Origin of the sequence: Mycolicibacterium stellerae (genome assembly GCF_003719305.1) — a bacterium.
GTDB lineage: Bacteria > Actinomycetota > Actinomycetes > Mycobacteriales > Mycobacteriaceae > Mycobacterium > Mycobacterium stellerae.
On sequence record NZ_RARC01000002.1, the window covers coordinates 283887 to 340912 of the forward strand.

General features: G+C 65.7%; 54 protein-coding genes (2 of these 54 cut by a window edge). 15 read left to right on the forward strand and 39 right to left on the reverse strand.

The genetic code is table 11. From position 1 onward, the window contains the following. Together D6M19_RS04205 and D6M19_RS04210 are read left to right on the forward strand one after the other, a co-directional pair. Window positions 1–16: the 3' end of a sugar-binding transcriptional regulator gene (locus D6M19_RS04205; RefSeq protein ID WP_123023902.1), read on the forward strand. It extends 1034 nt beyond the left edge of the window; 16 of the gene's 1050 nt are visible here — the last part of the coding sequence; its start codon lies beyond the left edge, outside the window; it ends in the stop codon at window positions 14–16. 1 nt (window position 17) lies between these two features. Then, window positions 18–782, forward strand: coding sequence for an SDR family NAD(P)-dependent oxidoreductase (locus tag D6M19_RS04210; RefSeq protein WP_123023903.1), 765 nt, complete (start codon window positions 18–20; stop codon window positions 780–782). Here the strand turns inward: D6M19_RS04210 and D6M19_RS04215 are convergent. From D6M19_RS04215 to D6M19_RS04225, 3 genes are all read right to left on the reverse strand, one after another. Then, window positions 767–2248 (reverse strand): FGGY-family carbohydrate kinase, encoded by a 1482-nt coding sequence (locus D6M19_RS04215; protein ID WP_123023904.1) that lies wholly within the window; start codon window positions 2246–2248, stop codon window positions 767–769. The two genes, D6M19_RS04210 and D6M19_RS04215, sit on opposite strands and share 16 nt — an antisense overlap. A 65-nt stretch (window positions 2249–2313) precedes the next feature. Further along, window positions 2314–3270: an electron transfer flavoprotein subunit alpha/FixB family protein gene (locus D6M19_RS04220; protein WP_123023905.1), complete on the reverse strand. Its 957-nt coding sequence runs from the start codon at window positions 3268–3270 to the stop codon at window positions 2314–2316. Window positions 3271–3317: 47 nt separating this feature from the next. Continuing rightward, window positions 3318–4109, reverse strand: a complete 792-nt coding sequence (locus tag D6M19_RS04225) for an electron transfer flavoprotein subunit beta/FixA family protein (RefSeq protein WP_123023906.1) — start codon at window positions 4107–4109, stop codon at window positions 3318–3320. 219 nt (window positions 4110–4328) lie between these two features. On the opposite strand from D6M19_RS04225, the gene D6M19_RS04230 reads away from it, so the two are divergent. The 3 genes from D6M19_RS04230 (at window position 4329) to D6M19_RS04240 (ending at window position 8039) form a co-directional block, all read left to right on the forward strand. After that, window positions 4329–5114, forward strand: coding sequence for a class I SAM-dependent methyltransferase (locus tag D6M19_RS04230; RefSeq protein WP_123023907.1), 786 nt, complete (start codon window positions 4329–4331; stop codon window positions 5112–5114). Window positions 5115–5122: 8 nt separating this feature from the next. Continuing rightward, a complete protein-coding gene (locus D6M19_RS04235) occupies window positions 5123–6700 on the forward strand; it encodes a 1,4-alpha-glucan branching protein domain-containing protein (protein WP_123024132.1) in 1578 nt (525 codons plus the stop codon). 91 nt (window positions 6701–6791) lie between these two features. Then, window positions 6792–8039 (forward strand): glycosyltransferase family 4 protein, encoded by a 1248-nt coding sequence (locus D6M19_RS04240; protein ID WP_123023908.1) that lies wholly within the window; start codon window positions 6792–6794, stop codon window positions 8037–8039. Between the two features lie 63 nt (window positions 8040–8102). Here D6M19_RS04240 and D6M19_RS04245 read toward each other — a convergent pair whose 3' ends face one another. Further along, window positions 8103–8840 (reverse strand): acyltransferase, encoded by a 738-nt coding sequence (locus D6M19_RS04245; RefSeq protein WP_123023909.1) that lies wholly within the window; start codon window positions 8838–8840, stop codon window positions 8103–8105. A gap of 71 nt (window positions 8841–8911) precedes the next feature. Here D6M19_RS04245 and D6M19_RS04250 point away from each other — a divergent pair, with 71 nt between their 5' ends. Beyond that, window positions 8912–10198 carry a BamB-related PQQ repeat family beta-propellar protein gene (locus tag D6M19_RS04250; RefSeq protein WP_123023910.1) on the forward strand — a complete coding sequence of 429 codons (1287 nt, stop codon included), beginning with the start codon at window positions 8912–8914 and terminating at the stop codon, window positions 10196–10198. Window positions 10199–10209: 11 nt separating this feature from the next. Here D6M19_RS04250 and D6M19_RS04255 read toward each other — a convergent pair whose 3' ends face one another. The 8 genes from D6M19_RS04255 to D6M19_RS04290 all read right to left on the reverse strand — a co-directional run bounded on the left by D6M19_RS04255 (window position 10210) and on the right by D6M19_RS04290 (window position 16456). After that, window positions 10210–10935, reverse strand: coding sequence for an esterase (locus D6M19_RS04255; RefSeq protein WP_123023911.1), 726 nt, complete (start codon window positions 10933–10935; stop codon window positions 10210–10212). Window positions 10936–11009: 74 nt separating this feature from the next. Next, window positions 11010–12143: a THUMP-like domain-containing protein gene (locus D6M19_RS04260; protein WP_123023912.1), complete on the reverse strand. Its 1134-nt coding sequence runs from the start codon at window positions 12141–12143 to the stop codon at window positions 11010–11012. Between the two features lie 26 nt (window positions 12144–12169). Continuing rightward, complete coding sequence (locus D6M19_RS04265; protein ID WP_123023913.1) at window positions 12170–13135, reverse strand: class I SAM-dependent methyltransferase; 966 nt, start codon at window positions 13133–13135, stop codon at window positions 12170–12172. Between the two features lie 10 nt (window positions 13136–13145). Next, window positions 13146–13796 (reverse strand): enoyl-CoA hydratase, encoded by a 651-nt coding sequence (locus D6M19_RS34705; protein ID WP_123023914.1) that lies wholly within the window; start codon window positions 13794–13796, stop codon window positions 13146–13148. After that, on the reverse strand, window positions 13793–14629 hold the full coding sequence (locus tag D6M19_RS34710; protein WP_123023915.1) for an NUDIX hydrolase: 837 nt from the start codon (window positions 14627–14629) through the stop codon (window positions 13793–13795). The genes D6M19_RS34705 and D6M19_RS34710 overlap by 4 nt, the downstream gene beginning before the upstream one ends. Further along, complete coding sequence (locus D6M19_RS04280) at window positions 14629–15468, reverse strand: ABC transporter ATP-binding protein (RefSeq protein WP_123023916.1); 840 nt, start codon at window positions 15466–15468, stop codon at window positions 14629–14631. The genes D6M19_RS34710 and D6M19_RS04280 overlap by 1 nt, the downstream gene beginning before the upstream one ends. Before the next feature lie 99 nt (window positions 15469–15567). Then, a complete protein-coding gene (yczE, locus tag D6M19_RS04285) occupies window positions 15568–16311 on the reverse strand; it encodes a membrane protein YczE (protein WP_123023917.1) in 744 nt (247 codons plus the stop codon). Next, a complete protein-coding gene (locus tag D6M19_RS04290; protein ID WP_234834691.1) occupies window positions 16304–16456 on the reverse strand; it encodes a hypothetical protein in 153 nt (50 codons plus the stop codon). The genes yczE and D6M19_RS04290 overlap by 8 nt, the downstream gene beginning before the upstream one ends. Window positions 16457–16518: 62 nt before the next feature. Here D6M19_RS04290 and yczR point away from each other — a divergent pair, with 62 nt between their 5' ends. Next, complete coding sequence (gene yczR / locus D6M19_RS04295) at window positions 16519–17967, forward strand: MocR-like transcription factor YczR (protein WP_123023918.1); 1449 nt, start codon at window positions 16519–16521, stop codon at window positions 17965–17967. On the opposite strand, the gene serB is transcribed toward yczR, so the two are convergent. Both serB and ctaD read right to left on the reverse strand, forming a co-directional pair. Continuing rightward, window positions 17964–19229 carry a phosphoserine phosphatase SerB gene (gene serB, locus D6M19_RS04300; RefSeq protein ID WP_123023919.1) on the reverse strand — a complete coding sequence of 422 codons (1266 nt, stop codon included), beginning with the start codon at window positions 19227–19229 and terminating at the stop codon, window positions 17964–17966. The genes yczR and serB overlap by 4 nt on opposite strands. A 40-nt stretch (window positions 19230–19269) precedes the next feature. Beyond that, window positions 19270–21015 carry an aa3-type cytochrome oxidase subunit I gene (gene ctaD / locus D6M19_RS04305; protein WP_123024133.1) on the reverse strand — a complete coding sequence of 582 codons (1746 nt, stop codon included), beginning with the start codon at window positions 21013–21015 and terminating at the stop codon, window positions 19270–19272. Window positions 21016–21147: 132 nt separating this feature from the next. Here ctaD and D6M19_RS04310 point away from each other — a divergent pair, with 132 nt between their 5' ends. Next, window positions 21148–22308: an ABC transporter substrate-binding protein gene (locus tag D6M19_RS04310; RefSeq protein ID WP_123023920.1), complete on the forward strand. Its 1161-nt coding sequence runs from the start codon at window positions 21148–21150 to the stop codon at window positions 22306–22308. Between the two features lie 3 nt (window positions 22309–22311). Here D6M19_RS04310 and D6M19_RS04315 read toward each other — a convergent pair whose 3' ends face one another. Genes D6M19_RS04315 through D6M19_RS04365 form a run of 11 tightly spaced genes read right to left on the reverse strand, consistent with a single transcriptional unit; the run spans window position 22312 to window position 33892 of the window. Next, window positions 22312–23349: an isopenicillin N synthase family dioxygenase gene (locus tag D6M19_RS04315; RefSeq protein WP_123023921.1), complete on the reverse strand. Its 1038-nt coding sequence runs from the start codon at window positions 23347–23349 to the stop codon at window positions 22312–22314. After that, on the reverse strand, window positions 23346–23879 hold the full coding sequence (locus D6M19_RS04320; protein ID WP_123024134.1) for a hypothetical protein: 534 nt from the start codon (window positions 23877–23879) through the stop codon (window positions 23346–23348). The genes D6M19_RS04315 and D6M19_RS04320 overlap by 4 nt, the downstream gene beginning before the upstream one ends. Next, complete coding sequence (alc, locus tag D6M19_RS04325) at window positions 23876–24889, reverse strand: allantoicase (protein WP_123023922.1); 1014 nt, start codon at window positions 24887–24889, stop codon at window positions 23876–23878. The genes D6M19_RS04320 and alc overlap by 4 nt, the downstream gene beginning before the upstream one ends. Further along, the gene (locus D6M19_RS04330) at window positions 24886–25653 is read right to left on the reverse strand and encodes an aspartate/glutamate racemase family protein (protein ID WP_123023923.1); all 768 of its coding nucleotides are present in this window, start codon (window positions 25651–25653) and stop codon (window positions 24886–24888) included. Before D6M19_RS04330 ends, alc begins: the two co-directional genes overlap by 4 nt. After that, window positions 25650–26948, reverse strand: a complete 1299-nt coding sequence (gene allB, locus D6M19_RS04335) for an allantoinase AllB (protein WP_123023924.1) — start codon at window positions 26946–26948, stop codon at window positions 25650–25652. The genes D6M19_RS04330 and allB overlap by 4 nt, the downstream gene beginning before the upstream one ends. Window positions 26949–26958: 10 nt before the next feature. Next, the gene (locus D6M19_RS04340; RefSeq protein WP_206428452.1) at window positions 26959–27798 is read right to left on the reverse strand and encodes an N-acyl homoserine lactonase family protein; all 840 of its coding nucleotides are present in this window, start codon (window positions 27796–27798) and stop codon (window positions 26959–26961) included. 7 nt (window positions 27799–27805) lie between these two features. Continuing rightward, complete coding sequence (locus D6M19_RS04345; protein ID WP_123023926.1) at window positions 27806–29386, reverse strand: ABC transporter substrate-binding protein; 1581 nt, start codon at window positions 29384–29386, stop codon at window positions 27806–27808. Further along, window positions 29383–30012, reverse strand: a complete 630-nt coding sequence (locus tag D6M19_RS04350; RefSeq protein ID WP_123023927.1) for a cysteine hydrolase family protein — start codon at window positions 30010–30012, stop codon at window positions 29383–29385. The genes D6M19_RS04345 and D6M19_RS04350 overlap by 4 nt, the downstream gene beginning before the upstream one ends. Next, complete coding sequence (locus D6M19_RS04355) at window positions 30013–31017, reverse strand: ABC transporter permease (protein ID WP_123023928.1); 1005 nt, start codon at window positions 31015–31017, stop codon at window positions 30013–30015. Between the two features lie 5 nt (window positions 31018–31022). Continuing rightward, on the reverse strand, window positions 31023–31889 hold the full coding sequence (locus D6M19_RS04360) for an ABC transporter permease (protein WP_123023929.1): 867 nt from the start codon (window positions 31887–31889) through the stop codon (window positions 31023–31025). Next, window positions 31889–33892, reverse strand: coding sequence for a dipeptide ABC transporter ATP-binding protein (locus D6M19_RS04365; protein ID WP_123023930.1), 2004 nt, complete (start codon window positions 33890–33892; stop codon window positions 31889–31891). The genes D6M19_RS04360 and D6M19_RS04365 overlap by 1 nt, the downstream gene beginning before the upstream one ends. A gap of 208 nt (window positions 33893–34100) precedes the next feature. Between D6M19_RS04365 and D6M19_RS04370 the strand changes: the two genes are divergently transcribed. The 3 genes from D6M19_RS04370 (at window position 34101) to D6M19_RS04380 (ending at window position 36245) form a co-directional block, all read left to right on the forward strand. Then, entirely contained in the window at window positions 34101–34778 is a 678-nt protein-coding gene (locus D6M19_RS04370; RefSeq protein WP_123023931.1) for a TetR/AcrR family transcriptional regulator, read from the forward strand. Window positions 34779–34788: 10 nt separating this feature from the next. After that, window positions 34789–35064 (forward strand): YciI family protein, encoded by a 276-nt coding sequence (locus tag D6M19_RS04375; protein WP_123023932.1) that lies wholly within the window; start codon window positions 34789–34791, stop codon window positions 35062–35064. A gap of 131 nt (window positions 35065–35195) precedes the next feature. Further along, window positions 35196–36245, forward strand: coding sequence for an NAD(P)-dependent alcohol dehydrogenase (locus D6M19_RS04380; protein ID WP_123023933.1), 1050 nt, complete (start codon window positions 35196–35198; stop codon window positions 36243–36245). An 84-nt stretch (window positions 36246–36329) separates the two neighbouring features. Here D6M19_RS04380 and D6M19_RS04385 read toward each other — a convergent pair whose 3' ends face one another. Further along, entirely contained in the window at window positions 36330–36650 is a 321-nt protein-coding gene (locus tag D6M19_RS04385) for a DUF3349 domain-containing protein (RefSeq protein ID WP_123023934.1), read from the reverse strand. A gap of 265 nt (window positions 36651–36915) precedes the next feature. On the opposite strand from D6M19_RS04385, the gene D6M19_RS04390 reads away from it, so the two are divergent. After that, window positions 36916–39558 carry an MMPL family transporter gene (locus D6M19_RS04390; protein ID WP_206428453.1) on the forward strand — a complete coding sequence of 881 codons (2643 nt, stop codon included), beginning with the start codon at window positions 36916–36918 and terminating at the stop codon, window positions 39556–39558. A gap of 192 nt (window positions 39559–39750) precedes the next feature. Further along, window positions 39751–41373 carry an APC family permease gene (locus tag D6M19_RS04395; RefSeq protein ID WP_123023935.1) on the forward strand — a complete coding sequence of 541 codons (1623 nt, stop codon included), beginning with the start codon at window positions 39751–39753 and terminating at the stop codon, window positions 41371–41373. 35 nt (window positions 41374–41408) lie between these two features. Here D6M19_RS04395 and D6M19_RS04400 read toward each other — a convergent pair whose 3' ends face one another. The 7 genes from D6M19_RS04400 to D6M19_RS04430 all read right to left on the reverse strand — a co-directional run bounded on the left by D6M19_RS04400 (window position 41409) and on the right by D6M19_RS04430 (window position 49017). Continuing rightward, on the reverse strand, window positions 41409–42038 hold the full coding sequence (locus tag D6M19_RS04400; RefSeq protein WP_123023936.1) for a DUF47 domain-containing protein: 630 nt from the start codon (window positions 42036–42038) through the stop codon (window positions 41409–41411). Then, window positions 42035–43060, reverse strand: coding sequence for an inorganic phosphate transporter (locus D6M19_RS04405; RefSeq protein WP_123023937.1), 1026 nt, complete (start codon window positions 43058–43060; stop codon window positions 42035–42037). Before D6M19_RS04405 ends, D6M19_RS04400 begins: the two co-directional genes overlap by 4 nt. 111 nt (window positions 43061–43171) lie before the next feature. Continuing rightward, entirely contained in the window at window positions 43172–44134 is a 963-nt protein-coding gene (nrdF, locus tag D6M19_RS04410; RefSeq protein WP_123024135.1) for a class 1b ribonucleoside-diphosphate reductase subunit beta, read from the reverse strand. Between the two features lie 135 nt (window positions 44135–44269). Next, entirely contained in the window at window positions 44270–45802 is a 1533-nt protein-coding gene (locus D6M19_RS04415; RefSeq protein ID WP_123023938.1) for a flavin-containing monooxygenase, read from the reverse strand. A gap of 58 nt (window positions 45803–45860) precedes the next feature. Then, window positions 45861–47438 (reverse strand): HD domain-containing phosphohydrolase, encoded by a 1578-nt coding sequence (locus D6M19_RS04420; protein WP_123024136.1) that lies wholly within the window; start codon window positions 47436–47438, stop codon window positions 45861–45863. Window positions 47439–47469: 31 nt separating this feature from the next. Next, on the reverse strand, window positions 47470–48216 hold the full coding sequence (locus D6M19_RS04425; protein ID WP_123023939.1) for a hypothetical protein: 747 nt from the start codon (window positions 48214–48216) through the stop codon (window positions 47470–47472). Between the two features lie 60 nt (window positions 48217–48276). Beyond that, window positions 48277–49017: a TetR/AcrR family transcriptional regulator gene (locus D6M19_RS04430; protein ID WP_123024137.1), complete on the reverse strand. Its 741-nt coding sequence runs from the start codon at window positions 49015–49017 to the stop codon at window positions 48277–48279. Window positions 49018–49170: 153 nt separating this feature from the next. Between D6M19_RS04430 and D6M19_RS04435 the strand changes: the two genes are divergently transcribed. Together D6M19_RS04435 and D6M19_RS04440 are read left to right on the forward strand one after the other, a co-directional pair. Further along, window positions 49171–50355 (forward strand): NAD(P)/FAD-dependent oxidoreductase, encoded by a 1185-nt coding sequence (locus D6M19_RS04435; RefSeq protein ID WP_123023940.1) that lies wholly within the window; start codon window positions 49171–49173, stop codon window positions 50353–50355. Window positions 50356–50466: 111 nt separating this feature from the next. Beyond that, on the forward strand, window positions 50467–50766 hold the full coding sequence (locus D6M19_RS04440) for a hypothetical protein (RefSeq protein ID WP_123023941.1): 300 nt from the start codon (window positions 50467–50469) through the stop codon (window positions 50764–50766). A gap of 148 nt (window positions 50767–50914) precedes the next feature. On the opposite strand, the gene D6M19_RS04445 is transcribed toward D6M19_RS04440, so the two are convergent. From D6M19_RS04445 to nrdI, 6 genes are all read right to left on the reverse strand, one after another. Then, complete coding sequence (locus D6M19_RS04445; RefSeq protein ID WP_164478318.1) at window positions 50915–52078, reverse strand: SAVED domain-containing protein; 1164 nt, start codon at window positions 52076–52078, stop codon at window positions 50915–50917. Window positions 52079–52148: 70 nt separating this feature from the next. After that, window positions 52149–53084, reverse strand: a complete 936-nt coding sequence (locus D6M19_RS04450) for an ATP-binding protein (RefSeq protein ID WP_164478319.1) — start codon at window positions 53082–53084, stop codon at window positions 52149–52151. Beyond that, window positions 53081–53593, reverse strand: coding sequence for an HORMA-1 domain-containing protein (locus tag D6M19_RS34125; RefSeq protein ID WP_164478320.1), 513 nt, complete (start codon window positions 53591–53593; stop codon window positions 53081–53083). Before D6M19_RS34125 ends, D6M19_RS04450 begins: the two co-directional genes overlap by 4 nt. Window positions 53594–53595: 2 nt before the next feature. After that, window positions 53596–54558, reverse strand: coding sequence for a CBASS oligonucleotide cyclase (locus D6M19_RS04455; RefSeq protein ID WP_123023944.1), 963 nt, complete (start codon window positions 54556–54558; stop codon window positions 53596–53598). 152 nt (window positions 54559–54710) lie between these two features. Next, entirely contained in the window at window positions 54711–56882 is a 2172-nt protein-coding gene (gene nrdE, locus D6M19_RS04460; protein ID WP_123023945.1) for a class 1b ribonucleoside-diphosphate reductase subunit alpha, read from the reverse strand. Further along, on the reverse strand, window positions 56849–57026 hold the final stretch of the coding sequence (gene nrdI, locus D6M19_RS04465; protein ID WP_123023946.1) for a class Ib ribonucleoside-diphosphate reductase assembly flavoprotein NrdI. Its footprint extends 272 nt past the window's final position; 178 of the gene's 450 nt are visible here — the last part of the coding sequence; its start codon lies beyond the right edge, outside the window; it ends in the stop codon at window positions 56849–56851. Before nrdI ends, nrdE begins: the two co-directional genes overlap by 34 nt.

Here is a 57026-nt window from a genome sequence, read left to right on the forward strand (position 1 = left end):
CGAACAGGCATCGTGACATGACGACAATCCGCGTCGACGGCAAGCGAGCCCTGATCACAGGCGCCACCAAGGGAATCGGCGCCGACATCGCAAGGGTTTTCGCCGCCGCAGGGGCGACGCTGATCCTCAGCGGCCGCGACGAATCAGAGTTGGCCGCCATGCGCGACTCCCTCATCGACGAGTTCGGTGTGGAAATCGACACCGCAGCAGTCGATCTCGCCGAGACCGATGGGCCCGACCGGCTGGCGGGTATCGCGGTCGCCGCCTTCGGCGGGCTTGACGTCCTGGTCAACAACGCAGGGATCTCGCACCCTCAGCCCGCCATCGACACCGACCCGGAGCTGTTCGACGCGACTATCGCGGTGAACCTTCGGGCCCCCTCGCTGTTGGCGGCCGCGGTGGGCAAGTCGATGGTCGAGCAGGGCACCGGCGGCTCGATCATCACCGTGGCCTCGGCCGCGGCACTGGCGCCGCTGCCCGACCACTACGCGTACTGCGCCTCCAAGGCGGGTCTGGTGATGGCGACGAAGGTGCTGGCCCGCGAGCTGGGCGCGCACGGCATCCGGGCCAACTCGGTATGTCCGACAGTGGTGCTCACCGAGATGGGCCAGCGGGTGTGGGGCGAAGAGTCGAAAGCCGCCCCGATGCTTGCTCGTATCCCGTTGGGCCGCTTCGCCGTTCCACGCGAAGTCTCCGATACCGTGCTGTGGCTGGCCTCCGACGCGGCGAGCATGATTTCCGGTGTCGATGTGCCGGTCGACGGCGGCTACACGATGGGTTGATCAGCCAGTCGGTGCACGACCGTGCGGGTAGCCGGGTACAGCTGCTGCCAGGTGGAGTACAGGTCGTCATAGAGGTCTCGGTGCCGCGCGTCCGGGGTGACCTCACGCGAGATCTTGGCCCAGTCGGTGTCCGCGGGCACAAGCCCGCTTCCGATCGCCGCCAGCAGGGCGTCACCGTAGCTGGCGCCGATCGCCTGCTCCGGCACCTGCTGGGCGCGTCCGGTCACGTCGCTGACCGCCTGTGCCCAGATCGGGCTGCGAAGTCCGCCACCAACGGCGACCGTGCGCAGGCCCGCGTGCGCGTCATCGAAACGCTCGAGAATTTCGCGGATGCCGAATGCGATTCCCTCGTAGGCGGCACGGAACAGGTGACCACGCGTGTGCCGCAGGGTAAGCCCGGCGAAAACGCCCCGCGCCAACGGATCGAACACAGGAGTGCGCTCTCCGGCGAGATAAGGCAGCACGAGCAGTCCCTCACTTCCCGGGCGGACTTTCTGCGCTTCGGCCATCAGGACGTCGAAATTCGCACCGCCGGTGACACTCTGCAGCCAGTTCACCATGCTGCCCGACGTCGACGTGCCTGCTGCGAGCGCCAGCGAATCACGCTCAACGCCGGCCGTGGTCCACAACACCGGATCGCTGTAGTAGTCGTCGATGACCTGAACCAGAAACATCGTCGAGCCGTACATCAACATCTGGTCGCCGGGATGGCGAACACCGACGGAGAACGCTTCAGCGTAGGCATCGACGGTGCCTGCCATGACAGGAGTGCCGATCGGTATTCCGGTGACTTCGGCAGCCTCCGCATGCACCGTGCCGACGACGTCGGCTGGCCAGACCAACCTCGGCAACGGCAGATGGCCGCAAATGCGCTGCGCCCATGCGTAGTTCCAGTCGAAATCGCGGATGGCGTAAAGAGGATCGCACTGACTGGCGGTGTGATGGTCCATCACGTATTCGCCGGTGAGTTTGGCGGCGATGTAGGAGTTCGACCCGTACCACCGCGTTGCCTTTTCGAAGACCTCGGGCTCGTGGCGACGAACCCATTCCAGCTTCGGGCCCACCGCCTGGCTGGAAAGTGCCGTGCCCGCTTTGGCCAAGATTTCGTCGACGCCCAACTCCGCAGTCAGCGAATCGATTTCCGAAGTCGCCCTGGTGTCCACGCCGTACATGATCGCGGGGCGCAGCGGGCGCACCGTCTCGTCGCACAGCACGAGGCAGGGCCCCACTCCGCTGACGCAGGCGCCGGCCAGCGCCGCACCCCTCGGGATCTGCGAGGTCAGCTTTGCCGCGATGGCGCAGATCTCACCCCACCAGGTGGCTTCGGCATCCATCTCGACCCATCCGGGCCGAGGCAGAGCCATGGCGTGAGCAATCGTCTCGGTCGCCAAGACGTCGCCCGAGGCATCGACAAGAACACCCTTGGTACTTCCGGTGCCGATATCGATGCCGAGCAGCACGTTCACGCCGCCACCCTACGTCGAGGGCGAGGTCGGCGTGGACGCGATCGGAGCGCGGGACCGCGCCAGGCCTAGCCCTTGCGGGCCTTGACCGCGTCGGTCAGCTGCGGGGCGACCTTGAACAGGTCACCGACGATGCCCAAGTCGGCGATCTCGAAGATCGGCGCCTCTTCGTCCTTGTTGACCGCGATGATCGTCTTGGACGTCTGCATACCTGCGCGGTGCTGGATGGCACCGGAGATGCCAAGCGCGATGTACAGCTGCGGCGACACGGTCTTGCCGGTCTGGCCGACCTGGAACTGGCCCGGGTAGTAGCCGGAGTCAACCGCGGCACGCGACGCCCCGACGGCGGCACCCAGCGAGTCCGCCAAAGCCTCGACGACGCTGAAGTTCTCGGCGCTTCCGACGCCGCGGCCACCGGAGACCACGACCGTGGCCTCGGTGAGCTCGGGACGGTCGCCTGCGACCGCGGGCTCGCGCTTGGTGATCTTCGTGGCGTTCTCGGCCTGTGCGGGCACCTCGACGCTGACGACCTCGCCTGCGCCGTCGGCGGGCACGGCATCCACCGCCCCGGCGCGCAGCGTGATGACGGGCACGTCACCGGTGGCCTCCGCCTCGACGGTGAACGCACCACCGAAAATGGAGTGGATGGCCTTGGCGCCCTCCTTGACGTCGACGACGTCGGAAAGGACACCGGAGCCGATTCGGGCGGCGAGCCGGCCCGCGATCTCCTTGCCATCGGCGCTGGAGGACAGCAGCACGGCGGCCGGGGAAGCCGACTCCACCAGCGACGCCAACACGTCGACGTACGGAGTGATCAGGTAATTCTCTGCGTCGTCCGACTCGGCGACGTAGATCTTGGCGGCGCCTGCGGCCTTGAGGCCGTCGATCAGGGGCTCTGCGGTGCCCGCCTTGCCGACCACGACGGCCGACGGCTCGCCTACGACGCGGGCGGCGGTGATGAGTTCTGAGGTGGCCTTCTTGATGGCACCTTCTGCGTGCTCGACGAGCACAAGTACTTCAGCCATGAGTATCAGTCTTTCGGGAGTCTCTTGGATGCGGGCGGAGTGATCTGTTAGATGATTTTCTGAGCAACCAGGTACTCGGCGACCTTGGTGCCGCCGTCGCCTTCGTCGGTGACCTTCTCGCCTGCCGTCTTCGGCGGCTTCGGGGTCGACGCGAGAACCTTCGTTCCCGCGTTCGCCAGGCCGACTTCGTCGCCCTCGACGCCGATCTCGGCCAGGGTGAGGGTGGTTACTTCCTTCTTCTTGGCGGCCATGATGCCCTTGAAGGACGGGAAGCGCGGCTCGTTGATCTTCTCGGTGACGCTCACGACCGCGGGCAGCGACGCCTCCACGGTGAACAGTCCGTCGTCGGTTTCCCGCTCACCGGTGACCTTGCCGTCCTCGACGCTCACCTTGCGCAGGTGCGTCAGCTGTGGCAGGCCCAGGTACTCGGCGATGATCGCAGGCACTGCACCGCCCGTGCCGTCGGTGGCCTCGTTACCGGCGATGACCAGCTCGGTGCCCTCGATCGTGCCCAGTGCGCGCGCCAGCGCCCAGCCGGTCTGCACCATGTCCGATCCGTGCAGGCCCTCGTCGAGCAGGTGGACGGCCTTGTCGGCGCCCATGGAAAGGGCCTTGCGGATCGCCTCGGTCGCGCGCTGCGGTCCGGCGGTCAGCACGGTCACCGTCGAGTCGCCGCCTTCTCTTTCCTTGATCAGCAACGCCTCTTCGACGGCGCGCTCGTTGATCTCGTCGAGCACGGCGTCGGCGGCCTCGCGGTCAAGGGTGAAGTCGTCGTCGTTCAGCTTGCGCTCCGACCACGTGTCAGGGACCTGCTTGATCAGGACCACGATGTTCGTCATGAGTCTGGTTCGTCCTCCTCGTAGGGGACCGCCGGTCGGCCCCCACTACCACGTATGAAGCAGTCGCCACCATGTTACTCATCGGTAACTTACGGTGGTTCGCAGGAACACCATAGCTGGTCGAAGTTTGTGCTCTGACGTCCCCGTAGTCGCCCTGAATCGGCCCAACCGTTCGCGAACCGGCCACCGACGCTTCTCCTGGGTTAGCCTGCCTTTGCAATGAGCTCATTTGTTACCGACGGTCCGGCCGGGCCGGAGGGTGCTCTGCCTCTGACCGGGGAGCGCACGATTCCCGGTTTGGCCGAGGAGAACTACTGGTTCCGCCGACATGAGGTGGTCTACCAGCGGTTACGCGACCGGTGCGAGGGTCTCGACGTACTGGAGGCCGGTTGTGGCGAGGGGTACGGCGCCGACTTGATCGCCGACGTCGCGCGCCGTGTGATCGCACTGGATTACGACGAGGCCACGGTGGCCCACGTGCGTGCCCGCTATCCGCGGGTGGACGTGCGGCATGGCAATCTCGCGGAGCTACCGCTGCCGGACGCCTCGGTTGACGTTGTGGTGAACTTCCAGGTCATCGAGCATCTGTGGGATCAGCCACAGTTCGTCGCCGAATGCCTGCGGGTGCTGCGGCCGTCGGGGCTGCTGCTCATGTCGACGCCCAACCGGGTCACCTTCACCCCCGGCCGCGATACGCCGATCAACCCGTTCCACACCCGTGAACTCAATGCCGGCGAAATGACCGAGCTGTTGGAGTCGGCCGGCTTCACGCTCGAGGCCATGCAGGGCGTGTTCCACGGTCGCGCGCTGACCGAGCTGGACGCCAAGCACGGTGGTTCGATCATCGATGCGCAGGTGGCCAGGGCACTCGCCGATGCGCCGTGGCCCCCCGATCTGTTGACCGACGTCGCCTCGGTCGGCACCGGCGATTTCGACCTGACCGACGCGGGCGACCGCGATATCGACGAAAGCCTTGACCTGGTCGCAATCGCGGTGCGGCCGTGACGGACTCGATCCCCGGGTCGCTTCGCTCTCCCCTACCCTCCGGGTGTGGGCCCAGCCCGCCGGACCCGGTTCCGGGACTCTTCACCCTGGTCTTGCACACCCACCTGCCGTGGCTGGCCCACCATGGTCGCTGGCCGGTCGGCGAGGAATGGCTCTACCAGTCGTGGTCGGCGGCCTACCTGCCGTTGATGCGGGTGCTGCGAACGCTGGCCGACGAAGATCGTCACCACCTGGTGACACTCGGAATGACGCCGGTGGTCACCGCGCAGCTGGACGACCCCTACAGCCTGACCGGCATGCATCACTGGCTGGCCAACTGGCGACTACGCGCCCATGAGGCGACCACACTGCAAGAACCGTTGCGCGAGTTCGGTATTCGCGAGGTCGCCGAGGCTGACCGAGAGCTCGACGAGTTCACCACATTGTGGCGGCACGGCGGCAGCCCACTGCTGCGCGAGCTGATCGACGCGAACACCATCGAGTTGCTGGGTGGACCGCTGTCGCATCCGTTCCAGCCGTTGCTGAATCCGCGACTGCGCGAGTTCGCGCTGCGCGAGGGCCTTGCCGATGCCAACCAGCGGATGGCGCATACGCCCGCAGGCATCTGGGCGCCGGAGTGCGCGTACGCCCCCGGCATGGAATTCGATTACGCCGCAGCCGGTGTGGGGCATTTCATGGTGGACGGCCCGTCGCTGCACGGCGACACGGCGCTCGGACGTCCTGTCAGCGAATCCGATGTCATCGCGTTCGGTCGCGATCTGCAGGTCAGCTACCGGGTGTGGTCGCCGAAGTCCGGCTATCCCGGTCATGCCGCCTACCGCGACTTCCACACCTACGACCACGTGACCGGTCTCAAACCGGCCCGCGTCACCGGCCGCAATGTGCCCTCGGACGCCAAGGCGCCCTACGACCCGGTGCGCGCCGAGCACGCGGTCGACGGGCACGTCGCCGATTTCGTCGATGTGGTCCGCCGCAGGCTCCTCGCGGAGAGCGAGCGGATCGGCAGGCCCGCACACGTGATCGCGGCGTTCGACACCGAACTGTTCGGCCACTGGTGGTACGAGGGGCCGGTGTGGCTGGAAAGGGTGTTGCGCGCACTGCCTGCCGCAGGCATCCGGGTCGGCACGCTGTCCGATGCGGTTGCCGACGGGTTCACCGGCAGCCCGGTCGAATTACCGCCCAGCTCTTGGGGTTCCGGCAAAGACTGGTCGGTGTGGGCGGGCGAGCCGGTCGCCGACCTGGTGCAGTTGAACAACGAAGTCGTCGACACCGCGCTCAGCACCGTGGACAAGGCGTTCGAGCAGAACGCGTCGGTGGGCGAGCCGGTCGCTCGCGATGTCGTCGCCGACCAGATCCTGCGGGAGACACTGCTGACGGTGTCGAGCGACTGGCCATTCATGGTCAGCAAGGACTCGGCGGCCGACTACGCCCGTTACCGAGCCCATCTGCACGCGCACGCCGCCCGCGAGATCGCAGGCGCGCTCGCGACGGGCCGTCGCGAGCAGGCCGAGCGGTTGGCAGCGGGCTGGAACCGCGCGGACGGCCTGTTCGGCGCTCTCGACGCACGCCGGCTGCCCCGCTCATGACCTCGCCCCGCACGGCGAGCGTGCGTGTCTGTACACCGACACGCCGTATCTTGCTGTCATTCTGCGCACGCTCGCGCAGGGGCGGGCGATCGTGAAAATCCTTATGGTGTCGTGGGAGTACCCGCCGGTGGTGATCGGCGGGCTCGGTCGGCACGTCTACCAGTTGGCGACGGCGCTCGCCGCCGACGGGCACGAGATCGTCGTGCTCAGCCGCCGCCCGTCGAACACCGACCCGAGCACACATCCGTCGACCGACGAGGTGAGCGAGAGTGTGCGGGTCGTCGCCGCCGCCCACGACCCGCACGAATTCGATTTCGGCTCGGACATGATGGCGTGGACGCTGGCCATGGGTCACTCGATGACGCGAGCCGGCCTGGCTATCAAGACGTCGGGCCGACGGTCCAAACCCTGGCGCCCCGATGTCGTGCACGCACACGACTGGCTGGTCGCCCATCCGGCGATCGCACTGGCCGAGTTCTTCGACGTGCCATTGGTTTCCACCATCCATGCCACCGAGGCGGGTAGGCACTCGGGCTGGGTGTCGGGCCCGATCAGTCGGCAGGTACACGCCGTGGAGTCGTGGCTGGTGCGTGAATCCGATTCGCTCATAACGTGTTCGAGATCGATGAGCGAGGAGATCACCGAGCTCTTCGGTCCAGGGCTGGCCGAGATCAGGGTGATCCGCAACGGAATCGACGCGGGCCTGTGGCCGTTCGCAAAACGACGCCCACGCGAGGGGCCCGCACAGTTGCTCTATCTCGGCAGGCTGGAATACGAGAAGGGCATCCACGACGCCATCGCGGCCCTGCCGCGCATCAGGAGAACCCATCCCGGTACGACGCTGACCATCGCGGGCGACGGCACCCAACATGAATGGCTTGTCGAGCAGGCCCGTAAGCACAAGGTGCTCAAGGCCGTAACGTTCGTCGGGCGGGTCGATCACAAGGGCCTTGTGCAGTTGCTTCACAGCGCCGACGCCGCGGTGCTCCCCAGCCACTACGAGCCGTTCGGCATCGTGGCTCTGGAAGCGGCGGCCACGGGTACGCCGCTGGTCACGTCAAACGTCGGCGGACTCGGCGAAGCGGTGATCAACGGGCGCACCGGCATGTCCTTCCCGCCGCGCGACATCGCAGCACTTGCCGCGGCGGTGCGCGCGGTGCTCGACGATCCGGCGGCGGCCCAGCAACACGCGATCGCCGCGCGGGAACGGTTGACGTCCGACTTCGACTGGCACACGGTCGCGGGCGAAACCGCACAGGTCTATCTGGCCGCCAAACGCGGGGAACGACAACCGCATCCGCGTCGGCTGATCGTCGAGCATGCGCTGCCCGACCGCTGACAGGCGCTGATTCTGCAACAACGGCGTCGGCTGCAACGAAAGAACGCAGTGTCAACGAAATGTCTAGCGGGACGCCTTCTTGCGCTCGATGTCGGCGAGCGCGGCCGCCAGCTTGGCACGTTCGGCCGCCGACGTGTCCCACGCCAGTTTGCGGTTCTTCACGACCTTGGCGGGCGCACCGACGGCGATCGAATAGTCCGGGATGTCGCCCTTGACCACCGCGTGCGAGCCGAGCACGCAGCCCTTGCCGATGGTGGTGTTGCGCAGGATGGTGACCTTGGTGGCGATCCAGGTGTCAGGCCCGATCCGGACCGGGCCCTTGAGGATGCCCTGGTCTTTGATCGGCAAGTTGATGTCGTCCATCCTGTGGTCGAAGTCGCAGACGTACACCCAGTCCGCCATCAGCACCGAGTCGCCCAGTTCGATGTCGATGTAGGTGTTGATGACGTTGTCGCGACCCAGCACCACCTTGTCGCCGAACCGCAGCGATCCCTCATGGCAGCGGATCGTGTTCTTGTCGCCGATGTGAACCCAGCGGCCGATCTCCATCGTCGACAGCTCGGGGGTGGCCTGAATCTCCACACCCTTGCCGAGGAAGACCATGCCCCTGGTGATGATGTGCGGGTTGGCCAGCTTGAACTTGAGCAGCCGCCAGTAGCGGACCAGATACCAGGGCGTGTAGGCGCGGTTGGAGATCACCCATTTCAGGGACGCCACCGTGAGGAACTTGGCCTGGCGCGGGTCGCGGAGCCGGGAACCTCGCCAGCGCTTGTGCAGCGGCGCTCCCCACATCGTCGTCATGGCCGGAAAGCCTACGCGAGCACTCCCAACCCGAACGGTTACCCTCACGTGGGCCCGAAGGAAAGGAAACCGTGTTCCGGCGACTCATCGCGCTGACGTCAACGGCGCTGATCACGGGTGCTCTGGCCGGTTGCGGTAACACCGACTCCTGGGTCGAGGCGCACGCGGCCGACGGCTGGGCCGCCCAGTACGGCGACGCCGCCAACAGCAGCTATTCCGATGTCGCCGGGGCCGAGGCACTCGAATTGGAGTGGAGCCGCTCGGTCAAGGGCGACCTCGGCGCAGCGGCGGCGATGGGGTCGGGACACTATCTGTCGGTCAACGCGCAGACGCCTGCCGGTTGCTCGCTGATGGTGTGGGAAGCCGACAACAACGCGCGCCAACGCTGGTGCACCCGGCTATGGCAGGGCGGCGGATCGTCGAGCCCGCTGTGGGACGGCTTCGACAACCTCTACATCGGCCAGCCCGGCGCGATGCTGTCGTTCCCGCCGACGCAGTGGATTCGGTGGCGGCAACCGGTGATTGGAATGCCAACCACCGCAAGGATTCTGGCGCCGGGCCAGCTTTTGGTGGTGACGCATCTGGGTCAGGTACTGCTGTTCGACGCCCACCGCGGCACGGTGATCGGCACCCCGCTGGATCTGGTGGAAGGCATCAACCCGACCGATTCCCAACGCGGTCTGGCCGACTGCCCGCCTGCGCGGCCGCGTTGCCCGGTCGCCGCCGCGCCCGCCTTCGCGGCGAAGGCAGGCGTAGTGGTGGTGCCGGTGTGGCAGCCCGGCGCCCCCGCCTCGGTGCTCGTCGGGCTGAAGTACAACCCCGACCGGAACCCCAAGCTGGCGGTCGCCTGGACCAGCGACGCGGTCAAGGCCGGCACGGTGGCCAGCCCGGTGGCCTCCGCCGACGGGTCGACGATCTACGTCAACGGCCGAGACAACAAGCTGTGGGCCATCAATGCCGACAACGGCAAGCCGAAATGGTCGACACCGCTGAAGTTCCTGTCGCAGACCCCACCCTCGGTAACGCCGAGCGAAGACGTCATCGCGGGCGGCGGACCCGACACGAGGCTGGTCGCGATCAGGGACCGCGGCGACCACGCCGACGTGATCTGGACCCGCGATGACGTCTCCCCCTTGACGACGTCGAGCCGGGCAGGCGAACACGTCGCCTACACGGTGGTCGCCGACGGCGAGGACGGCCAGGCGCTGCTGGTGTTCGACCCTGCCGACGGGCACACCGTGAACAGCTATCCGCTGCCGGACGCCGCGGGCTGGCCGGTCGGGGTGTCGATCGGCCACGACCGCCGGGTCGTCGCCTCGACAAGCGCAGGCCAGGTGTACGGCTTCGCGCCCGTTTGATCGTCCCTCAGCTAGGCGATCATCCTGTCCACCGGTGGCCGCGGGATCGTCACCGACAGGGCGCCTGCCGACTCAGGCAGGATCGCGCCCTGTCCGAAGAAGAACATCAACGTGTCGTTCTGTATCGCGAAGTTCTCGTAGGTCGCCGGGTTCAGCCCCACCTGGGGTGCGATCGCCGGCTTGGTGCCCATCTGCTTCTCTAGGTCGGCCTCCACCAACGGGAAGATGATCGGCCAGGGGCTGGTGCCCGGCTGGAACAACGGCTGGATCTTCTCTTGGCCCGCCGGGTCGAGCACGATGGGCCTGCGCAGACCCTGATCCCAGTTGAATGCCTTATAGAAGGTCTGCGGCTTGGTCCCGCCCACGTCCTGGTAGATCTTGAACACCACCGACTGCGTGCCGCGCGGCGGCACCGCCGAGTTGTACTCGGTCGGCGTGACCTCCAGCTGATAGGGCATCGTGCGCGAGTCGCGCGATTTCGCCACGTTGACGAAGCCGTCCCTGGTCTGTTTGACCCAGTCGAAGACCGCCTGCACATCCGGATAGCCGGCCGGATAGGTGATGCTCAGGTTGTATCCGGTATCGGCTTCCTTGATCACGCAGTTCTGCCCGACGAGGCCGCCCTTGAGGTCCGAACACTTCGGCGGCGCGGCCGACACGGGTACCGCAGCGACAACGCTGCAAAAACCGAGCAAGACGGCTGCAGTGGCAGCGAGAACCGACGTGGAAATACGCATCGATGAAATCCTCTTCGAGCCAGAGCGGCACCGTAACCGCCGACGACACGATACAGGCGACAGCAAACCTACCGTCAACGCGAGGGGTGACAGATGAATGCCGTTGCCCGACTTGCCGTGCCGGACCCGATGCGGGTGATCACCACCGACATTGCGGCGGACCCGCGCAGCTTCAGCCGCTTCCGCAACGCGTCGGGGTCGACGTCGACGCCGCGCACCAGAATCTCGGCGGCGCCCGCGTCGTGGGCCGACAGCGCCTGCCGCAACCGCTTCTCGCTGAAACCCAGCTCGTCGAGCACCTCGAAGCCGCGGACACCGTCTGGCAGCCGGTCGCCGGACAGGTAGGCGATGTCGGGGTCGAGCTGCCACAGCCCGTGCCTGGCCGCGTAGTGGCGGACCAGCCCGGCGCGGACGACCGCACCGTCCGGGTCGACGATCCACCGGCCCGCAGGCGCCACCGGGCAGTCGTCGGGCTCGGCGTCGGTGACCTGCCCGGCACCGTTGAGCATGGTGGCGCGACGGTGCACGCCCGCCTCGGCGAGGCCCGACGACCACAGGCACGCCTCGCGCACGCTGCCGTCCAGCGATGTGATCTCGATTTCACCGGCGAACCCAAGTCGCCCGATCTCGGCGAAATCGATTCCAGGCGAACACTTTACGACGTAATCCCGATCGGAATAGACGTCGAGCAGGCGGTCAAGGGGTGGGATGTAGTCGCGCGGGTCGAACCGCCGCCGACCGGATCCCCTGCGGGCGGGGTCGGCTAGCACGACGGCATCGCGGGTAATCGGACGCAGCGCGTCGGCGCGGCACAGCGGCACGTCGCCTACGTTGTGCCGCGCCATGGCGAGTCGGGTCGGGTCGATATCGCTGCCGACCACGAAGCCGGCCGACGCGCGCAGCGAAGCGAGCTCGGTCCCGACCGAACAGGTGACATCGTGCACGGTCGCACCGACGAGCCGCCGCGCCCGATGCTCGGCGACCGCCTGCGCGGTGGCCTGTTGCAGCGCGTCATCGGTGAACAACCACTGCGACGGGTCGTCGAATTTCGCGGCCGCCCTGCGGCGTAGCAGCACAGTCTCGACGAGTACCGCTGCGCGGTCACCGAATTGCCTTCGTATCGAAGCGATGTCGGCGATGCGCGTGGCGTCTGTCAGTTCATAGCCCGCAACATCGCGGAGCGCCTGCGCCCCGGTCTCGCTACCCAGATAGGCGACCGCGTCGAGGTCGAACTCTACGACGGCTTAACCCCGGTCACCATGACGTTGTAGAACCATCCCTTCGGGACGACGTGGCGCCAGACGTTTTCGTCCACCCACGACAACGTCGTCCAGCTGCCGAACGCAAACTTGGCCCAGCCCCAGCCCAGCTTGCCGGGCGGCACCGTCGACTCAAAGGTTCGCACCGGCCAGCCGAGCATCGCCGCAGTGAACTCGTCGGTGGCGGTGCTGACCTCCACTGCGCCCGCGCGGCTCGCCATCTTCTCCAAGTCGGCCGGGTCGAAGGTGTGCAGGTCGACGATCCACTCAAGGGCCGCGGCGCGCGAGTTTTCGTCCAGCTCGGCCTGCGGGCGCCGCCAGCTGCCGAGGCCGGGCAGCTTCATGGCGCGAATCGTGACGTTCCACGTCAAGTTCGCCAGCGTTCGCGCATAGCTGTTGCCGACGGTGGTCGGCTCACCGGCGAACACAAACCGTCCGCCCGGCTTGAGCACCCGCACCACCTCTCGCAGGGAGAGCTCGACATCGGGGATGTGGTGCAGCACGGCATGCCCCACCACCAGGTCGAAGGTGTCGTCGTCGTACGGGATGCCCTCCGCGTCGGCGACCCGGCCGTCGACGTCGAGGCCCAGATTCTGGCCGTTGCGGGTCGCCACCTTGACCATCCCAGGCGACAGGTCGGTGACCGAGCCGCGCCGGGCCACGCCTGACTGAATCAGGTTGAGCAGGAAGAATCCGCTGCCGCAGCCCAACTCCAGGGCGCGGTCGTAGGGCAGTTTGCGCTGCTCCTCGAGGGGGACGATGGCGTCGAAGCGACCGCGCGCGTAGTCGATGCAACGCTTGTCGTAGGAGATCGACCACTTCTCGTCGTAGGACTCGGCCTCCCAGTCGTGGTACAGCACTTGGGCGAGCTTGGTGTCGTGGCGGGCGGCCTCTACTTGCTCTTCCGTGGCATGCGGGTTGGGAGCCGGTTCGAAACTCATGCAGGGCAGCCTAACGGCCGTCACCAAATCGAGCCTTGGCGGCGGCCAGTACCTGCCGCGGATGGTCGACCAGGCGTTTGGCCCATGCCATGGCCGCGTCGTAGACCGCGTCGGGGGCCACCATCTCGTTGATCAGGCCGAGGGCCAGGGCCTCCTTGGCATCCACGAACCGACCGGTGAACACCAGGTCCTTGGCCTTGCTCTCGCCGATCGTGCGGGCCAGCCGGACCGTCTCGCCGGGCGGAAAGCCCGACAGGATCTCGGTCGCACCGACTTTGATGTTGTCGCCCGCCACCCGCCAGTCCGCGGCCAGGGCCAGCGTCAACCCGCTGCCGAGTGCGTAACCGGTGATCGCGGCGACCGTCGGCTTGGGAATCGCGGCAATGGCGGCGACGGCCGCGCGACCCACCTCGGCGGCGACCTCTGCCTCGTCGGCCTTGAGGGTCTGGCGCACCGTCACGTCGTCGCCTGCGCAGAAGATCTCGTGTCCGCCGAACAGGATCGCCGCCGCGATGTCATCGCGCTCGCCCAGTTCGGCTGCGGCGGAGATGATTTCGCGACACATCTGACGTGTCAGCGCGTTGGTCGGCGGCCTCGACAGCAGCAGAGTGGCGATGCCGGGATGCTCGTCGAGGGTGTGAATGCTGACGAACTCCCTCACGGGGTGCGGCCTCCCAGCGCCTGGTTGTAGCGCTGCCCGTCGAAGAACTCGAACTCCAGGTTGCCGTCGATCATGCTCATGTTCGGCGAGATGGGAACGATCCGGCGTTCGACGGCGAGCACCTCGGCCACGGTGCGGCCGGCCAGCGCGTCGAGCTGTGTCCACGTCGGGGGCAACAGGAAGCTGCGCTGCGCCGAGAAGTCCTCGAGCGCGGCTTCGGGCGTGATCCAGTCGGCCTGGTCGGATTCGGTGTTGTCGCCGTCGGCAAGCTGCCCGTCCGGAAGCGCACCGACGAAGAAGTACGTGTCGTAGCGGCGGGTGCGCTCCTCTTTGGGGGTCACCCAGTTCGCCCACGGCCGCAGCAGGTCGGCGCGCAGCATCAGCTGCTCGCCGCGCAGGAACTCGCCGAAGGACAGCTCCTTGCTCACCAGCGCTGCCCGATGGTCGCGGTAGCTCGACGCGTCGTCGACGAGCAGGTCCGGGTCGTCGGCCGCACCGGCGAACAGCACACCGCATTCCTCGAACGTCTCCCTGGCCGCGGCGCACACGAGGGCCTCGGCGAGGTCGGCGTCGGTCCCCAGCCGCTCGCCCCACCAGTTCTTGTCCGGCCCGTGCCACGCGATATCGGCGTTACGGTCGCGGTCGTCGACCCCACCGCCGGGAAACACCATCACGCCGCCGACGAAGTCCATCCTGCGGTGCCGCCGCATCAGGAAAACCTTGATGCCATCGGCTGTGTCCCGGATCAGCATCACAGTTGCGGCGGGCCGCGGGACGAGTGGATCTGGAACCGATTCCCCAGTCGCGTCGCTCCCACCCTCCGGAAAAGACATCAACGCCTCCTGTGCGCCGCCCGGCTTCTCGTGCGCCGGGCGAAATAGCGGCCGTCGATGATCTCGAGGGCGATGGACTGGCCGAATGCCTTCGACAGGTTCTCGGCGGTCAGCACGTCGGTCAGCAGCCCGGCGTCGACCACCCGTCCCTCCGACAGGATCAGGGCGTGACTGAACCCGCGGGGGATCTCCTCGACATGGTGGGTGACCAGCACGATCGCCGGTGCGTCCGGGTCTGCGGCCAGATCCTCGAGCCGCGCAAGCAGTTCTTCGCGGCCGCCGAGATCGAGTCCGGCGGCAGGCTCGTCGAGGAGCAATAGCTCCGGGTCGGTCATCAGGCTGCGGGCGATCAGCACCCGCTTGCGCTCGCCTTCCGACAGCGTCTCGTAGGTGCGCTCGGCCAGGTGTTCGGCGCCGACGCTTTCGAGCATGTCGATCGCCTGCTCGTAGTCGACCTCCTCGTATGTCTCCCGCCAGCGGCCGAGCACCGCATATCCGGCCGAGACGACGAGGTCACGGACCAACTCCCCCTCGGGCACGCGTTGCGATAGCGCTGAGCTGCTCAGCCCGACGCGGGAGCGCAGTTCGGACATGTCGGTGCGGCCGAGTCGTTCGCCCAGCACATAGGCCGTGCCCGCCGACGGATGCTCCAACGCGGCGGCGATTCGAAGCAGCGACGTCTTGCCCGCGCCGTTGGGCCCGATGACAACCCAGCGTTCGTCGAGCTCGACAGACCAGGTGATCGGCCCGACGAGATTTTGTCCGCCGCGTCGCAGCGTGACCCTGGCGAAGTCGATCAGCAGGTCTTCCTCGACGCTGTCGCTTCCGGAGTCGGCCACTTGCTCATCGTAGTGTGGTGATTTCGGCGTGTTCGGTTGCGCCCTCGCACAACCAGCCACACCCAAATCGCTGGCGTCAGGACGAAATCAGCCAGCCGGTCAAGGGTGTCGGATTGGGCGGCCGCGCGCTTCATCCTCGACATCGCCCGCATCGATGCCGCGCTCGTCTACGCGATCTCGGCGTGTTCGGTTGTGCCCAGCGCAACTTTCCACGCCCAAATCGCTGGCGTCGGCGACGGACGACCAGCCGCTGCGGGCCAACACCCTTTTCGGGGTGATCCAGACGAAAAGCTGAACAAGTGGTCCGATCCCGAACGCGTACAAGACGGTGCCGACGCCGACGGTGCCGCCGAGCAGCCACCCGACGGTCAGCACCGTGGCCTCGATCGAGGTGCGGACCAGCCGGACCGACAGGCCGGTGCGGACCACCAGGCCGGTCATCAACCCGTCGCGCGGGCCCGGGCCCAGCCCGGCGCCGATGTAGAGCACGGTGCTGATCGCGTTGAGCACCACCGCGCCGACCATCATCGCGATGCGTACCGGAAGTGATGTCGGCGTGGCCAGTATCGCCATGCCGGCGTCCACGGTGACCGCGATGACGATGACGTTGGCGATGGTGCCGATGCCGGGCCTGGTGCGCAGCGGGATCCAGGCCAGCAGCACCGCCACCCCGACGACGGCCGACGCGACGCCGATCGTCATCGGTGTTCTCAGCGCCAGGCCCTGGTGGAAGACGTCCCACGGGTCGAGGCCGAGTTCGGCGCGCACCATCATCGCCATCGAGAAGCCGTAGCCGATCAGCCCGAGCAGCAGCGCGCCGCCGCGGGCCGCCGCCTCACGCATGGTGCGGGAAGCGGATCCGTATCAGCTCGATCTCATTGCGCACCCGTTCGGCGTCGCGGTCGGAGAACTCGGCCGGGATGCGTTGCGCCGGTCGGAAGATCCTGCCCAGTGGGCGGGCCAGTTTTGATGTCCAATTCATGCTCATGCCTCGATAATGCGAGCAAGTGGCTTGTTATTCCATATCCAGTTAGCGCATACTGGCTTGCGATGACAGTCGAAATGCACGCCAGAGCGCTCGATGTGGACCTTTTGGCCCGCGAGCTCGGCAACTGGCGCACATCCAGTCGTAGCGGTCCGGCCTATTACGGGCTGGCCGACGCCATCCGGCTGTTGATCGTCGACGGACGCATTCCCGTCGGCGCGCGGCTACCAAGCGAACGCGCGATGGCCGACACGCTGCGGGTTTCCCGCACCACCGTGACCGCGGCGTATGCCCAACTGCGTGAAGACGGCTATCTCAATGCCCGCCGCGGCGCCCGCAGCACCACCGCGCTGCCGATCGCATCGACCGCGGCCGCACGTGAAGAGATCGCGGCACCGGCGATGAGCCTGGCCGCCGCCGCGTTGTCCGCCCCCGCCGCCGCGGTGAGCGAAGCGTTCGTCGACGCCGTCCACGACGTCACGCCATACCTGCACAGGGTGGGCCACGAGCTTGTCGGCGTCGACGTGCTTCGGGAAGCGATTGCCGAAAGGTACTGCAGGCGCGGCCTCGCCACCGAACCCGACCAGGTTCTGGTGACCACCGGTGCGCTCCATGCCTTCAACCTCATCCTGACCACGTACGTACAGCCCGGCGACCGCGTCCTCGTGGAACAACCCACGTATCACGGCGCATTGACGTCGATCACCACCGCAGGGGCGCGGCCCGTTCCCGTCGCGATGACCGAGAACGGCTGGGAGCTCGACGCATTGCAGGCAGCGGTGCAGCAGCTGTCGCCGACCCTGGCCTACCTGATACCGGACAACCAAAATCCCACCGGGCTGACGATGCCTGCGCACGACCGAAAGCGGTTGGCGGGCATCATCGCCGAGACCAGGACCCGCACCGTCATCGACGAAACCATCCTCGATATGTGGCTGGACGAAGCGATGCCGGAACCGATGGCCGCCGCGATGACGACGCGACGCGACCTGGTGCTGACGGTCGGCTCGATGTCGAAGTCGTTCTGGGGTGGCCTGCGGGTCGGCTGGATCCGCGCCGAACGCGCCACTATCGCCACCATCGCCGCATTGCGCCCGTCGATCGATATGGGCACCCCTGTTCTCGAACAGTTCGCCGCCGCAAGGCTTCTCGCACAGCGCGGCGACATTCTCCCCGAGCGGCGCGAGATTCTACGGGCCCGACGCGCGTTCCTGCTTTCACTGCTTGCTCGGCATCTGCCCGACTGGGAACCGGGCGGCGGCTATGGCGGGATGTCGCTGTGGGTGCGGTTGCCCGCGCCGATGAGCACGGCGCTGTCGGCGGCCGCGTCCAGGATGGGGCTGGAACTGCCCGCCGGACCGCGATTCGGCGTCGACGGAACGCTCGAACGCTTCGTGCGGGTGCCCTATGCCCTGCCTGAAGAGGAGCTGTCGGCGGCCATCGAGCTGTTGGCCCGCGCGTGGCACAGCGTTACCGGTTCCTCCGCACCGGAGCCCGCCGCGGTCGTCGTCTAGTCGTAGGCCTCGTCGTCAGGTATCTCGACCCTGCGGAACGTGCCGTCGACGGCGTCGGCGGCCTCGATCTCGCCGCGGGTGATCCCGAGGATGAACAGGACGGTGTCCAGGTAGGGATGGCTCAACGATGCGTCGGCCACCTCGCGCAGCGCGGGTTTGGCGTTGAAGGCCACCCCAAGGCCGGCCGCGGCAAGCATGTCGATGTCGTTGGCACCGTCGCCAACGGCGACCGTCTGCTCCATCGGCACACCCGCCTGCTGCGCGAAATCCCTCAGCGCCTTGGCTTTTCCCGGCCGGTCGATGATCTGCCCGACGACTCGACCGGTCAGCTTGCCGTCGGCGATCTCGAGGTTGTTGGCGGCCACGAAGTCCATCTCGAGCTCGTGGGCAAGCGGTTCGATGACCTGACGGAAGCCACCCGAGACGATCCCGCAGTGAAACCCCAAGCGCCGCAATGTCCGTATCGTGGTGCGCGCCCCTGGCGTCAGCTCGATCTGCTCGCCGACCTCCTCCAGCACCTCGGCAGGAAGGCCCGCGAGCGTCGCGACGCGACGGTTCAGCGACTCGGCGAAGTCCAATTCACCGCGCATGGCGGCCTCGGTGATCTCCGCGACGGCCGCGTGCGCACCGACCTTGTCGGCCAGCATCTCGATGACCTCACCCTGGATCAGCGTCGAGTCGACGTCGAATACGATGAGCCGCTTGCCCCGTCGGGCCAGGCTGTAGTCCTCCAGCGCGATGTCCACGCCCTCGTCGACGGCGACCCGAGCCATCGCGGTCTGCAGTTGGGTGTAGACGCCGCCGGGTGGCACCGAGACCCGCAGCTCCAATCCCGTTACCGGATAGTCGGATACGCCGCGGATGAAGTCGATGTTGACCCCGAGTTCGGCCGCCTCGCGGGCCACCACTCCGAATGCCTCGGCGGTGATCGGCCTGCCCAGGACGACGATGGTGTGGGTGGATGGCTGCCGCATCACCGGCATCTCATCGCTGCGCTCGATCGTCACGTCGAGTCCGAGGCCGTGGATGGCGTTCTCGACCTCGTCCGGCAGCTCGCGACCTCCTGCCGCTTCGGCCGTGCCCGATACGAGCACACCCAGCGTCAGGCGCCCGCGGATGACGACCTGTTCGACGTTGAGCAGGTCCACCTTGTGCCGCGAAAGCACCTCGAACAGCGCAGACGTGACGCCCGGTTGATCGACTCCGGTGACGGTGATCAACAGCGATGAGCGCTTGCGCGAAGAGCCGACAGGCGCAGCCACCCCTCGACTATTCACGCCTTGCTGGCCCCCCGCGCCGACATCAGGTTCGGACGTTCTCACCGTCTAGCCGCGTGACGTCACCGTCCGATGGCCCGTGGCTGCGTCCGATATGTGCCTCGGCGCGCATTCGATCGACCATGTGCGGATAGTGCAGCTCGAACGCCGGCCGCTCGGACCGGATCCGGGGCAGCTCGGTGAAGTTGTGCCTCGGCGGCGGGCAGCTGGTGGCCCACTCCAGCGAGTTGCCGTACCCCCACGGGTCGTCGACGGTCACCGGCTCGCCGTAGCGCCAGCTCTTGAACACGTTCCAGACGAACGGAATCGTCGAGACGCCGAGGATGAACGCGCCGATCGTGGAGACGATGTTCAGCGTGGTGAAGTTGTCGGTCGGCAGGTAGTCGGCGTAGCGCCGCGGCATGCCCTCGTTGCCGAGCCAGTGCTGCACAAGGAACGTCGTGTGGAAGCCGATGAACGTCAGCCAGAAGTGCAGCTTGCCCAGCCGCTCGTCGAGCAGTCGGCCGGTCATCTTCGGGAACCAGAAGTAGATGCCTGCGTAGGTGGCGAACACGATCGTGCCGAACAGCACGTAGTGGAAGTGCGCCACCACGAAATAGCTGTCGGTGACGTGGAAGTCGAGCGGCGGGCTGGCCAGCAGCACACCCGAAAGGCCGCCGAGCAGGAAGGTGACAAGGAAGCCGACGGAGAACAGCATCGGCGTCTCGAACGTCAACTGGCCCTTCCACATCGTGCCTATCCAGTTGAAGAACTTGATGCCGGTGGGCACCGCGATCAAGAACGTCATGAACGAGAAGAACGGCAGCAGCACCGCGCCGGTGGCGTACATGTGGTGCGCCCACACCGCGACCGACAGCGCCGCGATGGACAGCGTCGCGTAGATCAGCGTGGTGTAGCCGAAGATCGGTTTGCGGGAGAAGACCGGGAAGATCTCGGTGACGATGCCGAAGAACGGCAGCGCGATGATGTACACCTCGGGGTGGCCGAAGAACCAGAACAGGTGCTGCCAGAGCAGCACGCCGCCGTTGGCCGGGTCGTAGATGTGTGCGCCGAGGTGGCGATCGGCGGCCAGCCCGAACAGTGCGGCGGTCAGCAGCGGGAAGGCCATCAGCACCAGGATCGACGTCACCAGGATGTTCCAGGTGAAGATCGGCATCCGGAACATCGTCATACCCGGTGCGCGCATGCAGACCACCGTGGTGATCATGTTGACGCCGCCGAGGATGGTGCCCAGACCACCGACGGCCAGGCCCATGATCCAGAGGTCGCCGCCGGCGCCCGGGGAGTGGATGGCGTCGGTCAGCGGGGTGTAGGCGGTCCAGCCGAAGTCGGCGGCGCCGCCGGGGGTGATGAAGCCGGCGATCGCGATCGTCGCGCCGAACAGGAACAGCCAGAACGAGAAGGCGTTCAGCCGCGGGAACGCCACGTCGGGAGCGCCGATCTGCAGCGGCAGCACCAGGTTGGCGAACCCGAACACGATCGGCGTCGCGTAGAACAGCAGCATCACCGTGCCGTGCATGGTGAACAGCTGGTTGAACTGCTCGTTGGACAGGAACTGCAGGCCGGGCAGGGCGAGTTCGGTGCGCATGAACAGCGCCATCAACCCGCCGATGAAGAAGAAGATGAAGCAGGCGACGCAGTACATGATGCCGATCAGCTTGTGATCGGTGGTGGTGATCAGCTTGTAGATCAGGCTGCCCTTGGGGCCGAGCCGCGCCGGGAATGGACGACGGGCCTCGAGTTCTCCGACCGGGGGCGCTTCGGCAACCAACACGTCCTCCAAACGTCTCTTGCGAGCAAGCCCGCAATGTTCCGCCCAAATCCTATCTCTCGAAGCTGCCGATGTCGGCTTGGGTCCTACAAACGGTCGTAATTGATTTGGCGACGTCCTCGACTGTGACAGATGCGGGTAGCTGTTACCGTCGGCGACGTGCTGATCCGCCGTCTGCGGTCTTACGTCGCCGGCCGAGCGGCTCCGGCGCCACGTCTGATCGCGGCCGCGGCGGCCCTGCTGACCGCCGTCGTGGCGACCGCGCTCGGGGGCTGCGGCCAGCTGGGTGGTGGCGCTGCCTCCCCCGTCGACGAGCCGTCGGTCATCACCAGCACCACCAGGATCGCGGGAGCCGGTGTGCTGGGCAATCAACGCAGACCAGACGAGTCGTGCGCACCCAATCCGGTGCCAATCGATCCGGGCGATGGCGACAGGGAGGTCCGCCACGACGCCGGTATCACCGTGGTTCCGGCGGAACCGCAGAAGATCGTGGTGCTCGCGGGCGACCAGCTGGACGCGCTGTGCGCGCTCGGCCTGCAGTCCCGCATCGCCGCCGCCGCCCTGCCAGACGGCGCCGAGACCCAGCCGTCCTATCTCGGCACCGTCGTGCACGATCTGCCACCGGTGGGCTCCCGCAGCTCGCCGGATCTGGCGGCGATCCGCGCCGCGCAGCCCGATCTGATCCTGGGGTCGCAGGCCCTCACACCCGATGCGTATCGGCAGCTGTCGGCCATCGCCCCGACGGTGTTCACGGGCGCACCCGGTGCCGTATGGGAGGACAACCTTCGGACGGTCGGCGCGGCGACGTGGCGTTCCGCCGCCGCGAACGGGTTGATCGGCGACTTCAACGCGGCCGCCGACAAGGAGGGTGCGAACAACGACGTCACGCACTTTCAGGCATCGGTCGTGCAGCTCACCGACACCACGATGCGGGTATTCGGCCCGAAAAGTTTCCCCGGCAGCGTGCTGGCCATGGTCGGGGTGGATCGCCCTGCGGCACAACGCTTCACCGATAAGCCCTATGAGGAGGTCGGCATCACCGAGGAAGATCTCGGCAACTCCCCCGACTTCTCGATAGCCGACGGCGACATCATGTACCTCTCATTCGCCTCACAGGCGGCCAAGGACCGGGCAGGCGAAGTGATGGGCAGCGATGCATGGAAGAAGCTGTCCGCCAACAAGGACAACCGCGTCTTCGTCGTCAACAACGAGGTGTGGCAGACCGGAGAGGGCATCGTCGCCGCCCGAGGAATGCTGTCCGATTTGAGCTGGATCAACGCACCGATCAACTAATGCTCACCCGGTGCCATAGCGTGCCTGCTGTCCGAACTGATTCGGTTCCAACGACCCGTCGGGAAGCACCAGTTCACCGCTGTCGATCCGGCTGCGCAGATATGCGAACGTCTGTGCTGTCTGAGCGAAGAGGTGCTCACCGGCCAGCAGCGCCGGGCGGGGAGTGCCCGTAGTGGCCGCGAACTTCGGCAGCGGTTTCACCTCGGTGTGATAGTCGACGTTGAAAAACAGCGGGAACGAGTAACGCTCTTCGGTGACCCGACGGACCCGGTGGCTGGTGGCGACGAACTCGCCGTTCGTCCACAGCTCGAGCATGTCGCCGATGTTCACGACGAAGGTGTCGGGAATCGGTGGCACATCGATCCATTCGCCTGCGCCGTTGAGAATCTCGAGGCCTGGCGTGGTCGGTTTGAGCAACGTGAAGCACTCGTAGTCGGTATGCGCACCGATTCCGAGTCCGTCGACGGCATCGGGGTTGTACGGGTAGTGCACCAGCCGCAGCTGACTCGGCGTCTTGGTCGCATGCCGCGAGAACAGCTCGGGGTCCTCCCCCAGCGCCACCGCGAACGCCCACAGCAGCCGGTATCCCACCGCGAGCACAGCTTCGTAGTACGCGGTGACGGCCTCGGCGAACCCGGGAAGATCCGGCCAGGTATTGGGACCCAGCATCGGGTTGCCCGACAGATAGTCAGGATCGTCGGCAGGCAGGTCCAGCGCGGTGTCGAAGGCTTCCTTCAGATCGGGGGTGCCGGTCTCCACCCCTTCCTCGCCGACGGGCACGTAGCCGCGGTGACACCGCGACAGCCCGATGAAGCTGCGCATCTTCTCCTCGACCGGCAGCGCGAAGAACTCTTGGGTCGCGACGAGCAAGCGGTCGAACAGCGACCCGTCGACGCCTGCGCCGCTGATGTAGAGGAACCCGACGTCTCGTGCGGCCTCGCCGATCTCGGCCGCGACCCGCTCGCGTTCGCTTCGATCCGGCGACCGAAGACCGCTGATGTCGACGACCGGCACCGAGGTGAACGACGTTGCACCACTCATAGATCCACGATCCCTTCGGTTCTGGCGATTTTCCACCGACCGCCGCCTGCCCTCAGTTCGGTCTCTGTCAGGTGGGCGCCCAGGGCCTGCCAGTCGGGGCCGTCAACCTCGGCGATGAGCACTTGCGATGAACTCGCCCAGCCGAACAGGCCGCCGACACGCAGCAGGAGCGCGTAGTCGCCGGTCGGCCCACGTCCCATCAGTCCCCAACACGGTGAACGGCCTGCCTCGTCGCGCACCCAGTGTTCCACGTAGTCGGCGTGCACGCCGGATTCGATCAGCGTCGAGCCCTCCCAGCGCATCCGGCCCGCATCGGGATGCTCCGAAGGAGGCTGCAAGTCGACAGCCCTGCTCCACTCGAAGACGTCGCCGCGCTGGCTCAGCCGTCCGGCGAAGCCGCGCGAATCCACGTATGCGGTGATGCCCTGCAGCCACGCCACATCGGTGCTTTCGTCGCGGGATCCGTCGGCCTCGACCAACAACGTGCGGCGCCACAGACCCACGCAGTCGGTCACCACCAACGCCGTCATGATGCCGCCTCCCACAGCGCGCGCAGCCGTTCCACGCCGGCAGCAGTCGGGCTGCCGAACGCCCGGACGCGGGCAATGCCGCCATCCGGATACGCCTGCACCCGCAGCGCCGTGATGCCGCTCGCGTCAACCCGGAACAGCCGCCTGTGGTCAGCGGCGATGCGGGTACGCGGCAGCACCGGTACGTCGAATGGCACACGCGCCCATCCATGTTCATCATCGGGCCGGCCACGGCTCCCGTACACCGCGACTTCTGGGGTTGCGTTGAACACGAAATAGCCGGTGTCGATCTCGAGCCGCTGAAGGTCGGCGGCCACCGCAAACGAAATCATCACCGCATCATGGCTATCAGGCCCGATGTCGCGGCGCCTCCTGGTCTCCCACCCGTCGCCCATATTGCGCGGCCGGTCGGGCGCGATCAGCGCGCTGGCATCGGAATAGAAGCTATCGCTTGACCATTCGACGCGTCCCCCGTGCTCGACGCTGGAGACTTCTACGGTGACGTCGGCCCACAGCTCTGGGTCACAGATCACGTCGCCGTAGACGCGCAGCCGTGCCACTCCCCCGTCCGACGCCAGGCGCAGGCGCAGATGGGTAAATCGGCGTGGGTCGTCGACGGCGAAGAGGTTGTGCGAATCCGGCTTCAGCACCGCGGGTTTCACCAACACAGTCCACCACACATCGGGGGCGGCGGGGTCCGAGGTGGCATCGAGCACAGCGCCCTCGACATGGCAGCCGCTTGGGCTGTTGCCCGCGAACGAGCGGGTGTCCACGTCGACGGCGCGTACCCGGCCCGCGGCACCGAGACGGACGATCGCCCAATCCCCGCACGGTCCGGCATGCCGCCGGGTTTCCCACCCGTCGACCACTTCACCGCGAAGGTCGTAGGTGCCCGGCGTGTACGCAGGCTCGCCCGGGTCTATCAGCCGTTCCTTGAAGCCGAATGATTCGTCGCTGGCCGCTACCACGCTGCCCCCCAGCGTCTTGCACGCCAGATCCACCCCACTCATTCACCCAACTCCAATGCTTTCGACTCCAATGCCTTCGACAACGGCCAATGACTGCGCGGGTTGTCCGGTCCCGGCGCGTAAACCCCCGCCTTGCTGGTGGACAGCCCCAGCCCGACGACTGCCTGCGCCAGCGCGACGGCGGCGGCGATTCCGTCGATCGCGGGAACCCCGACCTTCGCGGTGATCGCCGCGCAGGCCCCGGCCATCCCCGCACAGCCAAGGCAGATCACGTCGGCGCCGTCCTCGCTGACGGCGCGTGCCGCCTCCTCGGCGATGGCGGCCACGGCGCCGGTCGGGTCGGCGTCCACCTCTGCTGTGCCGAGGCCGCAGGCGCGCACCGATACGCAGTGGGCGCCAAGGCCTGCCAGCAGCAGCCGGTCCTCGATTGGGGCGATCGAGCGGGTCAGCGTGGTCACCACCGAGAACCGTCTACCGATGAGATGCGCCACGTGGGCTGCGCACTCGGCGATGTCAAAGACCGGCACCGACAGCATTTCCTGCAGCGCATCCTTGCCATGCTCGCCGAACCCGGCCAGCACGACAGCGTGATAATCGAAGCGCTTCTCGGCGATCAGTGCCGCCACGGTGTCCATCACGCCGACGGCGGAAAGGTAGCTCTCGGCCGCCGAATCGATCGCACTGGCGCCGAACTTCGGTGCCATGCAGTCGATTTCGGTCTGCGCCGCGGCTGCCGCGCGGGCAGCCGAAAGGATCTCGGCTGTCATCGAGGCCGAGGTGTTGGGGTTGAGCACGAGGATCCTCACAGCGGCGCACACACCTCGCCGAGCACAGGTCTTCCCGCGACCCAGGTCTGCAGAACGCGGCCGCGCAGGGCGACCCCGTCATAGGGGCTCACCGGATGGCGATGCCGTACAGCGTGCACGTCGACGACGGCCATTGCGTCGGGGTCGAAAACGCAGAGGTCCGCCCGCAGCCCGACGGCGATTCGGCCGCGGTCCGTCAGCCCGGCCAGCATCGCGGGTCGTTCGGACATCCAGCCGCTGAGCTCGGCCAACCCGAAGTCGCGGGTGTCCGCGTGCGTCCAGACCGCGCGCGGTCCGAGCTCGAGCGAGCTGATACCGCCGAACGCACGCCCGAAGTCGCCGTCGCCCTTCAACTCCGGGGCACACGGCGAGTGGTCTGAAACCACCATGTCCAGCGTTCCGTCGACCAGCGCCTGCCAGAGCGCATCGCGGTTGGCCGATCCGCGGATGGGCGGACAGGCGGCGAACTGGGTGCCACCGTCGGGAACGGACTCGGCGGCAAAGGTCAAGTAGTGCGGACAGGTTTCCGCACTGACGAAGACGCCCGACTTTTTCGCCTCGGCGAGCAGCGGCAGCACGGTCGCGCTGGAAACGTGGACGATGTGTGCCCGCGCACCGGTCGCTGCGGCCACATCCAATATCAGTGCGACGGCGTCCTCCTCGGCGGCGTCGGGACGAGAGTCGAGGAACTCCGAATAGCCCCGGCCGCGCGGCCGCGGGCCGGCGTCGATGACGTGTTGGCTTTCGGCGTGCACCAGTAGCACAGACTCCAGATCGGCGATCGCGGACATCGCTTGGCGCAGCTGCTCCGTGGACAGGGGCCCGAAGTTCGGGTTGCCCGAGCCGGTGAGGAAGCATTTGAATCCGGCCACCCCGACGCCTGCCAGCGCGGCGAGAGCGCCGATGTTCTCCGGTACCACGCCCGCCCAGAAGCCCACGTCGACGAGGCAACGATCTTGTGCGGCAGCCCTTTTCACCTCCAATGCCGCGACGCTCGTCGTCACTGGGTCCGAGTCGAGGGGCATGTCCACCAGCGTGGTGATGCCTGCGGCCGCCGCGGCGGCGGTGGCCGTCGCGAAACCTTCCCAGTCGGTGCCCGGCTCGTTGATGTGCACGTGGGTGTCGACGAACCCGGGCATCAGCACCCCGTTGGACGGCACCACCGCCTCCGCGACCGTGAGATGGTCGCTGTCCACCGCGCCGACGTCCACGATGCGCCCGTCGGACACTGCGACGGCGGCCGGTCTCACCTCTCCCTCGAGGAGGACCCGCTCGGCGCGCAGGACCAGATCCATCACCGGGGGCTCACCTCGATACGGGCCCGAACCGGTCGTGGAAGTGCCTGGTCATCTCCGGCCACACGTGGGGGTCATGACCGGGAATCAGCGGGTAGCCCAAGTCACTTGCCAACCGCTTCAGCCTGCGGATGGGTTCGACCGTCTCCTCGGGGTCGACGTCGATGAATCCGCCGATCGCCAACTCGTCTTCGATGTTCTCGGTGAGGTCGGCGGCGTCGAACGCGAAGACATATCCCCTCGGGCCGCCATCGCCGGTGAACGAATCGTCGAGCTGCACCACGAAACTCTGGTGGCCAGGGGTGTGACCGTACGTCGGCACGGCGGTGATCCCCGGCGCGACCTCTGCCTCGCCGTCGGCCAGCCGCCAGTCGATAGTGGGGTCGTCGAAGTCGACACGGAAGATGGCATGTCGTTGGGGCTCCGGATGATTCGACAACCCGTATTCGACCTCGCGGCGCTGCGCATGGACCGGGACCCGGCCCGCGAACAGCTTCAGCCCGCCCGCGTGGTCGACATGCAGATGCGACAACGCGACGAGGTGGATGTCGTCGATGTCGACTCCGATCTCGGCCAGCGACTCCTCGATCGGCTCACCGGGTCCCGGTAGCAGGGGCTGGTATTCCAGAGACGGGAAATACCGACGCCGCAGATGCGGGTCACGGATCAGAGCGGTGTTGAAGCCGGTGTCGAGCAGAACCCAGCCCCCGTCGGTCTGCAGCAGCACACCGGGCACCGGTTCCCGCATCCGTTCGGTTGGCGAACTGCCGTAGACCGAAACGGATTTCGGCAGATCTTCCCAACCCAACGTCAGCAGGACGATGCGCCGGACACCGGACTTCGTCACCAGAGCACCGTCAGCCCACCGAGAGCGCCGCCAGCCGCAGCGTATTCGGATTCGTCACGACGTGCGCCTGTTCGACGCCCTTGAGCCATGGCTGGGCAACCATGAAGTCGTCGACATTGGCGATGTTCAGCCAGCAGCCGGTCTTGACCGCTTCGAGGCCTGCCTGGGAGAACGCCTGATCGGATCCGTCGGGGAGACCCTTGGCGAGCGCCTCCGTCACCGGCGGTGCCGAGCACCCGAAGAAGTTCAGTCCACCGTCGGCGTCCCACGAGATGTGACCCCAGGTGTACGGCGACGGGGCGTCTGGCCAGCCGAGATACGCCATGATCTCGGGTGCGGACGGCGCGTCGGTACCGATCCAGCCGTAGATCTCCGACGTCGGATAGGCCTGCACCTTGGCGTTTAGGCCCGCGGCAGCCAGCTGCGTCTGCAGCAGGTTGCTGATCAACTGGTTGTCGGGGTTGGAAGAGTCATACCCGATCGTGACCGCTTTCTGGTCGGCGGGCAGACCGCCGGCGATTCCGGACAGCACCGAAGGGTCGTGCGTGACGGACTGCTTCCCGAACTCCGCCGCCATCATGTTCGACGGATAGATCTGGTCCGCCTTCTCGCCGCGCCCGAAGTAGGTCTGCTTGACCAGCTCGTCCACGTCGACCGCCTGCATGACGGCGTTGCGATTCTTGGCATCGGTCATCATCCCCTTGCGCGGGTTGATGTAGAGGTAGTTCGACATCATCGAAGGCAGCGAGTAGTGCGAGTACTTGGCATCGTTGAGGTACTGGCCCACTGCCGACGACGGTAGATCGTGCAGGATCGCCGCGAGCTGGCCGTTGTTGAACTGCAATTGCTGTGCCGAGACGTCGGTGATGACCGGCATCTCGACCTTCTCGAAGTAGGGCTTGGCGCCCCAGTAGTCCGCGAACGCCGAAAGCTCGTACTTCGAGCCGACCTCCGCCGCCGTCAGCGTGTACGGGCCCGTGCCAAGGTCGTGATTGGTCAGGTACGTCTGCGCGTTGTCGCTGCCCGCGTTCTTCTTCAGACCCTCGGGGCTCATCATCCGAGGCCCGTACGGGCACGCCAGGTAGTCGAGGAAGGCCGAGTTTGGCGCCTTCAGCGTGATGGTGACGTCGTAATCTCCTTGCGTAGTCACCGATTCGATGTCAGTGACCATGTAGGCGGGGCCCTGGTTGACCGCAGCCCGCCGGTCGAACGACGCCTTGACCGCTGCCGACGTGAACGGCGTGCCGTCGTGGAACTTCACGCCCTGGCGCAACTTCAGGGTGAACACCTTGTTGTCCGGCGAGGCCTTCCACTCAGTGGCCAGAAGCGGCTCCAGTTCCGCCTTGTCGGTGCCCGCCTTGTACTGCAGCAGACCCTCGTAGGCGTTCGTGGTCAGCAGGAGACCCTGTCCCGCGTAGTAGATGTCGGGGTCCGGCGGCTGGCCGGGATCCTGCAGGAAGGACAGATGCAGCACCTTGTCGGTGGGTGCGGCGTTCGGCGCACCTCCACCCGAATCCGAACCGCCGCAGGCGCTCAGCGCCAATACCGCGCTGAGCCCAACTGCGGCGAGTGTGAGACGTCGTGATTTCATCGGGCGGCTCCTTCGAGAACGGGGGTGGCGAGTGCGTGAAACGCGGCGAGGATCTCGTCGCTGGTGCGCAAGGCACCGGCCTGTAGGTACTCCATCGCATCGAGTGCGGCGTCGTGGCGATACTGCGATGAGCCGCCGACGCAATCTGTCACCACGCGCACGTAGAAGTCGCGTTGATGCGCGTCGGCGAATGTGTAGTGCACGCACACATCGGTGAGCCCGCCGACGAGGATCAGCGTCGAGGCCTTCAGCCCGGACAGCACGATTTCAAAATCCGTTCCGATGAAACCGGAATAGCGACGCTTGACGATGTGGAACTCGCCGGGCTCGGGCAGCAGAGCCGGATGCAGCTCGGTGCCCGGCCTACCGTCGACGCAGTGCACGCCCTCGGTGCCGTCGAGTTCGCGACCGAAATCGATCCCGCTGGGCCGGTGCACCTCCTGGAAGAACACCACGGGCACACCGGCCGCCCGCGCGGCGGCCAGTAGCTTCTGGGTGCGCGCGATGCGCTCGGCGTAGCCCGGCATGTGGTCGATACCGACTTCTTCGACCGGCATGTCGCCGCCGGCCTGCATGTCGACCACGACGAACACCGGATTGCCGACTATCAGTGGCTGTTTGGGCACCTAACCTCCTGTGACTGCTATGCGAGGATCGGCCGCCGCCTGCAAGACGTCGACGGCCGTGTTGATGAATACGTAGAGGGCGCCCAGCATCAGCGTGACGCCTGCGATCGCGGGGAAGTCGGCAACCGGGATGCTCTGTGCGATGTATTGGCCGATGCCGGGCCAGCCGAACACCTGCTCCACCACCAGCACGCCCGAAAACATCAGGCCCACCTGCAGACCCGTCATCGACAGCGCCGAGCCAACCGAATTGCGCAGCACATGGCGCGCCATCACCTGGCCTTCCGACAACCCCTTGGCCCGTGCCGTCCGCGCGTAGTCGCTGTCGATGTCGCCGAGCAGGCTGCTGCGCAGCACCCGCCCGATCGCCACCGCAGGACCTATCGCGATCACAAACGCGGGAAGGATCAGGTGGTGAAGTGCGTCGGCGACGACGTCGAATCTGCCGTGCAAGAGGCCGTCGACGGTGAGCAGGCCGGTGGGTCCCGTCGGCGGGTTGGCGATGGCGATCCGGCCGTTGGCCGGTACCCAGCCGAGCTTCTGGTAGAAGACGATCAGCCCCAGGATGCCGAGCAGGAACATCGGCGCAGACGCCCCGGTGAACAGGATCGCCCGCAGCGCTGAAGAGCCGCGCCATTTCAGCGTCGTGCTGAAGGCCAGCACCACGGCCAGGATCAAGGCGATGGCGATGCCGTACAGCGCCAGTTCCAGTGTGGCGGGAAAGAAATCTCCCAGATCGGACGCAACGGCGTGGCGGGTGCGGTATGACGTGCCGAGGTCGCCGGTGACCGCTCCGGTGAGGTAGTCCCAGAACTGCACGAGGACAGGCTGGTTCAGGCCGAGCGCCTCGCGTCGCGCGGCCACCGCTTCGGCCGATGCCTGCGCACCCAGCTGAGCCTTGACGGGGTCAAGCGGAGAGATGTGCTGCAGCAGGAACATCACCGCGGTCAAGGCGATCAGGATTGCCACCATCGCGCCGAGCCGCGTCGCAACAAAGGATTTCATCGGCGTCAGCTCGTCTTCATCAGGTTGCGTAGGCAATCGCCCGCGATGTTGCCGACCAGCGCCAGCACAAGGACGCCGAGGCCGGGCATCACCGGCACCCACCACTGCTGAAGGAAGTAGCTCAGGTTGCGCGCTGAATCGGCACCCAGCTCGGGGGCGGGTTGCGACTGGCCGAGGCCAAGGAACGACAGCGCGGCCAAGGTCAGGATGAGCGTGCCGATGTCCAGGCTCGCCGCGACGAGCGCGTTCGGCACCGCGCCGGGCAGCAGATGCCGCCCGGCAAGCCGAAACGGGCTCACCCCAGCGAGTTTGGCCGCCTCGACGTGCGGCCGGGCGGCCAGCCGAGCCACTTCACCGCGCACCAGCCGGGCGTAGAAGGGCCACCACACGATGGAGACCGCGATCAGCGTGTGCACGAACCCCGGCCCAAGCGCTGCGACGACGGCGATCGCCAGCACCGGCGCCGGCAGGGACAGGAACGCGTCGGTGATCCGCATCAGCAGGGAATCCAGCCAGCCACCCGCCGCGCCCGCGACCAGGCCGACGAGGCCACCGAGGAACAGGCCGACCGCGACCACCACCAGCGCCGCGAACCAACTGGACCGCACGCCGTAGAGCACGCGCGACAGGATGTCGCGACCCACGCTGTCCGTGCCGAGCAAGAAGCCGCCCTTACCGGGTGCCTGCAACGGCATCCCGACCGGCAGCAGCGGATCGTGCGGGGCCAGCACGGGCACCGCAACGGCTATCAGGGTGACGACCAGCAGGAGGGAGAAGCCGAGCCAGTTGATCGATGCCGACCGGAACGCCGGCAACGAAAGCAGTCGAGGTCGCTCGGCCAACACCGCGGGAGCAGGCAGCGCGACGGCCATCAGCCCGCCTTCCGTTCGATACAGGCCACCTGGTGTGGGTCGCCCGGAATGCCTTCCAGCCGGACGTCGAGTTCGGTGTCGCTACACGTGTCGATCGATATCGGGCACCGCGGGTGGAATGCGCAGCCCGTCGGCGGAGACAGCGGGCTGGCCGGTTCGCCTGGCAGCACCCGTGATTCGCGGCCGAGGTCGGGGATGGAATCGACCAACGCCTTGGTGTAGGGGTGCGCCGGTTTGCCGATCACCTGATCGGCGGGGCCGACCTCGACGATCCGGCCCAGGTACATCACGGCGATCCGGTCGGCGACCACCCGCGCGACCGAGAGGTCATGGGTGACGAAGACGACGGACATATCCAAACTGCGCCGCAGATCGCCGATGAGGTTGAGCACCGACGCCGCCAGTGAGACGTCGAGCGCGCTGGTGGGTTCGTCACACAGCAGCACCGACGGCGGCACCACCGTCGCGCGAGCCAACGACACCCGTTGGCGCTGACCGCCGGACAGCTGTCCCGCCCGCGATTTCGCGACATCGGCAGGCAAGCCGACCCGTTCGAGCACTTCGACGACTGCGTCATGGCGGGCCGCGCGCGACATCCCGCTGCCGCGAAGGCGTTCGGCGATCAACTCGCCAACCGACAACCAAGGCGTCAGCGACGCCCCTGCGTCCTGGAACACCATCTGCGGCCGCGGCGCGCCTGCGACCAGTTCCACCGAACCCGAGGTGAGTTTCTCCAGACCAACGATCGTCCGCAGCAGCGTCGACTTGCCCGATCCGCTCTCGCCGACAAGCGCCACCGATTCGCCGTGGCCGACCTGCAGCGAAACTCCCCGCAGCGCTTGCAGTTTGCCGTGGTTGTCGGTGGATCGGTCAAGCCATCGCCGTGCCACGGTGAAGGTCTTGGTGACATTGCGCAGCACCACCGACGGCGGCTGCTCGCCGCGTTCGCCCGGCTGTGCCGCGACCGGCTCACCGGTGTTCGTCGACTTGTCCGCAAAGTCGCGGGCGACCTGCTCGAGGGGCAGGATGCACGCGCTCTCGCGGTTCGGGGCAACGGTGGCCGGGTCGGGCGGCACGGCAGAGCACTCGTCGACGGCGAGCCCGCACCGCGGCGCGAACGCGCATCCCGGCAACGGCGAAATTGGACTGGGTACCGATCCGGTGAGTGCGGCCAACCTGCGGTCGCGCGCGGTGTCCAGCGTGAGACGCGACCGCAGCAGCCCGTGGGTGTAGGGGTGCGCAGGGGTCTTGAGTACCTCTGCGGTGGGCCCGATCTCGGCGATCCGACCGGCGTACAGCACCGCGATGCGGTCCGATATCTGTGCGGCCACCCCTAAGTCGTGCGTGACGAACACGATGCTGCAGCCGATGTCGTCACGCAGCCGTTGCAGCAGTCGCAGAACCTGGGCCTGCACCGTGACGTCGAGTGCGGTGGTCGGTTCGTCGGCGATGATCAGTTCCGGGTCCCCGGCGATCGCGATGGCGATCATCACCCGCTGACGCATACCGCCCGAGAGCTCGTGCGGATAGGCCCGCATGCGGCGCTTGGGTTCGGGGATCCCGACAGCGGTGAGCAGCCGCAGTGCCTCCGCGTCGCTGCCTGCCGCCTCTGCGACCTGCTTGCCGATGCGCATCGTCGGGTTCAGCGATGTCATCGGATCCTGGAACACCGCGCCGAGGTCGAGTGCGCGAACCTTCCGGAGAGCCTTGTCGTCGCGCCGCAGCATGTCGGCACCGACGACGCTGACGGCGCCGTCGACGGCGGCATGATTGGGCAGAAGCCCGAGCATGGAGAAGCCGAGAACGCTTTTACCCGAACCAGATTCGCCGACCAATCCCAATATCTCGCCGGAGGCGATCGACAACGAGACGCCGCGAAGGGCGTGCACGTCGCGCCGGTTGCGGCGGAACCTCACGTTCAGGTCGCTGACGACTGCCACCGGATCGCGCACCGCGTTTGCGGCTTCTGCTTCCGGGTCGACGTCGGATACAGCGGTACCCATAGGAACGCTCCCGGTGTCAAAATCGCGCGCAGCACGTCGACGTGCGCTTCTGTCGGATGACAGTTTTCCCCGCACACCTTCGCGGTTGGTGTCGCTGCTGTAACCAAATGATGGCGCGGGTAACCGGTGCGTGTCGTCAGGTTTCTGTCGTGTGACAGAAACCTGAGTGCTCTCCTTTTCGGCGACATCTTTGGTTCACGATGGGACCATGCCGCTTGCTCGCGCCGGTCGTCCGCGCCTCCACGACCAACGCCGTCCAGGGACGACCGCGCGCGACGAGATCCTCGATGCCGCCGCCGAATTGTTCACCACGCTGGGTTACAGCGCCACGTCGACAAGAACGATCGCGGAGTCGGTTGGCATTCGGCAGGCATCGCTCTATCACTACTTCGACACCAAGAGCGACATCCTCTGTGCGCTGCTCAGCCAAACCGTCACGCCGACGCTGTCTTTCATCGACAGCCTGCGCGGCGCGACCCCGGAACCGACAGCCGTCGAGCATCTGCACGCGCTGGCCGTTTTCGACGGCGATCAACTGCTCAGTGGCCGGTGGAACCTCGGTGCGCTCTACCTTCTGCCGGAGTTGCGCGACGCTGCGCTGGAACCGTTCTGGTCCGAACGCGAACGTCTGCGGGTGCACTACCTCACCCTCGGCAGGACGATCGTCGCCGAGACCGGTGTCCACGAAGCCGCCGCCGAGCTGCCGTTTCGGCTGGTCGAGGCACTGGTGAACATCCGGTCCCTGCCCGCAGGTCCTGCGCCTGCAGATCTGCCCGTCCACGTCGCGGATGCATGCCTGCGCGTGCTCGGCGTCGCCGACAACCCGATCCTGGCGGTCCACATGCACACCACCGACGAGACGGGGCGCTACTCGCCCGCCGGGTAGCGTTACCCCCGTGATCCACGTCCTGAAGTCGACGTACACGAAGCCAGCCGATGTCGTCGAACAGACCCGTCCCGCCCATCTCGAGTTCCTGAACTCCGAGATCGCGGCGGGCCGACTTCTGCTTGCCGGCAGGCAAGAGGACGGTTCGGGCGGGGTACTCGTCACCGCCGACATCAGCACCGAAGAGGCGCAGGACATCGTTGCCCGCGACCCCTACACGCACGCAGGCGTCGCGAACTACGAGCGAACCTCGTTCAACGGCGCCTTCCGAGCCGCAGGGCTTTAGGAGATGCCTCACAGCGACGCCGGGAATTAGAGCCCGGCCGCTGGGGGTTAAGCGAAGTGGGTCGCACCGTCGCGGCCGTTTCACCGAATCATCGTCCAGCGTGTTACCGCATGCATTGAAGAGGGACTTTCATGACGACCGCCGTATCCGCCTACGCCGCGCCATCTGCCACCGAACCCCTGGCCCCGACCACGATCAACCGCCGCGACGTCGGACCCAACGACGTGGCGATCGACATCCACTTCGCCGGCATCTGTCACTCCGACATCCACACCGTTCGAGGCGAGTGGGGTGACGTCGAGTACCCGATGGTTCCCGGCCACGAGATCGCGGGGATTGTCAGCGAGGTCGGCAAGGACGTCACCAGGTACAAGGTCGGCGACCGCGTCGGCGTCGGCTGTTTCGTCGACTCCTGCCGAGAGTGCGAGTACTGCCTCGCGGGCGAGGAGCAGTACTGCGACAACCCCGGGATGGTCGGCACCTACAACGGCGTGGGTCGCGACGGTCAGCCGACACAGGGTGGCTATAGCGGCGCGATCGTCGTCGACGAGAACTACGTGCTGTCCATCCCCGACGCGATCTCGCTGGAGGCAGCGGCACCGCTGTTGTGCGCGGGCATCACCACCTATTCACCGCTTCGGCACTGGGGCGCAGGCGAGGGCACCAAGGTCGCGGTGATCGGCCTCGGCGGTCTCGGCCACCTTGCCGTGAAGCTGGCGGTCGCGCTCGGCGCCGAGGTCACCGTGCTCAGCCAGACCTTGAAGAAGATGGAAGACGGGCTGCGGTTGGGCGCCACCGAGTACTACGCCACCGGCGACAGCGACACCTTCAAGAAGCTGTCTGGCAAGTTCGACCTGATTCTCAACACCGTTTCTGCCAACCTCGATATGGCCGACTACCTGGGCTTGCTGACGCTCGACGGCACCCTGGTGGAACTCGGCATGCCCGAGTTTCCGATGGCCGTCCCGGCGAGCGCATTGATCTTCGGTCGCCGCAGAATCGCCGGTTCGTTGATCGGCGGTATCGCAGAGACCCAGGAGATGCTGGACTTCTGCGCCGAGCACGACGTCACGCCAGAGATCGAGGTCATCGAGCCGACCTACATCAACGAGGCCTACGAGCGAACGGTGGCCAGCGACGTGCGGTACCGCTTCGTCATCGACACGGAGTCACTCCGGTGACGACCGACGTTACGGAGTCACTCCGGTGACGACCGACGTTACGGAGTCACTCCGGTGACGACCGAGGCGCTGCGTTAGCGCGAGCTACGCGTCGTTGGTGCCCGCGAGCGGCCAGCCGGCAGCGGCGAGCTTGGCCGCAACCCTTGCGACGTTCTCGGGCCCCGCGTCGTGATGGGTGACGTCAGAGATGAATTCGGCGATCTCGTCGCGGCTGATCTCGCCGTCGGCCAGCGCATCGGCATCCGTGCCGGTCAGGTTGCGCACCACTTCTTGGAGCTGTTCTTCGGTCAGCGGGGTGGCGCGAAGCAGCGCAAGGAGCGGCACCCGGTCGGGACCCGGCACGCCCTCGGGATAGCCGGCACGCAGCCATCGCAGAACCGACTGAAACAGCGACGTGGTGGTCACGACGTCAAGTTTCCCGCCTGGGAGGCGGCGACGCCACGGTGGGTCGGTACAGTTTCGGACGCATTCACCCGCCGTTCACTTCGGGATTTGCTGGCTCCTCATCGGATCGACGGTCGCCGGCGGCTGCGCTGCTTGTAATCTCACCTTTGCAAGCCGAGTGATCGAATTGATGCGCCGGCCACGGAGCAACACGAGTTAGGGGCTAATCGTTTTCGCCTGGTGGGGTCGAACGGTATATCGCTACCGATTTGCCGTGGTCGCTGTCATGGTGGCGCTGTGCCTTGGTAGTGGCATATACGGCAGCAGCCTGGGCGAACACGTCACCCAGAGTGGCTTCTTCGACGACAACAGCGAGTCGGCGCAGGCGTCGCGCCTCGGCGACGAGCACTACGGCAGGGACACGTCCGGCCATGTCGTGGCGATCTACACCGCCCCGGACGGCAAGACCGTCGACGATCCGGAATTCCGCAAGAAGGTTCTGGACAATCTCGCACAGGTCGAGAAGGACCACCCCGACCAGATCATCCGCTCCATCGGCTACTTCAAGACCCCCGGCCTGCTGAAGAACATGGCTGACCCGTCGAGGCAGCGCGCGTTCATGTCCATCCAGCTCAAGGGTGACAACGACGACCTCATCCTGAAGAACTTCAAGGCGGTTCAGGAGGATCTGTCAGATCCCGGCGTCGACGTGCAGTTGGCGGGACTGTTGCCGTTGGCCAACGAACTGACCGGGACCATCGCGACAGACCAGCAGCGCGCAGAGGTGCTCGCCATGCCGTTGGTGGTGGTCTTGCTGTTCTTCGTGTTCGGCGGTGTCGTCGCCGCGTTCCTACCCGGGATCATCGGCGGGCTGACCATCGCAGGAGCCCTCGGCATCATGCGGTTGACGGCGCTGTCGGTGCCGGTGCACTACTTCGCGCAGCCAGTCGTCACGCTGATCGGCCTCGGCATCGCCATCGACTACGGATTGTTCGTGGTCAGCAGGTTCCGTGAGGAGATTGCCGAGGGCTACGACACCGAAACCGCGGTGCGGCGCACCGTGGTGACGGCCGGGCGCACCATCGCGTTCTCGTCGGTGCTGATCTCGGCGTCCGTCGGCGGCCTGTTGCTCTTCCCGCAGGGTTTCCTCAAATCCCTCACCTACGCCATGATCGCCTCGGTCACGTTGGCCGCGCTGCTGTCGATCACGGTGCTGCCTGCCATCCTCGGGATGCTGGGCCCCAAGGTCGACGCGCTGAGCGTGACCACTCTGCTGAAGGTGCCGTTCCTGCGGGATTGGCACGTCAGCAACCGGATCATCACTTGGCTGGGCGCAAAACTGGAGAAGACCAAGACCAGCGCAGAGGTCGAGAACGGGTTCTGGGGCAAGTTGGCCGACCGGGTGATGAAACGTCCGCTGCTGTTCGCGGTGCCGATCATCATCGGTCTGATCGTGTTGATCCTTCCGCTGGGCAATCTGGCTCTTGGTGGCATCAGTGAGAAATACCTGCCACCGACGAACTCGGTGCGCCAAGCGCAGGAGGAGTTCGACCGAACCTTCCCCGGCTTCCGCGTCGAACCGATCACACTCGTCATCAAGAGCACCGACGGCAGGCCGGTCACCGACGCCGAGGTCGCCCAGGTGCGCAGTGAGGCCCTGGCCATACCGGGGTTCGCTGAGCCCAACAACGATCAGGCCAACATGTGGAAGGAACGACCGTTCCTCGACGGCGCGTCCAAAGATCCGTCGGTGCGGGTCATCCAGAACGGCCTGGAGAACAGACTCGACGCCAAGGCGAAAGTCGATGCGCTGAGGGCGATTCCACGGCCGCACGATCTGACCTTGTTGGTGGGCGGCACACCCGCGCTTGAACAGGACAGTGTCGCAACGATTTCGGCGAAGCTGCCGCTGATGATTCTCATTGCGGTCTCGATGACCACGATCCTGATGTTCCTGGCGTTCGGATCGCTGGTCTTGCCGATCAAGGCCGCGCTGATGAACGCGCTCACACTGTCCTCGACGCTGGGCGTGCTGACGTGGATATTCGTCGACGGCCATCTATCCGGTTTGCTCAACTTCACACCGACTCCGTTGACGGCTCCGGTGATCGGGCTGATCATTGCCGTGATCTTCGGCCTGTCAACGGATTACGAGGTGTTCCTGGTGTCGCGCATGGTCGAGGCCCGCGCGCGCGGCATGACGACCGAGGAGGCCATCCGCACCGGCACCGCCAGCACCGGTCGTCTCATCAGCGCGGCGGCACTAGTTCTTGTGGTGGTCGGCGGGGCGTTCGCGTTCTCCGATCTGGTGATGATGCAGTACCTGGCGATCGGCCTGATTACTGCTCTGTTGCTGGACGCGACAGTTGTCCGCATGTTCCTGGTGCCGTCGGTGATGAAGCTGCTTGGCAACGACTGCTGGTGGGCGCCGCAGTGGATGAAACGTGTGCAGGAACGCATCGGCCTCGGTGAGATCACCCTCGAAGACGAGCGCAAGGCGTCGGAGAAGGTGCCCGAGAAGTTGGACGAATCCCTGGCATTCGGAACGGTTTTGGGCGCCCCCGCATGGCAGAAACCGGTGCATGACCCGTCGCGTCCGACCGCAGCGGCACTCGCTCCTGTTGCGGCTGCCACCGGGGTGGCGCTGGCCGAACGCCCGCCCGGCGGCGGGGACGACGGCGACGACGGTGACGACGGCGACGGCGGTGAGACACCGGCCGAGGAATCGCCGGATGCCGAGGAATCGACGGTAGAAGACATCGGGGAGACCGAGACGACCGACGACGAAGACGTCGACGTCGACGAGGCCGACGAAGAAGCCGTTGCCGACGAAGAAGCCGAGCCGGCGACCACCGACGACGAGGCCGTTGGTGAAGCCGAGACCGACGAAGCCGTCGCTGAGGACGAGGACGAGGACGAGGACGACTAGCTCGCGCGACTGCGGGGAGATCGGGATTTGGAAGGTCTGGGTCGATCTGTGCGCCGTTCGGCGGCGCTTTCTCGGCTGGTCGACGGGTTTCTGAGAGTTCGAGTTGTCGAACAACTCAGGTAGTGCGACGCTCGCTTCGGGAACTGCAGCGTCGCGGACTCCCATGCACTTCATTCGAACGGGAGAGCCGCGATGACAACCGATTCCGCAACGCCCGAGAGCGACATCGAACCGACGCCCGTCGGCCTGAAGAAGGGTGCGATCGGCATCGTCGCCGTCATCTTCATGGCGGTCGCCAACGCTGCGCCGATCACGGCGATGACGGGAAACACCCCGATCGCGGTCGGTTTCGGCAACGGCCTCGGCGCCCCCGCCGGATTCCTGTTCGCCACCATCATCCTGACGCTGTTCGCGCTCGGTTATGTGGCGATGGCCAGGCACATCACCACAACCGGCGCCTTCTACGGCTTCATCAGTCACGGCCTCGGCCAGGTCTGGGGCATGGCAAGCGGACTGCTGGCGACGTTCGCCTACGTCGTCTTCGAGGGCTCGTTGATCGGCGGCTGTGCGTACTTCGCCAACGACGCGGTGAACACCATCTTCGGGGTCAACATCCCGTGGCTGGTTTTCGCCATCGGTGCGATCGTGATCATCGCTGCGCTCTGCCACTTCCATATCAGCCTGACAGCGGCGATCCTGGGCGTCACCCTGGTCTCCGAGGTCATCATCCTCTTCGCGCTGGCGATCTCCGTCATCGTCAAGGGCGGTGGCCCCGACGGCTTCATGCTGAATCAGACGGTAATGCTCAACAATGCGTTCGAGAGCCTGCCGGAAGGTGCCTTCGGCACCGCAGCGGCAGCGGGTTCGATGGCGATCGGGCTGTTCTTCGCGTTCTGGTCGTGGGTCGGCTTCGAGACCACTGCTGTCTACGGCGAGGAGTCACGGAACCCGAAGAAGATCATTCCGCGGGCGACGCTGATCGCCGTCGTCGGCCTCGGCCTGTTCTACACGTTCATCTCCGCCATGGTGCTCGCGGGCAACGGCGCCAAAACATCGGTGGAGACCTCGATCAGCGCATCACCCCTCGACCTTTACTTCGGCCTGGTCCAAGCAAACCTCGGTGGCGTGCTGCTCGACATCTACAAGATCCTTCTGGTGATCGGGTCGTTCGCCTGCGCACTCGCATTCCACAACGCGGCGTCGCGCTACCTGTTCGCCTTGGGGCGCGAAATACCCTCTGCCGCAGTGCAGAAGACGGTAGGCGCTGCTCACCCCAAGCACGGCTCCCCCTACATCGCGTCGGCCGTTCAGAGCGCCATCACGGTGACGCTGGTCCTGCTGTTCGCGATCTTCACGGCGGTGCAGGTTCCAGACGCCGACGGCAACCCGGTCGACACCCCGGCACTGGTGCCTTACACGAACATCTACGGGCTGCTCGCGTTGATCGGTACCGCGGCGATCCTGCTCGTGCAGGCGATCTGCTCAGCGGCGGTCATCTGGTACTTCTGGGTGCGAAAGACGCACCGCGGCAACGTGATCACCACGCTGGTGTGCCCGCTGATCGGCGGCGTCGCGATGCTTTACGTGGTGTGGCTGCTGTGGGACAACCGGGCATTTGCGGCGGGGTATGCGGCCAATTCGCTGGTGTTCAAGACCGGGCCCTACTTCATCCTGGCGGTGTTCGTCATCGGGGTGGTCTACGCGCTGTGGCTGCGGTCGGCGAAAGCGGAGATCTACGCCGAGATTGGCCGCACGGTGATGGAGGACGCACACGAGAGGACCGAGGAAGCGCAGCCAAGCGCTCCCCCGGCCTAGAACTCAGGAGTCCAGGATAGGAGCGGTCGCAGGTCTCAGGACTCTTTCACCTGCGAGTACCAGATCCGGTCTGCGACAGCAACGATGTCGTCGGAGATCGCCGAGATCCGCCGGTAGAACTCGCGTCGGGCGGTGACGACGCTGATATCGGTGACTTCGAGCAGTTCACCGGCGGCTTGGCGATAGATGCGCTCCAAATTGCGCTGCGACTTGACTGCGGCGTCGGCGGCCTCAGTCGCGGGCGGGGCGAGCTTGCTGCGCCGCTCGTCAAGGGACGTGAACGCCGTCTGGAGGTGCTGGGTGCCTTCGGCGAGCAGGACGGCCATGTCTGCCGTCGCCTGGTCGGGCGGGAAGGCCATCGCTTCGGATTCGCGCACGGTGTTCTTGGCGCCGTTGATCACCTTGTCGAGATCTCGCGACAACTGGAACAGGTCCTCGGGCTGCAGCGGCGTGGTGAAGGCCTCGCTGACGGCGTCGACGAGTTTGCGCCGCACTTCGTCGCAGTCGTGCTCGGCGGCGCGGACGTCGTCGCCGCGGGCAGAGTCCCCGCCTGCCCACCCCGCGAAGGCCTCCATACCGTTTACCGTGATCGCCGCCTGCTCCTGGAGCATTCCGATCACGTCGGGGGTTTCGGGGAGAAACCAGCGAATGCCTTTGCGGCTCATAGCGCTCTCCAAACGAGTAGTACGGCGACCGCCATCAGCGCGGCCGCCGGAATCGTGGTCAGCCACGCGATGCCCATCTCGCGCACGATCTGCCAGCGCACGTGCTTCCAGCGCCGCCGTCCGCCGCCGACACCGACGACCGAGGAGGCCACCACCTGGGTGGTGCTCACCGGTGCGCCGATGAGGGAGGCGCCGAGGATAACTGCCGTGGACGACGCCTGACTGGCGAGGGAGTCGATGGGCGTCAGGCTGAAGATGCGATGGCCGATCGTCTTGACGATGCGCCATCCACCCAACGCTGTACCCGCGGTCAGGGCCAGGCCCGTAACGACTTTCGCCCATAGTGGCACCGACATCGTGGTGGTCTGCCCGGAGGACAGCAACAAGACCGCGATGACGCCCATCGACTTCTGGGCGTCGTTACCGCCGTGGCTGAACGAAAGTCCCGCTGCCGCAATCCATCCGCCGCCGCGGACCGGACGGATCCACCGCGTCGTCCAGCGCCGCGACATCATGCGCAGTAGGCGCAGGAGCAGAAACGCGACGGCGAAGCCAAGGAGCGGAGAGATCAGCAGGGCGACCAGAACACCGATGACGCCGGTGGGGTGCCAGCCGTCGAAGCCACCCCATTGGGCGGAGCCGAGTCCGCCGGAGCCCGAGACAATGCCGTCGACAACGGCCGCGCCGGCCAGACCCCCGACCAAAGCGTGCCCCGACGACGACGGTAGGCCCCGCCACCAGGTGATGGCGTTCCAGGCTGTCGCGCCGGCGAGGCCTGCCCCGACCACGGGAATCATCTGGGCCTGCGGCACCGTGACGATCTTGCCGATGGTGTCGGCCACGGCCGTGCCGAGCAGGACCGCACCGCCCATGTTGAACACCGCAGAGAGGACGACTGCCTGGCCAGGGGTCGCTGCCCGCGTCGCTACCAGCGTGGCGATGGCATTAGAGGCATCGTGGAAGCCGTTGGTCAGGGCGAAGGCCACCGCGAAGCCGATGGCGACGACCAGCCCGACCTGCACGTGACTTCTCCCGTTAACGCCGACCGCAATGAATCGGCCGGGTATGCCGGGTGAACATAGCAAAACTGTGGATGAACGGTGGGGTCCGATCACCCGGAGGTGGCGCAGTGACTAGAAGTCCCAGTCCTCGTCTTCGGTGTTGACGGCCTTGCCGATCACGTAGCTGCTACCCGAGCCGGAGAAGAAGTCGTGGTTCTCGTCGGCGTTGGGGCTCAGTGCCGACAGGATCGCCGGGTTCACGTCCGTCTCGTCGCGCGGGAACAGCGCCTCGTAGCCGAGGTTCATCAACGCTTTGTTGGCGTTGTAGCGCAGGAACTTCTTGACGTCCTCGGTGAGGCCGACCTCGTCGTAGAGATCCTGGGTGTACTCCACCTCGTTGTCGTACAGCTCGAACAGCAGCTCGTAGGTGTAGTCCTTGAGCTCCTGCTGCGTGGCGGCGTCCTGCAGTGCCAGGCCCTTCTGGTACTTGTAGCCGATGTAGTAGCCGTGCACGGCCTCGTCACGGATGATCAGCCGGATCATGTCGGCGGTGTTGGTCAGCTTGGCCCGGCTGGACCAGTACATCGGCAGATAGAAGCCGGAGTAGAACAGGAAGCTCTCCAGCAGCGTGGAGGCCACCTTGCGCTTGAGCGGCTCGTCGCCCTTGTAGTACTGCATGACGATCTCGGCCTTGCGCTGCAGGTTCGGGTTCTCCTCCGACCAGCGAAACGCGTCGTCGATGTCGGCCGTCGAGCACAGCGTGGAGAAGATGTTGCTGTAGCTGCGCGCGTGCACCGACTCCATGAAGGCGATGTTGGTGTAGACGGCTTCCTCGTGCGGGGTCAGCGCGTCGGGGATCAGGCTGACCGCTCCGACCGTGCCCTGGATGGTGTCCAGCAGCGTCAGGCCGGTGAAGACCCGCATGGTCATTTCCTTCTCGTGGGCGGTCAGCGTCCCCCACGACGGGATGTCGTTGGACACCGGAACCTTCTCCGGCAACCAGAAATTGCCGGTAAGCCGGTCCCACACCTCGGCGTCCTTCTCGTCCTGCACGCGGTTCCAGTTGATCGCCGAGACGCGGTCGATGAGTTTCATGTCGCCCACTGGAACCCCACTTCACCAGGATTTTGATGTGTCTATAGCGGTTCTATAGCCCGCCCACCGACACTACCCCTGGGGTAGGACAACCACCCGTAACACAACATCGTGTGTCCGCGTGTCGCGCCCGGTTCAGCGCGGCGAACCCACTGCCGCGGGCTGGCCGACGCCGAAGAACTGGTACTCGGACGGCTTTAACTTACGCATGTCGCGCCAGTACTCCCAGGTCATCCCGCTCCACAGCGCCCGGTTGACGCCGTGCTCGTCCAGATACCAGCTACGGCACCCGCCGGTGTTCCAGACGGTGTGGCCGAGCTCGGCCTGCAGTTCGGCGTTTTCCCGGTCCTGCGCGCTGCGCGACGGGGCGAGTGCCTGCGCGTCGTACCGGTCCACCTCGGCGATCGCGATGGCCACATAACGGACCTGCGCCTCGATCATGAAGACGACCGACGTGTGCCCCAGCCCGGTGTTCGGGCCGAGCAGGAAGAACAGGTTGGGCATGTCGGCAACGGCGACGCCGCGGTGTGCCACCACACCTTCGCGGTTCCACCGGTCCACCAGGTCCTCCCCGCCGGCACCCTTGATGTCGACGTAGGTGTAGGAGTCGGTGACGTGAAATCCGGTGGCGTAGACGATGACGTCCACCTTGTGCTCGACGCCGTCGTCGGTGACGATCCCGTCTGACGTGATGCGGGTGATCCGGTCGGTGATGAGCTGGCACTTCGGGTTGGCGACGCCCTGATAGTAGTTGGGCGAGTAGAGGATTCGCTTACAGCCCGCCGTGTACGTCGGTGTCAGCCGTCGACGCAGTTCCTTGTCCTTCACCGAGCGCCTGATGTTGAGTTTGCCGACGAGTTCCACACCACGCAGCAGCGCGGGCCGCCGCGTCATCGCGTAACCGAGGCCCTCGAGAAACCAGTAGATGCCGCTGCGCACCGCCAGGCGCAGGCCCGGGACATAGGCGAACGCGTTCTTTACAGCCTCGGGGAACGGCTTGTTCGGCCGCGGCACCACCCATGGCGGCGTGCGCTGGTACAGCTGCAGTTCGTCGACGTCCTTGACGATCGAGGGCACGATCTGGATGGCACTCGCGCCGGTTCCGATCACCGCGACGCGCTTGCCGGTGAGGTCGACGTCGTGGTCCCACTGCGCGGAATGGAAAGAAGCGCCGCGGAATTCGTCCTTCCCCTCGATGTCGGGGATCAGCGGGATGTGCAACGCGCCTGCACCGGAGATCAGGAACTGCGCAACGTACTCCTGCCCGTCGGTGGTGAACACATGCCAGCGGTACTCGGCGTCGTCCCAGTGCGCGCGGTCGACGAACGAGTCGAACCTGATGTAGCGACGCAGTCCGTACTTCTCGGCGACGCCCTTGAGGTAGTCCCAGATCTCCGGCTGCGGGGAGAACAGCTTGCTCCACGTCGCTTTCGGCTCGAAGGAAAACGAGTACAGGTGCGACGGCACGTCACACGCGCACCCCGGGTAGGAGTTGTCCCGCCACGTGCCACCGACATCGCCGGCCTTCTCCAGGATCAGGAAGTCCACTCCCTGCTTCTGCAGAGCGATGGCCATCCCGAGTCCGGAGAAACCGGTCCCGATGATCAGCGCGCGGGTGTGGACGGCCTTTTGGGTCGTGCCCTCGGGCGCGTGCTCGGCAACGGTCATGAGGCGGGCCTTCCTGGGATCAGCGGTACCGGGTACTTCGCCGACTAGTGTATGCGCGCTAGGTGATGACCGGATTTACCAGACCGTGCTTGAGCGCATACATGCTGGCACCGATGCGGTTGGAGACGCCGATCTTGGCGTAGATCCGCTCGACGTGGTTGCGCGCGGTCTTCTCGCTGATCACCAGTGTCTTGGCGATCTCTTTGTTCGACGCGCCGCGGGCCACCAGGCAGAGCACCTCGATTTCGCGGGGCGTCAGCCCGCCGGGGCGGACGTCGGGACGCTTGGCGCGATGGCCCGCCGCGTGCAGCACCGCCTCGACCGCCGCCGGGTCGAGGGCACCCTCCTTGACCCGGGCACGAACCCGCCTCGCCGCGCCATCTGGCGACTGCGGCTCGCGATAGGGCCTCGGCTCGAGCGCGGATTGGTAACCGACGGCAGCCGCGAGCACTCGGTCGGCCATCGGCAGCGTGGCATCCGACAGCCCGCGTGGGTACCCGCTGCCGTCGACACGCTCGTGATGGTTGCCTGCCAGCAGCGCGACCTGCTCTAGCCCCGCGACCTGGCTGAGGATGCGCACCGTCATGTAGGGGTGCAGCCGCATCCGCTCGAACTCGGCGGCGCTCAGCGGCCCCGGCTTGGACCAGATCTGGTTGGACACCCCGATCCGGCCCAGATCGTGTACGTGTCCCGCGCGCCTGATCAGGGCGACATTGTCGGCCTCGAGACCCGCCGCGGTGGCTGCGTCGGCGGCAAGCGCGGCGACCGCACGCGAATGACCAAGCGTGAAAGGGCATTTCAGGTCGACGAAGTCACCGAGTGCGACGAGCAGCGCGTCCAGCGCGGCTTCGTCGAGGCGGATGTTGCGGTCGGGCGCTTCGCGCAGCGCCGCCGCCCAGACGTCGCCCGCGGGCGGACCCGTGAGGATCTGGTCGGCGTTGGCGGTCACGAGGTCGACCAGCTGGGGGTCGAACTGTCCGCCCCTGCGGGCGCGGGCCATGGCGACGGCGCCCTCGACGCCGTACGACCGCTGGTGCACCTCGAGCATTTCGGCGAGCTGTGCGACGCGCATCTCGATCGGGATCGCGTCTCCGCTTGCGCCGGAGGGCAATCCGCCGCCGTCGAACCGCTCGAACGTGAACGCCAGCGCAGCCTGTACGTCGGCGCTCAGCCCGATCTGGTCGGCCAACAATCCCGCCGATGCGCAGTGGGAATGGATGAGGCGGCTGAAATGACCACGCGCGTTTGACAATAGGGACGCCGTCACGCTCAGCCGCCGCATCAGCGACTGGCCGCGCGCGATGTTGCTCAGCAGGAACCGCTGATACGGCAGCCCCGACCAGTCGACCAGATAGGAGTCGTGGCGCACCGCGATGTCGTCGCCGAACCACTGGGCGTACTCATGGGAGTCGGCGTGACAACCGATCCACATGATCAGCGTGGCGTAGTAGGCGCAGTCCCGCTGGTCACGGGACAGGCCGAAGCGATCGGCGATCCTGGTGGCGATGAGGGCGGAGCGCAGCATGTGCTCGGCCGGTTGACCAAGCCCGAGGTCGATGGCCACCGACAGTGCCGCCAGCACCTCGGCCCGGCTTGGCGCGGGCCGAGGTGTCGGGGCGGTCTGTCGCGACACCATCTGCAAATTGTGCCGGTCGGTAACCACTGGGTCAGCCGATCAGCGCGGTGTCGCCGGCGCGGATGTGCGCGGACTCGTCGAAGTTCTCGAAATGGCCCGTGCCGATCACGCAGATGCCCGATTGCGGCGGACGGAAGTCGGCCAGCTTCGCCTGTTCGGCCAGCCGTCCGATCGGTCCGAGATCCTGCCCGCGAAGCACGGCCCGCGACGCGGACACGGCCCACACCTTTCTGGGCGCAACCATGAAGTGCTGGCCGTTGGGGGCCGCACCGGAAAGCCGAATGTCGCCCGCGCCCAACGTCAAGCCCGCCGTGCGGCCGATGACGCCGAGCATGCTCCGGTTTGTCCACGCGGACTCGGGAAGCCGGCCGGCGATCCTGGTCAGCATCCGGCTCGCGAACGTCGACTTCATGTGCACCGACCAAGCGAGCAGGCCGGGGATCGTCACGCGGAACCACCACGGGGTGATCCAGTCGATTTCGATGTCGCACTGGACGGCGTCGTTGTCGGTGGCCGAGCTGAAGTAGCGAGCGCAGCTCTGCTCGGCCGGGGTGGTGGCGTAGAACGTCCAGTTGCCCGCCGGATCGCGGTGCCACACCGACAGATACGCCGGTGCGAACGATGCGGTCGGGAATTGACGCAAGGCCAGATAATGGCCACTTTCAAAGGGGAGACCCATGACTCCGAATCCGGCGAATCGTTCGTCGTCACCGTCCGGAAGGACGGGATTGTCGAGGACGGCCTTGACGGCGTCGTGGGGGGTATGTGTTTTGTTCATGCACAGATGGTCGGTCTCATGCCCGCATCGGCGCGTGAGGCGATTGCCCCAAATTCCCGGTCAGGCGACGGGTTGCTGCCTGCGCACCGCGGTGTGAATGGGCTGGTCGGCGTCGATCTTGATGCCGAGCAGCTCGCCGGTGCCGTAGATGGCCCCGACCATGATCGTCGTCAGGTGCGCGACGAATCGGTCGGCCGCCATCCGGCGCGGGCTTTCGTCGTTGGCGCCCAACCACCAGTCGGTCGCCGACGCCGCGGTGCCGAAGATCGCGAACGCCGCCAGTTCGAACGCGGCAGGATCGAGCTCCATGTCCTCCAGTTCGCTGCTGACCATGTCGGCGATGGCCAGGGTGATGTCGCGACCCTTGTTCACCGTTGTCATCGCCGCCGCGGATTGATCGGCGAACCTGCCTTGGAGTAGGAAGCGCACGACGTTGGGGTGTTGCTCGACCAACTCGACGTAGTGCGCGACGCCTTGGCCGACGATCTCGCGGGTGGAGTCCTTCTCCACGTTGACCGACGGGATGATCGCGGCCCATAACTCGTCGCGCATCCGTTCGCCGATCGCTCCGAAAAGATCTGACTTGTCGGTGAAGTGTCGGTAGATCTTGGGCTTGGCCGTGCCGGCCTCTTCGGCGATCTCCCGCAGTGACAACTCCGGCCCGAGACGGTCGATGGCCCGGAAGGCGGCGTCGACGATCTCCGCCCGCACCTTCTTGCGATGTTCACGCCAGCGTTCACTGCGGGCGTCGACCTTGACGCCCGGTTCATGACCAGAGCGTGACCTCGACCTTCCGCGCATTCCGATCACTGTACCCGCGTGTGCGTCTCTGACCTGGTCAGACCGTGACGGGACACGCCATTGACGGGCCCAACCGGGTGCTTTGGCCGATGAGATGACCTACGCCGACTTGGGTACTATCTCTGCGACAGCGAAGACAATGAGACGAGAGTTATGACTCAGCGATACGACCTGGTCATCGCAGGTGGGGGGCCATCGGGCTCGGCCGCCGCATGGCAGGCCGCGCAGACCGGCGCCAAAGTGATCGTGTTGGACAAGGCGGAGTTTCCGCGGGCCAAGCCCTGCGGTGACGGCCTGACCGCCCGAGCCGTCAGCTACCTGCAGAAGATGGGCCTCGCCGACGAGGTCGCCACCTTCCACCGGGTCAACAGGGTGACGGTGTTCAGCCCCAGCCAGTGGGAGCTGTCGTTCCCGAAGCGTCCCGGCATGCCCGACCACGGCCACACCGTCAGCCGCGAGCACCTCGACACCTTGCTGCTCAAGCACGCCGAGTCGGCGGGTGCCGAGGTACGGCAGGGCGCCGAGGTGAGCGGTCCCGAGATCGACGCCAGCGGCCGTGTCATCGGTGTGACGCTGAAGGGCGGCGAGAAGGTATTCGGCGACGCGGTCATCGCGGCCGATGGTGCCTACTCCCCTATCAAGCGGGCCCTGAAGGTCGACTCGGAGTACAACGGCTACTCGGCGATCGCGATCCGCTCGGAGATGCACGCCAACCGTCCCGACTCCGATTCGTTGGACATCTACCTGAAGCTGCAGTTCCAGGGCGACCAGCTGCCCGGCTACGGCTGGGTGTTCCCGATGGGCAACGGCGTGTTCAACATCGGGCTCGGCTACGTCAACAGCTACAAGAACTGGCAGTCGATCAACGCGACGCAGTTCCTCGGCGAGTTCCTGCGGACGCTGCCCGGCGACTGGGAGCTGCCGCCGATCGAGGAGCTGAAGAAGAACAAGAGCGTGCGGGCGTGGCGATTGCCGATGGGCTTCACCGCGTGGCCGCCGTGGCGGCCCGGCGTGCTGTTCACGGGTGACTCGCTCGGTGCGGGTAAGCCGGCGTCTGGCGCGGGCATCTCCAAGGCGCTGGAGTCGGGGCTGGCCGCGGGCGAGTGCGCGATCGCAGCGCTGCAGAACGGCGGGCCCGACGACTTCACCAACTACGCGCAGCGGATGGAAGCGGCCTGGGGCAAGGAGTACAAGCGGGGCCGCTACTTCCACAAGCTCGCGGGGATCCCCGCAGTCGCGAACACCGGCATCAAGCTGATCGACAACGGCTTGTTCCGCGACCGGATGCTCAAGGCGCTGTACAAGAAGGCGCAAGGCCCGCAGCACAAGTACAAGTAGCCACCCCCTAATCCCCTAGCGGCGGTGGCGGGCACACCCCGCAGCCGGTCGGGCGAGCGACGGGTCTGCGCCCCGTTTCGGCGATCGCGGCCGCGCAGCACGCTTAGCTGCATGGACATCAAGAGATTTCTCGCGACGGTCGCCATGACCGCCGGCCTGGCGATCGGGCTCGCCGCCACCGCGGGCGCAACAGCCGAGGACGACTTCTGGGAGTGTGTCGGAGACCATCAGGACACCGACGGCATCGGTGTCTGCTGCGTCTTCTACGGCGGCACCTACGACGAGGGGTCCGGCGAATGCTGGGACTACCCCGAGGCCACGGTGGAGCAGGTCGATCCCGGCCCCAAGACCCCTCCGAAAAGGGCTGTGCTGACGCGGGTGGACCGCCTTCCCGTGCACGCGATGGGATAGCGCGACTGGCGGCGAGTGTGGACAAATGACACGGCCACTTCCCCGCGTTGCTTGTATCAAGTCCACACTCGTCCGCCGCGCCGTCCTACAGCATGCAGGACACGCGGCCTCAACTTCGGTTCCCTCCAGCATGCGTGTGATGGGGGGTTCACGTGTGGATTGTTACGGCCTGAGAGTACTTCGCAGTGGCTGTCATGTATTCGTAGGTGACGACAGCCGGGAGCGTCGCGAGTCGCGTGCCGAGGAGAAACGCGAAACCCGCGGGGGCGGCGATAAAAACATGGATCGAATTCAATCCCACCGCCTGCTGACGGAAGTCACGAATCGCATCGATGGTCAGGTGAACCAACGACGCTGCTTCTTCGGCGGTCAACGGCTCGGCCCGGGTGTTCCTACCCTCTGGCGGTTCGATCCGAACTATTCCGCGTAAATCGGGATGGACACTTGGACTTGCCGCGAAAGCTCCGCTGACATTTTCGCTTAGGCTGACGCACACTGCGAGTGCATTAGCCGCAGTATCCAGGTAGGTCGGGGCTCCCGTCCTCCAACCGCACGCCTGGGCACGTTGGCCATCGTTGGCGGCTGTCATCGACCACTCTGTGATCGTCGATCCGTTGGGCTGCAGTTGGAGCCACGTCGGTGGGCGACGGTCTCGCCCCGAGAATGTCGAACCGATGAGTATCGACGCCGGCAACGAGGGCGTGCCGCCGACAGCGATGGCCGTGTCCGGGGCGGTCTCCTGCTTAAGCAACCTGGCGACATCGCGAGCGGCGTCGCTCATTGACTCCCAGTCGCTAGCGTTGGGCACTCCGTCCGCGAAATACTCTGTCCAATCAAGAGTTAGGGCGTCCTGGGTGCCCCGAACCATTGTTCCTCTCGCGTGGACGCCGACATATAACACACGCGGCGAGTCCAGCAGCTTGGCGATCGCGGCGATCCTGTTCTTGAGGGCGAGAACTGCGACGCTTTTGATATCGGAGGGAATGGCCCGGGGCGACGCAACCTTGGTGAGGTTCCAGACACTGAGATCCTCACCGCCAAGAGTGCGAGCGAAGAGCGCGCGGACGTCCGCGTAGTCCAATCCACCCGCGAGGATGACGATTAGCCAAAAAGTGGAGTCTTGTCGACGGCGTCTAACTGCCTCTGGTACCTCGATATCCCTAATGACGGGGCTTTCTTTCACATCGGGAGTCAGCCACAAAATCGCGCCAGACGTGTTCTCGTCGTTCAGGGCAGCACGAATGGCGGCTTCGGTCGGCTCACTAGCCAAGTCATTGATGTCGAGCCAAGTCGGAAGACCTCGATCGTGCATTGCGCGAACAAGTGCTCTAGTTTCCTCGAGCCGGTTCCGCCTGTAAGAGACGAAGACACGGCCGCGGGGATTAGTCATCACCGCTTTTAAATGGCCGGGTCGGCGTGAATAGGGCGGCCGCGCTAATCAGCGCATCACCACTGATTGGGACGTTCTCGCCATACGCCTTAAGCACGAGGTCAGGTAGAAACCTTTGTCTAAGGTCCGAGTATGTTGCCGCGCAACAACGAAACTCTGTGGGGCCGAGTTGTCGGGCGGCTTCAGCGATGTCGGCGGCTTCGATTCCTGTGCCTGCCAGAGCGTCACTCAATACCTGTATCCGCTCAGCCTCGTCTGGTCGCGCAAACGTGAAGATGTGGGCGGCGCGACGAGCGACCGCCGGATCGAGAGCGTCAGGGCGGTTCGTGCACATGATTGTGAGGACTGGGACCCGGTCGCGCCTGAGACTGTCGACACCCCGAATGACCGCGTTTACGCCAGCGCGATCTTCGTGATGCATCTGATCGAGTTCGCGAGACTGCGCGACGGCGTCGGCTTCATCGATAAGCAGAATCGCCGCGTTGCGAACCTTCCCCTGGCTGTCGCGTGCTTGGCCGAGCGACGATCGGACACGGTCGAACGCCTGGGTGACGAGGGTGGTCATCTCCCCTACGAGTCCGCGTCCACGGGCACTCAGACTAAGCGGATACAGGCATAGCGATTCGAGTTCGATACGTCGAGCGATGGGATCGCCAACCGACTCGGCCAGTTCAGTCTTCCCCGTGCCCACATCACCGGCCAACACGATCAACGGCGTGCGTTCTTCGACGACACGAACGAGGTTGAGGGTGCCGCCGTAGTGCTTTGCGCTCCATTGCTCGAGGAAGTGGGGGTCGATCAGCACGCTCGCTTCATCGACCAGCCGTTGCTTTATGTGGTTGATGCCGACGAGTGCAGCGAAACGGCGCTGCGCCCCCGCGTCCGGATACTCCAGAACATCGCCGAACAGGTCACTATCGGCGGTCATAACGGGCGAAACGTCCTTCGCTCCAAGGCGACGCCGCCACTCGTGTAGGTGCGATCCGTCTGCCAATAGCCATTGCCGTCCATAGGAAGCTCGCCGTCGGTGCGCTGCACGTGATGCTCCGCCTTTACTGCGTTTTGTTCTGGCCGTGTCAGAAGAGACCATTTCCAGCTGTATGACATGAAATTGAAGAAGGAGGCATTGGCGACTGAGGCCCTCGCATAGATGCCACCGCTGAGATCATCGCTGCCGCCAACCAGCTCACCCCGAGCATCCACCCGATACTGCCAGGAGACTATGCGCCGATCGCTTCGCTCGAAGCCAAACTCATACTCGCTGACATACCCGTTGGCGAGCATCACCACGAGCTCTTCTTGATATTCGACTATGTCGGCTTCAGTCGGTCGCTCATAGTACGTGTGGCACTGGTACAGATCGCCAATAACCTTGGATGCCAGGTACTTCGCATGCGTACGCGTGAAGGTCTGGGTGACTGTATTCGACTGCGTCATCTCTATCCCCTAAAAGTCGGGCCAAGTAGCGTCTGCCAATCATCGACAGCCCGCCCCTTGGTCGTCGCAAATCGGGCATCGGTCAGTGCGTCTATTGCCCGCTGCGCAGCATCGACGATTCGATCTCTGCCTATGGCGTCATATCGTTCGGCAACGTTGTTTTCTGCGTTGACGGGGTCGAGCACCTCGATAGCAGCGGAGCCGCGTGTCGGGAGCGTGCCGGCAGGCGTGTAATCAGTGAATGCCACTCGCTCTTCGAGGCCAGTCTTCACGATCCAGCTGAAGAACGCTTCCAATGCCTTGGGGTAATCGTGGAGGTCGACACCGCTGTCCACTAGATAACACCAGACCAGTTCGATCATGAAGGATTTGAACTTGAACTCTGCGTCAGCTCGCGTGACCTGGCGCTTCCACCACTTCGTCAACCGGATGAGCTCCAACAACCCCGGGCCGTAGGTCCTTCGGCGGGCGGCGATGAAGTCGATGTGCAGCCGAGTGCTGGTCTTAAGTCGGTCGCCAGAGCCCTTCTTGATGAGATAGCCGATGTCGTCCGCCTCGCCTTCGTACAAGACAGGCACGACATCAACATCAAGTCCCGAGCCCTGGTAATGCACAGTGACGCAATGCGTCTGCTCTTCGAACTGGTCACGTCCCATATTCGTGGTGGCGTCGTAGAGGCGGTCTGCCAGCCACTGCACAAGTTCGGAATCGTCGGAAGGGGCTTCGGCGGCTTTGACGTAGACGGCTAGATCCAAGTCATTGACGGTCCGTAGCGCAGTTCCCTTCGCAACGCTGCCCGCGTGGAGACTCTTGACTAGCCCATAGCTCGGATCGTCAGCGATTTTCTTCGCCAGCCGATCTCTGAGACCGTTCACCTGAGCGCGATGTTTCGTCGCGTCTTCGTGGGGCAAGTTCACACGATCCGCCGCGTACGCGGCGACGTGCTCGTGGATGATCTCGGACACCTGTACCTCTTATTTCTTTGCTATGCGATCCCTCCCCTCATCAGGCGTGTAGCGCCTCGGGTTAGTACTGCATTACTTAACTACTTACAACTCACTACCGACACAGTGGTCCGTGCTGGCGCGGATGAGCTGCGGTCATCGACGCCAACAGATCACAGCATGCAGCTGACGCAACCCTCCACCTCGGTACCTTCCAGCGCCATCTGACGCAGCCGGATGTAGTACAAGGTCTTGATTCCCTTGCGCCAGGCGTAGATCTGCGCCTTGTTGACGTCGCGGGTGCTGGCGGTGTCCTTGAAGAACAGCGTCAGCGACAGCCCCTGATCCACGTGCTGGGTGGCCGCGGCGTAGGTGTCGATGACCTTCTCGTAGCCGATTTCGTAGGCGTCCTCGTAGTACTCGAGGTTCTCGTTGGTCATGTACGGCGCCGGGTAGTACACCCGCCCGATCTTGCCCTCCTTGCGGATCTCCACCTTTGACGCGATCGGGTGGATCGACGACGTCGAGTGGTTGATGTAGGAGATCGACCCGGTCGGCGGCACGGCCTGCAGGTTCTGGTTGTAGATCCCGTGCTTGCCCACCGACTCCTTGAGTTTCGCCCAATCCTCTTGCGTGGGAACGTGAATATCCGCTTTGGCGAACAGTTCACGCACCTTGTCGGTCTTGGGCTCCCACACCTCCTCGGTGTACTTGTCGAAGAACTCGCCCGACGCGTACTTCGAGTTCTCGAAACCCTTGAAGTACGATCCGCGTTCGATCGCGATCCGGTTAGATGCCCGAATCGCGTGATACAGCACGGTATAGAAGTAGATGTTGGTGAAGTCGATGCCTTCTTCAGAGCCGTAGAAGATCCGCTCCCGCGCCAGGTAGCCGTGCAGGTTCATCTGCCCGAGACCGATCGCGTGGGAGTCGTTGTTGCCCTGCTCGATCGACGGCACCGACCAGATGTGGGTCTGATCGCTCACCGCGGTCAGGCCCCGAATCGCCACCTCGATGGACTGCGCGAAGTCCGGCGAGTCCATCGTCTTGGCGATGTTCATCGAACCGAGGTTGCACGAGATGTCCTTGCCGACTTTGGCATAGGACAGGTCGTCGTTGAACACCGACGGCGTCGACACCTGCAGGATCTCCGAGCACAGGTTGCTGTGGGTGATCTTGCCCTCGATCGGGTTGGCCCGGTTCACCGTGTCCTCGTACATGATGTACGGGTAGCCCGACTCGAACTGCAGCTCGGCCAGCGTCTGGAAGAACTCACGCGCCTTGATCTTGGTCTTGCGGATCCGCGCGTCGTCGACCATCTCGTAGTACTTCTCGGTCACCGAGATGTCGGCGAACGGCACACCGTGGACGCGTTCGACGTCGTAGGGCGAGAAGAGGTACATGTCCTCGTTCTTCTTCGCCAGCTCGAAGGTGATGTCGGGGATCACGACGCCCAGCGAGAGCGTCTTGATGCGGATCTTCTCGTCGGCGTTCTCACGCTTGGTGTCCAGGAACCGGTAGATGTCGGGATGGTGCGCGTGCAGATACACCGCACCCGCGCCCTGACGCGCCCCGAGCTGGTTGGCGTAGGAGAACGAGTCCTCGAGCAGCTTCATGATCGGGATGACGCCCGAGCTCTGGTTCTCGATGTTCTTGATCGGCGCGCCGTGCTCGCGAATGTTGGACAGCAGCAACGCAACTCCGCCGCCGCGCTTGGACAGCTGCAGCGCCGAATTGATGGAGCGCCCGATGGACTCCATGTTGTCCTCGATTCGAAGCAAAAAGCAGCTCACTGGCTCGCCGCGCTGCTTCTTGCCCGAGTTCAAGAACGTCGGGGTGGCCGGCTGGAAGCGACCGTCGATGATCTCGTCGACGAGCTTCTCGGCCAGCACGGTGTCGCCCGCCGCCAATGTCAGCGACACCATGACGACCCGGTCCTCGAACCGCTCGAGATAGCGCTTCCCGTCGAACGTCTTCAGCGTGTAGGAGGTGTAGTACTTGAACGCGCCGAGGAAGGTCGGGAACCGGAACTTCTTGGCATAGGCCCGGTCGAGCAGCGTCTTGACGAAGTTGCGCGAGTACTGGTCGAGCACCTCGCGCTCGTAGTAGTTCTCCTTGATCAGGTAGTCGAGCTTCTCGTCGACGTCATGGAAGAACACCGTGTTCTGGTTGACGTGCTCCCGGAAGTACTGGTGGGCGGCTTCGCGGTCCTTTTCGAACTGAATCTTGCCGTCGGCGTCATACAGATTCAGCATCGCGTTGAGCGCGTGATAGTCCGTCTCGCCCGGCAACGCGCCCGGCGCAACGGTGGTTACAGGCTCTGCAGCTGTGACGGTTGGTGACACGTCTGGTCCTTCCAGAATTCTTCCAAACCCGCGCGGACGGCTTGCACGTCGTCCGGGGTTCCCATCAGTTCGAAGCGGTACAGGTACGGCACTCCGCATTTGCGGGAGACCACGTCTCCCGCGTAGGCGAACTCCGCACCGAAG

Excerpts from the sequence above, each read along its gene's own strand:
- D6M19_RS04420 (WP_123024136.1), bottom strand. The coding sequence starts at position 47,438 with ATGGTGTCGCGACAGACCGCCCCGACACCTCGGCCCGCGCCAAGCCGG.
- D6M19_RS04210 (WP_123023903.1), top strand. The coding sequence starts at position 18 with ATGACGACAATCCGCGTCGACGGCAAGCGAGCCCTGATCACAGGCGCC.
- D6M19_RS04445 (WP_164478318.1), bottom strand. The coding sequence starts at position 52,078 with ATGCACGATCGAGGTCTTCCGACTTGGCTCGACATCAATGACTTGGCT.
- D6M19_RS04450 (WP_164478319.1), bottom strand. The coding sequence starts at position 53,084 with ATGACCGCCGATAGTGACCTGTTCGGCGATGTTCTGGAGTATCCGGAC.
- D6M19_RS04245 (WP_123023909.1), bottom strand. The coding sequence starts at position 8,840 with ATGACGACGATGTGGGGAGCGCCGCTGCACAAGCGCTGGCGAGGTTCC.
- D6M19_RS34125 (WP_164478320.1), bottom strand. The coding sequence starts at position 53,593 with ATGACGCAGTCGAATACAGTCACCCAGACCTTCACGCGTACGCATGCG.
- D6M19_RS04225 (WP_123023906.1), bottom strand. The coding sequence starts at position 4,109 with ATGACGAACATCGTGGTCCTGATCAAGCAGGTCCCTGACACGTGGTCG.
- D6M19_RS04315 (WP_123023921.1), bottom strand. The coding sequence starts at position 23,349 with ATGAGTGGTGCAACGTCGTTCACCTCGGTGCCGGTCGTCGACATCAGC.
- D6M19_RS04360 (WP_123023929.1), bottom strand. The coding sequence starts at position 31,889 with ATGGCCGTCGCGCTGCCTGCTCCCGCGGTGTTGGCCGAGCGACCTCGA.
- D6M19_RS04395 (WP_123023935.1), top strand. The coding sequence starts at position 39,751 with ATGACAACCGATTCCGCAACGCCCGAGAGCGACATCGAACCGACGCCC.
- D6M19_RS04400 (WP_123023936.1), bottom strand. The coding sequence starts at position 42,038 with ATGAGCCGCAAAGGCATTCGCTGGTTTCTCCCCGAAACCCCCGACGTG.
- D6M19_RS04310 (WP_123023920.1), top strand. The coding sequence starts at position 21,148 with ATGCGGGTAGCTGTTACCGTCGGCGACGTGCTGATCCGCCGTCTGCGG.
- D6M19_RS04345 (WP_123023926.1), bottom strand. The coding sequence starts at position 29,386 with ATGAAATCACGACGTCTCACACTCGCCGCAGTTGGGCTCAGCGCGGTA.
- D6M19_RS04435 (WP_123023940.1), top strand. The coding sequence starts at position 49,171 with ATGACTCAGCGATACGACCTGGTCATCGCAGGTGGGGGGCCATCGGGC.
- D6M19_RS34710 (WP_123023915.1), bottom strand. The coding sequence starts at position 14,629 with ATGTCTTTTCCGGAGGGTGGGAGCGACGCGACTGGGGAATCGGTTCCA.
- D6M19_RS04390 (WP_206428453.1), top strand. The coding sequence starts at position 36,916 with ATGGTGGCGCTGTGCCTTGGTAGTGGCATATACGGCAGCAGCCTGGGC.
- D6M19_RS04230 (WP_123023907.1), top strand. The coding sequence starts at position 4,329 with ATGAGCTCATTTGTTACCGACGGTCCGGCCGGGCCGGAGGGTGCTCTG.
- D6M19_RS04265 (WP_123023913.1), bottom strand. The coding sequence starts at position 13,135 with ATGAGTTTCGAACCGGCTCCCAACCCGCATGCCACGGAAGAGCAAGTA.
- alc (WP_123023922.1), bottom strand. The coding sequence starts at position 24,889 with ATGAGTGGGGTGGATCTGGCGTGCAAGACGCTGGGGGGCAGCGTGGTA.
- nrdF (WP_123024135.1), bottom strand. The coding sequence starts at position 44,134 with ATGAAACTCATCGACCGCGTCTCGGCGATCAACTGGAACCGCGTGCAG.
- D6M19_RS04355 (WP_123023928.1), bottom strand. The coding sequence starts at position 31,017 with ATGAAATCCTTTGTTGCGACGCGGCTCGGCGCGATGGTGGCAATCCTG.
- allB (WP_123023924.1), bottom strand. The coding sequence starts at position 26,948 with ATGGATCTGGTCCTGCGCGCCGAGCGGGTCCTCCTCGAGGGAGAGGTG.
- D6M19_RS04430 (WP_123024137.1), bottom strand. The coding sequence starts at position 49,017 with ATGCGCGGAAGGTCGAGGTCACGCTCTGGTCATGAACCGGGCGTCAAG.
- D6M19_RS04425 (WP_123023939.1), bottom strand. The coding sequence starts at position 48,216 with ATGAACAAAACACATACCCCCCACGACGCCGTCAAGGCCGTCCTCGAC.
- yczR (WP_123023918.1), top strand. The coding sequence starts at position 16,519 with ATGACAGTCGAAATGCACGCCAGAGCGCTCGATGTGGACCTTTTGGCC.
- D6M19_RS04440 (WP_123023941.1), top strand. The coding sequence starts at position 50,467 with ATGGACATCAAGAGATTTCTCGCGACGGTCGCCATGACCGCCGGCCTG.
- D6M19_RS04380 (WP_123023933.1), top strand. The coding sequence starts at position 35,196 with ATGACGACCGCCGTATCCGCCTACGCCGCGCCATCTGCCACCGAACCC.
- D6M19_RS04255 (WP_123023911.1), bottom strand. The coding sequence starts at position 10,935 with ATGCGTATTTCCACGTCGGTTCTCGCTGCCACTGCAGCCGTCTTGCTC.
- D6M19_RS04220 (WP_123023905.1), bottom strand. The coding sequence starts at position 3,270 with ATGGCTGAAGTACTTGTGCTCGTCGAGCACGCAGAAGGTGCCATCAAG.
- D6M19_RS04320 (WP_123024134.1), bottom strand. The coding sequence starts at position 23,879 with ATGACGGCGTTGGTGGTGACCGACTGCGTGGGTCTGTGGCGCCGCACG.
- yczE (WP_123023917.1), bottom strand. The coding sequence starts at position 16,311 with ATGCGTGAGGCGGCGGCCCGCGGCGGCGCGCTGCTGCTCGGGCTGATC.
- D6M19_RS04370 (WP_123023931.1), top strand. The coding sequence starts at position 34,101 with ATGCCGCTTGCTCGCGCCGGTCGTCCGCGCCTCCACGACCAACGCCGT.
- D6M19_RS04290 (WP_234834691.1), bottom strand. The coding sequence starts at position 16,456 with ATGAGCATGAATTGGACATCAAAACTGGCCCGCCCACTGGGCAGGATC.
- D6M19_RS04415 (WP_123023938.1), bottom strand. The coding sequence starts at position 45,802 with ATGACCGTTGCCGAGCACGCGCCCGAGGGCACGACCCAAAAGGCCGTC.
- D6M19_RS04365 (WP_123023930.1), bottom strand. The coding sequence starts at position 33,892 with ATGGGTACCGCTGTATCCGACGTCGACCCGGAAGCAGAAGCCGCAAAC.